This window comes from Pantoea sp. JZ2 (assembly GCF_035191405.1).
GTDB classification, from domain to species: Bacteria; Pseudomonadota; Gammaproteobacteria; order Enterobacterales; family Enterobacteriaceae; genus Pantoea; species Pantoea stewartii.
Genome location: NZ_CP045247.1, coordinates 1,260,217 through 1,317,887, shown reverse-complemented (window position 1 = coordinate 1,317,887; position 57,671 = coordinate 1,260,217). Strand labels below are relative to the sequence as shown.

51 protein-coding genes, 1 other RNA gene and 1 pseudogene (2 of these 53 only partly in view) are annotated in these 57,671 nt (G+C 53.1%); 27 read left to right on the top strand and 26 right to left on the bottom strand.

Annotated elements, in window-relative coordinates; genetic code table 11:
* The 10 genes from pdxJ to rpoE form a co-directional block, all read right to left on the bottom strand.
* A protein-coding gene (gene pdxJ, locus GC087_RS06480; protein ID WP_324029996.1) for a pyridoxine 5'-phosphate synthase crosses the window boundary here: on the bottom strand, positions 1-641 show its 5' portion. 91 nt of this gene lie to the left of the window's left edge; only the first 641 of its 732 coding nucleotides appear in the window; its start codon is at positions 639-641; its stop codon lies beyond the left edge, outside the window.
* Between the two features lie 72 nt (positions 642-713).
* Positions 714-1,445 carry a DNA repair protein RecO gene (recO, locus tag GC087_RS06475; protein ID WP_324029994.1) on the bottom strand — a complete coding sequence of 244 codons (732 nt, stop codon included), beginning with the start codon at positions 1,443-1,445 and terminating at the stop codon, positions 714-716.
* Positions 1,446-1,449: 4 nt separating this feature from the next.
* Complete coding sequence (gene era, locus GC087_RS06470; protein WP_033740928.1) at positions 1,450-2,355, bottom strand: GTPase Era; 906 nt, start codon at positions 2,353-2,355, stop codon at positions 1,450-1,452.
* A 48-nt stretch (positions 2,356-2,403) separates the two neighbouring features.
* Positions 2,404-3,084 carry a ribonuclease III gene (gene rnc, locus GC087_RS06465; protein ID WP_006120517.1) on the bottom strand — a complete coding sequence of 227 codons (681 nt, stop codon included), beginning with the start codon at positions 3,082-3,084 and terminating at the stop codon, positions 2,404-2,406.
* Between the two features lie 130 nt (positions 3,085-3,214).
* Positions 3,215-4,189, bottom strand: coding sequence for a signal peptidase I (lepB, locus tag GC087_RS06460; RefSeq protein WP_162286390.1), 975 nt, complete (start codon positions 4,187-4,189; stop codon positions 3,215-3,217).
* 9 nt (positions 4,190-4,198) lie between these two features.
* On the bottom strand, positions 4,199-5,998 hold the full coding sequence (gene lepA, locus GC087_RS06455; protein ID WP_039340027.1) for a translation elongation factor 4: 1,800 nt from the start codon (positions 5,996-5,998) through the stop codon (positions 4,199-4,201).
* A 219-nt stretch (positions 5,999-6,217) separates the two neighbouring features.
* Positions 6,218-6,682 (bottom strand): SoxR-reducing system protein RseC, encoded by a 465-nt coding sequence (rseC, locus tag GC087_RS06450; protein WP_039340029.1) that lies wholly within the window; start codon positions 6,680-6,682, stop codon positions 6,218-6,220.
* Positions 6,679-7,635, bottom strand: coding sequence for a sigma-E factor regulatory protein RseB (gene rseB / locus GC087_RS06445; RefSeq protein ID WP_006120511.1), 957 nt, complete (start codon positions 7,633-7,635; stop codon positions 6,679-6,681). Before rseB ends, rseC begins: the two co-directional genes overlap by 4 nt.
* The gene (gene rseA, locus GC087_RS06440; RefSeq protein WP_324029991.1) at positions 7,635-8,288 is read right to left on the bottom strand and encodes an anti-sigma-E factor RseA; all 654 of its coding nucleotides are present in this window, start codon (positions 8,286-8,288) and stop codon (positions 7,635-7,637) included. The genes rseB and rseA overlap by 1 nt, the downstream gene beginning before the upstream one ends.
* A gap of 26 nt (positions 8,289-8,314) precedes the next feature.
* Positions 8,315-8,893 (bottom strand): RNA polymerase sigma factor RpoE, encoded by a 579-nt coding sequence (rpoE, locus tag GC087_RS06435; RefSeq protein WP_006120509.1) that lies wholly within the window; start codon positions 8,891-8,893, stop codon positions 8,315-8,317.
* 360 nt (positions 8,894-9,253) lie between these two features.
* Between rpoE and nadB the strand changes: the two genes are divergently transcribed.
* Positions 9,254-10,915: an L-aspartate oxidase gene (nadB, locus tag GC087_RS06430; protein ID WP_324029989.1), complete on the top strand. Its 1,662-nt coding sequence runs from the start codon at positions 9,254-9,256 to the stop codon at positions 10,913-10,915.
* Here the strand turns inward: nadB and trmN are convergent.
* Positions 10,900-11,649 (bottom strand): tRNA(1)(Val) (adenine(37)-N(6))-methyltransferase TrmN, encoded by a 750-nt coding sequence (gene trmN, locus GC087_RS06425; RefSeq protein ID WP_324029988.1) that lies wholly within the window; start codon positions 11,647-11,649, stop codon positions 10,900-10,902. The genes nadB and trmN overlap by 16 nt on opposite strands.
* A gap of 167 nt (positions 11,650-11,816) precedes the next feature.
* Here trmN and srmB point away from each other — a divergent pair, with 167 nt between their 5' ends.
* Positions 11,817-13,145 carry an ATP-dependent RNA helicase SrmB gene (gene srmB / locus GC087_RS06420; protein ID WP_033740936.1) on the top strand — a complete coding sequence of 443 codons (1,329 nt, stop codon included), beginning with the start codon at positions 11,817-11,819 and terminating at the stop codon, positions 13,143-13,145.
* Between the two features lie 208 nt (positions 13,146-13,353).
* Here the strand turns inward: srmB and grcA are convergent, their stop codons facing one another.
* Positions 13,354-13,737, bottom strand: a complete 384-nt coding sequence (grcA, locus tag GC087_RS06415; RefSeq protein WP_324029986.1) for an autonomous glycyl radical cofactor GrcA — start codon at positions 13,735-13,737, stop codon at positions 13,354-13,356.
* A 257-nt stretch (positions 13,738-13,994) separates the two neighbouring features.
* Here grcA and ung point away from each other — a divergent pair, with 257 nt between their 5' ends.
* A complete protein-coding gene (gene ung, locus GC087_RS06410; RefSeq protein ID WP_054633312.1) occupies positions 13,995-14,684 on the top strand; it encodes a uracil-DNA glycosylase in 690 nt (229 codons plus the stop codon).
* Between the two features lie 47 nt (positions 14,685-14,731).
* On the opposite strand, the gene grpE is transcribed toward ung, so the two are convergent.
* Entirely contained in the window at positions 14,732-15,313 is a 582-nt protein-coding gene (grpE, locus tag GC087_RS06405) for a nucleotide exchange factor GrpE (protein ID WP_006120499.1), read from the bottom strand.
* 122 nt (positions 15,314-15,435) lie between these two features.
* On the opposite strand from grpE, the gene nadK reads away from it, so the two are divergent.
* The 3 genes from nadK (at position 15,436) to bamE (ending at position 18,594) form a co-directional block, all read left to right on the top strand.
* Positions 15,436-16,314, top strand: a complete 879-nt coding sequence (gene nadK, locus GC087_RS06400) for an NAD(+) kinase (RefSeq protein WP_006120497.1) — start codon at positions 15,436-15,438, stop codon at positions 16,312-16,314.
* 84 nt (positions 16,315-16,398) lie between these two features.
* Positions 16,399-18,060, top strand: coding sequence for a DNA repair protein RecN (recN, locus tag GC087_RS06395; protein ID WP_054633311.1), 1,662 nt, complete (start codon positions 16,399-16,401; stop codon positions 18,058-18,060).
* Between the two features lie 186 nt (positions 18,061-18,246).
* On the top strand, positions 18,247-18,594 hold the full coding sequence (gene bamE, locus GC087_RS06390; RefSeq protein ID WP_324029984.1) for an outer membrane protein assembly factor BamE: 348 nt from the start codon (positions 18,247-18,249) through the stop codon (positions 18,592-18,594).
* Positions 18,595-18,691: 97 nt separating this feature from the next.
* Here the strand turns inward: bamE and GC087_RS06385 are convergent, their stop codons facing one another.
* Both GC087_RS06385 and GC087_RS06380 read right to left on the bottom strand, forming a co-directional pair.
* Complete coding sequence (locus GC087_RS06385) at positions 18,692-18,985, bottom strand: RnfH family protein (RefSeq protein ID WP_006120493.1); 294 nt, start codon at positions 18,983-18,985, stop codon at positions 18,692-18,694.
* Positions 18,978-19,412: a type II toxin-antitoxin system RatA family toxin gene (locus GC087_RS06380; RefSeq protein ID WP_172912843.1), complete on the bottom strand. Its 435-nt coding sequence runs from the start codon at positions 19,410-19,412 to the stop codon at positions 18,978-18,980. The genes GC087_RS06385 and GC087_RS06380 overlap by 8 nt, the downstream gene beginning before the upstream one ends.
* A 158-nt stretch (positions 19,413-19,570) precedes the next feature.
* Here GC087_RS06380 and smpB point away from each other — a divergent pair, with 158 nt between their 5' ends.
* The 8 genes and pseudogenes from smpB (at position 19,571) to GC087_RS06340 (ending at position 27,538) form a co-directional block, all read left to right on the top strand.
* Positions 19,571-20,053 carry an SsrA-binding protein SmpB gene (smpB, locus tag GC087_RS06375; protein WP_324029982.1) on the top strand — a complete coding sequence of 161 codons (483 nt, stop codon included), beginning with the start codon at positions 19,571-19,573 and terminating at the stop codon, positions 20,051-20,053.
* A gap of 43 nt (positions 20,054-20,096) precedes the next feature.
* Positions 20,097-20,459, top strand: a transfer-messenger RNA (tmRNA) gene (ssrA, locus tag GC087_RS06370).
* A 183-nt stretch (positions 20,460-20,642) separates the two neighbouring features.
* Positions 20,643-20,996 (top strand): annotated as a pseudogene (locus GC087_RS06365) (integrase arm-type DNA-binding domain-containing protein); the annotation flags it as partial.
* 641 nt (positions 20,997-21,637) lie between these two features.
* The gene (locus GC087_RS06360) at positions 21,638-23,785 is read left to right on the top strand and encodes a TonB-dependent receptor domain-containing protein (RefSeq protein WP_058702320.1); all 2,148 of its coding nucleotides are present in this window, start codon (positions 21,638-21,640) and stop codon (positions 23,783-23,785) included.
* A gap of 118 nt (positions 23,786-23,903) precedes the next feature.
* Positions 23,904-24,845 (top strand): siderophore ABC transporter substrate-binding protein, encoded by a 942-nt coding sequence (locus GC087_RS06355; RefSeq protein ID WP_058702319.1) that lies wholly within the window; start codon positions 23,904-23,906, stop codon positions 24,843-24,845.
* Positions 24,842-25,801, top strand: coding sequence for an ABC transporter permease (locus tag GC087_RS06350; protein WP_324029980.1), 960 nt, complete (start codon positions 24,842-24,844; stop codon positions 25,799-25,801). Before GC087_RS06355 ends, GC087_RS06350 begins: the two co-directional genes overlap by 4 nt.
* Positions 25,791-26,783 (top strand): iron chelate uptake ABC transporter family permease subunit, encoded by a 993-nt coding sequence (locus GC087_RS06345; protein WP_324029978.1) that lies wholly within the window; start codon positions 25,791-25,793, stop codon positions 26,781-26,783. The genes GC087_RS06350 and GC087_RS06345 overlap by 11 nt, the downstream gene beginning before the upstream one ends.
* The gene (locus tag GC087_RS06340) at positions 26,780-27,538 is read left to right on the top strand and encodes an iron ABC transporter ATP-binding protein (protein ID WP_324029976.1); all 759 of its coding nucleotides are present in this window, start codon (positions 26,780-26,782) and stop codon (positions 27,536-27,538) included. The genes GC087_RS06345 and GC087_RS06340 overlap by 4 nt, the downstream gene beginning before the upstream one ends.
* A gap of 223 nt (positions 27,539-27,761) precedes the next feature.
* Here GC087_RS06340 and GC087_RS06335 read toward each other — a convergent pair whose 3' ends face one another.
* The gene (locus GC087_RS06335; protein ID WP_058702315.1) at positions 27,762-28,475 is read right to left on the bottom strand and encodes an IclR family transcriptional regulator; all 714 of its coding nucleotides are present in this window, start codon (positions 28,473-28,475) and stop codon (positions 27,762-27,764) included.
* 175 nt (positions 28,476-28,650) lie between these two features.
* Between GC087_RS06335 and GC087_RS06330 the strand changes: the two genes are divergently transcribed.
* The 4 genes from GC087_RS06330 to GC087_RS06315 are packed head-to-tail and all read left to right on the top strand — an operon-like array spanning position 28,651 to position 32,601.
* Positions 28,651-29,343: an RraA family protein gene (locus GC087_RS06330; RefSeq protein WP_054633280.1), complete on the top strand. Its 693-nt coding sequence runs from the start codon at positions 28,651-28,653 to the stop codon at positions 29,341-29,343.
* A complete protein-coding gene (locus tag GC087_RS06325; RefSeq protein ID WP_324029974.1) occupies positions 29,343-30,281 on the top strand; it encodes a hydroxyacid dehydrogenase in 939 nt (312 codons plus the stop codon). The genes GC087_RS06330 and GC087_RS06325 overlap by 1 nt, the downstream gene beginning before the upstream one ends.
* The gene (locus tag GC087_RS06320; protein WP_058702312.1) at positions 30,278-31,210 is read left to right on the top strand and encodes an SMP-30/gluconolactonase/LRE family protein; all 933 of its coding nucleotides are present in this window, start codon (positions 30,278-30,280) and stop codon (positions 31,208-31,210) included. The genes GC087_RS06325 and GC087_RS06320 overlap by 4 nt, the downstream gene beginning before the upstream one ends.
* A 38-nt stretch (positions 31,211-31,248) precedes the next feature.
* A complete protein-coding gene (locus GC087_RS06315; RefSeq protein ID WP_033739395.1) occupies positions 31,249-32,601 on the top strand; it encodes an MFS transporter in 1,353 nt (450 codons plus the stop codon).
* Between the two features lie 515 nt (positions 32,602-33,116).
* Here GC087_RS06315 and GC087_RS06310 read toward each other — a convergent pair.
* Positions 33,117-34,457 carry an MFS transporter gene (locus GC087_RS06310; RefSeq protein ID WP_033739396.1) on the bottom strand — a complete coding sequence of 447 codons (1,341 nt, stop codon included), beginning with the start codon at positions 34,455-34,457 and terminating at the stop codon, positions 33,117-33,119.
* A 543-nt stretch (positions 34,458-35,000) separates the two neighbouring features.
* On the opposite strand from GC087_RS06310, the gene GC087_RS06305 reads away from it, so the two are divergent.
* The gene (locus tag GC087_RS06305; protein WP_054687222.1) at positions 35,001-35,669 is read left to right on the top strand and encodes an ATP-dependent Clp protease proteolytic subunit; all 669 of its coding nucleotides are present in this window, start codon (positions 35,001-35,003) and stop codon (positions 35,667-35,669) included.
* A 92-nt stretch (positions 35,670-35,761) separates the two neighbouring features.
* Here GC087_RS06305 and GC087_RS06300 read toward each other — a convergent pair whose 3' ends face one another.
* Positions 35,762-36,775: a zinc-dependent alcohol dehydrogenase family protein gene (locus GC087_RS06300; RefSeq protein ID WP_054633276.1), complete on the bottom strand. Its 1,014-nt coding sequence runs from the start codon at positions 36,773-36,775 to the stop codon at positions 35,762-35,764.
* A 334-nt stretch (positions 36,776-37,109) separates the two neighbouring features.
* Positions 37,110-37,703: an NAD(P)H oxidoreductase gene (locus GC087_RS06295; protein ID WP_324029972.1), complete on the bottom strand. Its 594-nt coding sequence runs from the start codon at positions 37,701-37,703 to the stop codon at positions 37,110-37,112.
* Between the two features lie 98 nt (positions 37,704-37,801).
* Between GC087_RS06295 and GC087_RS06290 the strand changes: the two genes are divergently transcribed.
* Positions 37,802-38,707 (top strand): LysR family transcriptional regulator, encoded by a 906-nt coding sequence (locus GC087_RS06290; protein WP_324029970.1) that lies wholly within the window; start codon positions 37,802-37,804, stop codon positions 38,705-38,707.
* Here the strand turns inward: GC087_RS06290 and GC087_RS06285 are convergent.
* The 5 genes from GC087_RS06285 to GC087_RS06265 all read right to left on the bottom strand — a co-directional run bounded on the left by GC087_RS06285 (position 38,697) and on the right by GC087_RS06265 (position 45,028).
* Positions 38,697-40,580, bottom strand: a complete 1,884-nt coding sequence (locus tag GC087_RS06285; protein WP_324029969.1) for a sigma 54-interacting transcriptional regulator — start codon at positions 40,578-40,580, stop codon at positions 38,697-38,699. The genes GC087_RS06290 and GC087_RS06285 overlap by 11 nt on opposite strands.
* 139 nt (positions 40,581-40,719) lie before the next feature.
* Positions 40,720-41,883: a metallo-dependent hydrolase gene (locus GC087_RS06280; RefSeq protein WP_324029968.1), complete on the bottom strand. Its 1,164-nt coding sequence runs from the start codon at positions 41,881-41,883 to the stop codon at positions 40,720-40,722.
* A 13-nt stretch (positions 41,884-41,896) separates the two neighbouring features.
* Complete coding sequence (locus GC087_RS06275; RefSeq protein WP_033739407.1) at positions 41,897-43,291, bottom strand: DASS family sodium-coupled anion symporter; 1,395 nt, start codon at positions 43,289-43,291, stop codon at positions 41,897-41,899.
* 74 nt (positions 43,292-43,365) lie between these two features.
* Positions 43,366-44,064 (bottom strand): RraA family protein, encoded by a 699-nt coding sequence (locus GC087_RS06270; protein WP_033739409.1) that lies wholly within the window; start codon positions 44,062-44,064, stop codon positions 43,366-43,368.
* A gap of 4 nt (positions 44,065-44,068) precedes the next feature.
* Positions 44,069-45,028 (bottom strand): hydroxyacid dehydrogenase, encoded by a 960-nt coding sequence (locus GC087_RS06265; RefSeq protein WP_058702307.1) that lies wholly within the window; start codon positions 45,026-45,028, stop codon positions 44,069-44,071.
* 997 nt (positions 45,029-46,025) lie between these two features.
* Here GC087_RS06265 and ompC point away from each other — a divergent pair.
* Positions 46,026-47,129: a porin OmpC gene (gene ompC, locus GC087_RS06260; RefSeq protein WP_033739413.1), complete on the top strand. Its 1,104-nt coding sequence runs from the start codon at positions 46,026-46,028 to the stop codon at positions 47,127-47,129.
* 276 nt (positions 47,130-47,405) lie between these two features.
* On the opposite strand, the gene GC087_RS06255 is transcribed toward ompC, so the two are convergent.
* The gene (locus GC087_RS06255) at positions 47,406-50,507 is read right to left on the bottom strand and encodes a multidrug efflux RND transporter permease subunit (protein WP_263757623.1); all 3,102 of its coding nucleotides are present in this window, start codon (positions 50,505-50,507) and stop codon (positions 47,406-47,408) included.
* A gap of 649 nt (positions 50,508-51,156) precedes the next feature.
* Between GC087_RS06255 and GC087_RS06250 the strand changes: the two genes are divergently transcribed.
* From GC087_RS06250 to GC087_RS06240, 3 genes are all read left to right on the top strand, one after another.
* Complete coding sequence (locus GC087_RS06250; protein WP_054633269.1) at positions 51,157-51,687, top strand: GNAT family N-acetyltransferase; 531 nt, start codon at positions 51,157-51,159, stop codon at positions 51,685-51,687.
* Between the two features lie 187 nt (positions 51,688-51,874).
* Entirely contained in the window at positions 51,875-52,573 is a 699-nt protein-coding gene (locus GC087_RS06245) for a response regulator (RefSeq protein ID WP_058709012.1), read from the top strand.
* Positions 52,570-53,655 (top strand): ATP-binding protein, encoded by a 1,086-nt coding sequence (locus tag GC087_RS06240; protein ID WP_039340098.1) that lies wholly within the window; start codon positions 52,570-52,572, stop codon positions 53,653-53,655. Before GC087_RS06245 ends, GC087_RS06240 begins: the two co-directional genes overlap by 4 nt.
* On the opposite strand, the gene GC087_RS06235 is transcribed toward GC087_RS06240, so the two are convergent.
* Positions 53,611-54,561, bottom strand: coding sequence for an ATP-grasp fold amidoligase family protein (locus GC087_RS06235; RefSeq protein ID WP_324029966.1), 951 nt, complete (start codon positions 54,559-54,561; stop codon positions 53,611-53,613). The two genes, GC087_RS06240 and GC087_RS06235, sit on opposite strands and share 45 nt — an antisense overlap.
* Positions 54,562-55,033: 472 nt before the next feature.
* Here GC087_RS06235 and GC087_RS06230 point away from each other — a divergent pair, with 472 nt between their 5' ends.
* The 3 genes in view from GC087_RS06230 to GC087_RS06220 are tightly spaced (each overlapping or abutting the next) and all read left to right on the top strand, a layout consistent with a single transcriptional unit that may run on beyond the window.
* Positions 55,034-56,032: a siderophore ABC transporter substrate-binding protein EitA gene (locus GC087_RS06230; RefSeq protein WP_058702303.1), complete on the top strand. Its 999-nt coding sequence runs from the start codon at positions 55,034-55,036 to the stop codon at positions 56,030-56,032.
* A complete protein-coding gene (locus GC087_RS06225; RefSeq protein ID WP_033739425.1) occupies positions 56,032-57,066 on the top strand; it encodes a FecCD family ABC transporter permease in 1,035 nt (344 codons plus the stop codon). Before GC087_RS06230 ends, GC087_RS06225 begins: the two co-directional genes overlap by 1 nt.
* Positions 57,066-57,671: the 5' portion of a siderophore ABC transporter ATP-binding protein EitC gene (locus GC087_RS06220; RefSeq protein ID WP_006120484.1), read on the top strand. 156 nt of this gene lie beyond the right edge of the window; the window shows 606 of its 762 coding nt (coding positions 1-606); its start codon is at positions 57,066-57,068; its stop codon lies off the right edge, out of view. Before GC087_RS06225 ends, GC087_RS06220 begins: the two co-directional genes overlap by 1 nt.

The following is a 57,671-nucleotide window of genomic DNA, read 5'->3' as shown; positions in this document are numbered from 1 at the left end:
ATGTTCAGCTCATGCATTTCCGGCAGCGCGGCAATCGGCAGGACGTTGTGGTAAGTCAGACCGTGACCGGCGTTAACTTTTAATCCGCGGCTGGCCGCAAAGGTGGCCGCCTGACGAATCCGGGCCAGCTCAGCGTCGCGCGCCGGGCCTTCAGGGGCTTCAGCATAGGCACCGGTATGAATTTCAATATAAGGCGCGCCGCTGGTGACAGCCGCTTCGATTTGCCGGTGATCGGGATCGATAAACAGGGATACCAAAATGCCCGCCTCACTGAGTTTTTTTACCGCAGCGTTAATTTTTTCCTGTTGTCCGGCGACATCCAGTCCGCCTTCGGTGGTCACTTCCTCACGCTTTTCCGGCACCAGGCAGCAGAAGTGCGGTTTGATATCACACGCGATGTTCAGCATCTCATCGGTGACCGCCATTTCGAGATTCATCCGCGTTTCGATGGTATCACGCAGAATACGCACGTCGCGGTCGGTAATGTGGCGGCGATCTTCCCGCAGGTGCACCGTGATTCCATCCGCGCCCGCCTGTTCGGCGATAAAAGCCGCCTGGACCGGATCAGGGTAATGGGTGCCACGCGCGTTGCGGACGGTAGCAATGTGGTCGATGTTAACGCCTAACAGTAACTCAGCCATGACAATCCTCGGTTCATTATGATCATTGTATGGAGTGTAACGCGCCGTGATGCGATTCCGCTACGACCCGCATCAGGGCTCGCCGGCAATATCGGGCTTTTTTTTCGGTGTAAACTGACGGAAAAGCTCCTGACTTTTTAACGGTTTGCCCCCCAGATAGGGTTTCAGCGCCATGCGGGTAAAGCGCTTCGCCGCGCGCAGGGCATCCGCATCGGGAAATTCACGCGTGGAGAGCGCCTGCAGGTGTTTACCTGTAAAGCTGCGCTGATTGAGCACCAGACTGGCGATAAAGCCCTTCTCTTCCCGGTAGCTGTAGGTCATGTCTTCACTGACCGGTTCACCATTGCCTGCGCAGTGCAGGAAATCCACGCCATAGCCAAGGTGCCCCAACAGCGCCAGCTCGAAACGACGCAGTGCAGGCTCGGGTGAACCCTCGGCGGCGGCCAGCGTCTGGATACATTGCAGATAGTCAAAAAACAGACCGGAAAAGGGGATGTGCTGTTCCAGTACCCGAGACAACAGCTCGTTGACGTACAGGCCGCAGTAAAGCGTGATACCACTAAGGGGGAGAGCAAGCGAAACCGCTTCGGCATTGCGCAGCGTTTTCACCTCACCACGACCGCTCCAGCGCACCAGCAGCGGGGTAAAAGGCTGAAGCGTGCCTTTTAACTGAGAACGCCGTGATCGTGCTCCTTTTGCCAGGACACGAACACGGCCTTCACTTTCACTAAACAGGTCAAGCAGCAGACTGGTTTCGCTGAAAGGACGACTATGCAGCACAAAGGCGCGTTGCCAGCCTTCCATTTATTCAGAGATCGTCTGTGTAACCCAGACTACGCAGCGCACGTTCGTCATCTGCCCAGCCGGATTTAACTTTAACCCACAGTTCGAGATGCACTTTGGCATCGAACATCTCTTCCATGTCCTTACGCGCTTCAATACCAATGGTTTTGATTTTGGCGCCTTTATTGCCAATCACCATTTTTTTCTGCCCTTCGCGCTCGACCAGAATCAAACCGTTGATGTCATAACCGCCACGCGCGTTAGACACAAACTGTTCGATTTCGACTGTGACCGAGTAAGGCAGTTCCGCACCGAGGAAACGCATCAGCTTTTCACGGATAATTTCGGATGCCATAAAGCGCTGTGAGCGATCGGTAATGTAATCTTCCGGGAAGTGATGGTCAGATTCCGGCAGATGCTTGCGGGCGATGGCGGCGATGGTGTCGACATTTTTACCGCTTTCGGCCGAAACCGGCACGATATCAATAAAGTTCATCTGCTCGCTGAGGAACTGCAGGTGCGGTAACAGGACGCTTTTATCCTGGATGTTGTCGATTTTATTGATCGCCAGCAGAACCGGCACTTTGCCATCGCGCAACTTGTTTAACACCATCTCGTCGTCGGGCGTCCAGCGCGTGCCTTCAACCACAAAGATGATCAGTTCAACGTCACCGATAGAACTGCTGGCCGCACGGTTCATCAGGCGGTTGATCGCTCGCTTCTCTTCCATATGCAGGCCGGGCGTATCCACGTAAATCGCCTGATAAGCGCCTTCCGTATGGATGCCCATAATGCGGTGACGGGTGGTTTGCGGCTTACGCGACGTAATTGAAACCTTCTGCCCCAGTAACTGGTTCAGTAAGGTGGATTTACCGACGTTAGGCCGGCCAACTATCGCGACAAAGCCGCTGTATGTAACATTTTCGCTCATTCGAGTCCTGAGGTTTTCAGCGCCGGTTGCGGCGCCGGGATAATACTGTTATTCCAGACCAAGTTTAATCAGCGCCTGTTCAGCCGCTGCTTGTTCAGCTTTACGGCGGCTGGAGCCCACGCCCACCACCGGTTCTGCCATGCCACTCACCTGACAGTGAATGGTAAATTCCTGATCGTGGGCTTCGCCACGAACCTGCACCACTAAGTAACTTGGCAGCGGCAGATGACGGCCCTGCAGGTATTCCTGCAGGCGCGTTTTCGGATCTTTTTGTTTATCACCCGGACTGATTTCGTCCAGGCGCGTCTGATACCAGTCAAGGATCAGCTTTTCGACCGTCTGAATATTACTGTCGAGGAAGACACCACCAATCAGCGCTTCCACGGTGTCCGCCAGAATAGATTCACGACGGAAGCCGCCGCTTTTTAATTCGCCGGGCCCCAGACGCAGGCATTCACCCAAATCGAATTCACGCGCCATCTCTGCCAGCGTATTACCGCGCACCAGCGTCGCGCGCATGCGGCTCATGTCGCCCTCATCCACACGCGGAAAACGGTGGTAGAGCGCATTTGCAATCACGTAGCTCAGAATCGAATCGCCTAAAAACTCCAGGCGTTCGTTATGCTTGCTACTGGCGCTGCGATGCGTCAACGCCTGCTGTAAAAGTTCAGAATGTGTAAAAGTGTAGCCCAGTTTGCGCTGAAGCTTGTTAATCAGGATGGGGTTCATGCGATTCCAGTTCTGTTTTGCGTCTGTCACTCTGCATACCAAACAGGGCTGAGAATCCAACACATTCTGTTTGGTGTGCAGTGGCCCCCATGACGGAGGCCATCCTATTTTGCCTGACTCTCAGGCTGGCTTAATGGATACCGCCGATACGACTCAGTCGTACGCCGGTTGGCCACTGGCCTTCTTGTTTTTCAAAGCTCATCCAGATGGCGACCGCTTTACCGACCAGATTGCGCTCGGGAACAAAGCCCCAGTAGCGACTGTCGGCGCTGTTGTCACGGTTATCACCCATCATGAAATACTGCCCCTGCGGCACAACCCAGCTCGCCTGCGGCTGGCCGGGCTGCTGATAGTACATGCTCGCCTGGCTTTGTGCTTCCGTCACCAACAGAATGTCATGCGTCACATTGCCCAGCGTTTCTTTGCGCGTGGCCAGACGTAATCCACCGCGCATGGTTTCATTCAGCGGCACCTGGTAGAACCCGTTACCGGCTTCGTTACCATCAAACCCGCTAAACGTCTGAACAAACTTGCTTGGCTCAATGTTGCTGTAGGTGACGGGCAACGCTTTGCTGCAAGGCTTGCCATTATCGCAGGCCGGATTAATGGTCAGCGTTTTACTGTAGGGATCATAGGTTACACGATCGCCCGGCAGGCCAATCACGCGCTTGATGTAGTCCAGGCTGGGATCTTTTGGGTATTTAAAGACCGCAATATCGCCACGCTTAGGATGACCGGTAGGAATCAGCGTGGTTTGCGTAATCGGGTCTTTAATGCCGTAAGCAAACTTCTCGACCAGAATAAAGTCACCAATCAGCAGCGTGGGCATCATTGATCCTGACGGGATCTGGAAAGGCTCATACACAAATGAGCGCACAAAGAATACCACGGCCAGCACCGGAAATACGGAGGCAGCGGTTTCAATCCAGCCCGGCTTAGGTGCCATTTTTGCCAGCGTTTTTTTATCGAGCGTGTCGCCTGACTGCGCCTGTGCCGCCGCCTGCAGCGCCCGGCGCTGTGGTGCCCACTTGATACGATCGATCACCCAGAGAATACCAGTAATCAATGTCGCTATCGCCAGGACTAGCGCGAACATATTAGCCATTTAAGATCCTTATTTGCTGTCTTTTCCGACATGCAGAATGGCGAGGAATGCTTCCTGCGGCAGTTCAACGTTACCGACCTGCTTCATTCGCTTCTTACCCTCTTTCTGCTTCTGCAACAGCTTTTTCTTACGACTGACGTCACCGCCGTAACACTTGGCAAGGACGTTCTTACGCAGCTGTTTGACGGTTGAGCGAGCGATAATGTGGTTGCCGATTGCCGCCTGAATCGCAATATCAAATTGTTGACGTGGGATGAGGTCTTTCATTTTCTCAACCAGCTCACGTCCACGATAAGGTGCGTTATCACGGTGGGTAATCAGCGCCAGCGCATCAACACGTTCTGAGTTAATCAGCACGTCGACGCGCACCATGTCAGAGGCCTGAAAACGTTTAAAATTGTAGTCCAGTGAAGCATAGCCGCGCGATGTTGATTTCAAACGGTCAAAGAAGTCGAGCACCACTTCAGCCATTGGAATCTCATAGGTCAGCGCAACCTGATTGCCGTGGTAAACCATATTTGTCTGAACGCCACGTTTCTCGATGCACAGCGTAATGACGTTGCCCAGGTATTCCTGCGGCAGCAGCATGTGACACTCCGCAATCGGTTCACGCAACTCTTCAATGTTATTGAGCGGTGGCAGCTTCGAGGGGCTGTCCACATAAATGACTTCGCCGCCCGTGGTTTCCACTTCGTACACCACCGTCGGTGCGGTCGTGATCAGATCGAGATCGTACTCACGTTCCAGACGTTCCTGAATGATCTCCATGTGCAGCAGACCCAGGAAGCCGCAACGGAAGCCAAAGCCCAGCGCGGTTGAACTCTCTGGCTCGTAGAACAGAGAAGCATCGTTCAGGCTCAGCTTGCCCAGCGCATCACGAAACGCTTCGTAGTCATCAGAACTAATTGGGAACAGACCGGCGTAAACCTGCGGCTTCACTTTTTTAAAGCCAGGCAGCGCTTTGTCCGCCGGGTTACGTGCTGTTGTCAGGGTATCGCCCACCGGCGCGCCCAGAATGTCTTTAATGGCGCAGACCAGCCAGCCGACTTCACCACAGTTCAGTTCAGTGCGGTCAACCTGCTTCGGCGTGAAAATGCCCAGTCGATCGGCGTTATAAACCTGGCCGGTACTCAGTACCTTGATTTTATCGCCTTTACGCATGGTGCCGTTTTTCACACGAACCAGCGAGACAACACCCAGGTAGTTATCGAACCAGGAGTCGATAATCAGTGCCTGCAGCGGCCCTTCCGGATCGCCTTCTGGCGGCGGAATATCGCGCACCAGGCGCTCCAGCACTTCAGGTACGCCGACACCGGTTTTCGCCGAGCAACGAACGGCATCGGTGGCATCAATACCGACAATATCTTCGATTTCCTGTGCAGCACGTTCAGGATCGGCGGCAGGCAAATCGATTTTATTCAGCACCGGCACGACTTCCAGATCCATCTCAATCGCGGTGTAGCAGTTAGCCAGGGTTTGCGCTTCAACGCCCTGTCCGGCATCCACCACCAGCAGCGCACCCTCACAGGCGGCCAGTGAGCGGGAAACTTCGTATGAGAAGTCAACGTGTCCCGGCGTGTCGATAAAATTGAGCTGGTAAGTTTCGCCGTCTTGGGCTTTGTAATCGAGCGTCACGCTCTGTGCTTTGATGGTAATACCACGTTCACGCTCAAGATCCATTGAGTCCAGAACCTGCGCGGCCATCTCGCGGTCAGTTAATCCGCCACAGATCTGAATCAAGCGGTCAGAGAGCGTGGATTTACCGTGGTCAATGTGGGCGATGATGGAGAAATTTCTTATGTGCTTCATTTATAGAGATATCTTCACGTAGAGAATCAGTTAGAAACCTGAGCACAGACACATTCAGGAAGATCGCTCTTAACCCACAATCCTGTCAGCCTCATTAATGACGACGCATATTACACTGTTAAGGCCGCGCATAAAAGAATGGAACGTCGTGGAAACGAAACAGTTTTTTGCGCGTCAGGCTTAAGACAAAAGCCGCAACAAGTGCGGCTTAAGCAGGGGTCAGGCTTCGCTTTCAACACGAAGCGCATCTGGGGGCAAGGCGATATTGAGGATAACCGGCTGGAAGGCCTCACGATCGCCAAATTTCATGGAAATGCCTTTGGCGACGATAAAGCCGCCAACTCCGCCTAACAGCGCGCCGCAGGCGGCGGCCAGGTCACTGCCGAACAGGGCCTGGAACAGACCCGCGAACAGAAACAGGCCAAACAGCGGCGTCATGTATACCAGCAGTGCCGAACCGAGCAGGCTGCTCTCTTTGATGCCCAGTTCGACACGTTGGCCCGGAGCCAGGGGCTTGCTGCTGGCGATTTGCATCACATGCGCATTCTTTGGCCCCAGCTTATTCAGCATATGGCTGCCACAGCCTTTGCGTGCCTGGCAGCTGTTGCAGGAGGTTTTGGCTTCGGTATGCAGTGTCGCGATACCATCCTGCCATGCCACCACGGTGGCCCATTCTCTCATCATTTTTTTGCCCCAGGATTAACACTGTCCGCGATACGTTTGGCCGTCGCAGGCGGTAACTCGCCAACGACCGTAATTTCGTAATTATCGCGTATTACGGTTTCCACCGTACGACGTCCCGTGCGCAATGTCTGTGCGACGCTGTTTTTATCTGCCGGCGTAACGTTTACAGCAAAGCTAAACAGACCATCGCTGTACAGCCGGGATTCAAGGGATTTATTTAACGCGGGAAGCATACGCCGGCTTTGGGAAACGAGCGTCATCCCTGCGGGAAGCCAGGCGGGCTCCCAGTCCAGCGTCGCGTTGTCTGATTTGGTTAATGAGAGCGACGGCGGCAGATTGGCTTTTTCAAGGCCCTGCATCAGGTTGCGTACGCCATCATCCACCGCGAAGCTGATCACGCGAAACTGTTCCATCGTTTCACCGTCACGATCCAGCAGATCCACGCGCAGCGGTAGCTTGGTATCCACATCCAGCCATACAACATAGCTGTAGCGCGTGCCATCGCGCGACACTACGCGCACCACATCACACATCTGATCGGCAATGCGGGAACGGCCGACGGTAATAAAGTCATAAGCCGCATCAAGTTTGGCAAAGTCGGCGTAGATAATCGATGGCAACGCATCGACGATGTGATTGCCGGGAAGCGAGAAAGGCTCAATACCCGGTTCGAAATAGCTGATGTCGTTGCCGCGCTGAATGACTTCGCGACGCGGACCGTCCATCTGCAGAATCTGTGCATAGACGCGATCGTCGATTACTGCGTGACGATAACGGAGCGATTCCATACCAAGACGGGAAACGTTGATGTAGGCGAATTCGTAGTTGAGCGTCTGACTTGCCTGCTCCATCTGCTGTAATAACGCCCCAGACGCAGAAACCTGCGCTGGGGCGGCAGTGGACCACAACAGGCTGCCCGTCAGAAGACTAACGGCATACCATAGCGGCTTCATTACTGCTGCTGCATTCCTAATGACTGATTACCCGGTACATTGGCCTGCGCTTGTTTTGGCGCATTGGTTTCGAACTGCAGCTGATCGGCGTGCAGACGACGCTGAAGTTCGTAGTCCTGCAGCATGGCGTTCACGCGGCGACGCTGGTCCTGCACCTGTTGTGAGGCATTGCCTGAACCAAACATATCCGAAGGGACACCCAGACTGACAGGTGACGCTTTGCCCATAACTGGCAAGGTGTTGAAGACCGGTGAGTCAGAGCTTTCCACGCTGCCGTTGGTGGGTTGGTTATAGTGCTGAACACCCACAATTACCGCCAGGGAAACACAGGCGGCGACGCCGACCTGCGTAATCTGGGCCGCCCAGGGGCGAACTTTGTGCCAGAACGGCATTTTTTCCCAGCGAGAAGGCTCGGGCTGTGCTTCAGGAATCAGGGACGTCACATTACGCTGTGGCTCGTTTTCGATGGCAGCGGCAACGCGAGCAGAAATATCAAAATGCAGGTGTTCACCAACATCGCCGCGCATGGTATCGCGAATCAGATGGTAGCGTTCCCAGCATTTTTGTAGATCTGCATCCTTAGACAGGGCTGAAATCAGCGCGTTATCTAAAGCCTCACCATCCATTAAAGCGGAAAGTTTTTCTTTCTGCATGCCTAATACCCTTCCAGTAGCCGTTATCACTGACGTTGGATAAGCGGTTGAACTTTATTATCAATGGCCTCACGTGCACGGAAAATACGTGACCTTACCGTGCCCACCGGGCAATCCATAATGACGGCGATCTCTTCATAGCTCAGACCGTCAAGTTCCCTGAGGGTAATTGCCATTCGCAAGTCCTCAGGAAGCGCCTCAATGGTACGAAAGACGATTTGTTTCAGTTCGTCAGACAACATTAAGTTCTCAGGGTTCGAAATTTCTTTTAACGCACCCGCACTTTCGAAATTTTCCGCATCAATTGCATCAACATCGCTGGAAGGCGGACGGCGTCCCTGAGCAACCAGATAGTTTTTGGCTGTATTCACGGCAATCCGATACAGCCAGGTGTAAAACGCGCTATCGCCACGGAAAGAATCCAGTGCCCGATACGCCTTAATAAATGATTCCTGAACGACGTCAGGCACATCGCCTGAAGGCACATACCGTGAGACCAGGCTCGCGACTTTATGCTGGTAACGGATCACCAGTAAGTTGAAAGCTTTTTGATCCCCCTTCTGAACCCGTTCAACCAGAACCTGGTCCGCTAACTGCTCGCTCATCCGAGGTAAAGTCTCCCCAAATACTTTCTTATGCGTTAAGGAACTGCCAGCACACAGCTATTGAGCAAGCATGCGCTTTGAGTCATTACGTGGCGAAAAGTTCATTTTCGGCCGCTTTGCTGCAGGATTACACAGTTTGTTGATTTTCGTTCAATGTAACACGCGCAAATCGCAGGCAGAGTAACCTATGACAGCCGCTTTTTCATCTTTAAATCCTTGTATTCGATTAAGTTTGGTATGAAAAACAGATTTTAAACGGTTAAATGACTAACCATTTGATATATCTCATAAATTAGATTTAGTCCGCTATTACGCCTGCTTGCGTGTTCAAAATACTTCACAAAAAACCATCAAAGGCTTATGCTCGGGTCATTCTTGTTTAGTAAATTAAACGCTATGACAACATTCTCCCCCTCAGATTATCAGTGTGATGTGCTTATTGTGGGCAGCGGTGCGGCGGGACTGTCACTGGCGTTGCGGCTGGCCTCGCATTACCGGGTCACTGTGCTCAGTAAAGCGCAGGTTAATGAAGGCTCAACGCTGTATGCGCAGGGCGGCATTGCGGCAGTGTTTGATGAAACTGACAGCGTGGATTCTCACGTTGAAGACACGCTGATTGCCGGGGCGGGCTTGTGCGATCGTGAGGCTGTTTCATTTGTCGCCAGCAATGCGCGGCACTGCGTGCAGTGGCTGATCGATCATGGCGTGGCGTTTGATACCGATCCTCAGGCCGGCGGTGAGATGCGTTATCACCTGACGCGAGAAGGCGGCCACAGCCATCGCCGTATTCTGCACAGCGCCGACGCCACCGGCCGGGAAGTGGAAACCACGCTGGTCGGCCAGGCGTTGCGTCATCCGAATATCCGCATCCTGGAACGCACTAACGCGGTGGATCTGATCCTGTCAGACAAACTGGGCTTACCGGGCCCCCGCCGGGTAATGGGGGCCTGGATCTGGAACCGCAATCGCGAACGGGTCGAAACCTGCCAGGCGCGCGCCGTCGTGCTGGCCACGGGCGGCGCGGCCAAAGTTTATCAATACACCACGAATCCTGATGTCGCCTCTGGTGACGGCATTGCGATGGCGTGGCGAGCAGGATGCCGGGTCGCTAACCTGGAATTTAACCAGTTTCACCCTACCTGCCTGTTTCATCCGCAGGCGCAAAACTTTCTGCTGACGGAAGCCCTGCGCGGCGAAGGCGCCTGGCTGGTGCGGCCCGATGGTTCGCGGTTTATGCCTGACTTCGACGAACGCGCGGAGCTGGCCCCGCGCGATATCGTCGCCCGCGCCATCGATCATGAAATGAAACGGCTGGGCGTAGACTGCATGTATCTGGATATCAGACACCAGCCGCCGGCCTTCATCCGTTCCCACTTCCCGATGATTTACGAAAAACTGCTGACCTTTGGCTTTGATCTGACAAAGGACAGAATCCCTGTGGTGCCCGCCGCGCATTACACCTGTGGTGGCGTGGTCGTCGATCGGCATGGCCGCACCGACATCGATTGTTTATATGCAATCGGTGAAGTCAGTTATACCGGGCTGCACGGTGCCAACCGCCTCGCCTCAAATTCTGTCCTGGAGTGTCTGGTATATGGCTGGTCTGCCGCGGAGGATCTGATGCGGATCTTACCTGAAACGGAGACCGTAGATCGTTTACCGGCATGGGATGAAAGCCAGGTGGATGATGCCGATGAGCGCGTGGTCATTCAGCATAACTGGCATGAGCTACGGCTGTTTATGTGGGATTATGTCGGCATTGTCCGTACCACTAAGCGGCTGGAACGCGCGTTGCGCCGCATCAGCCTGCTTCAACAGGAAATCGACGAGTACTATCGCCACTTCCGGCTGTCAAACAACCTGCTGGAACTGCGCAACCTGGTACAGGTGGCAGAGCTGATGGTGCGTTGTGCGCTGCAACGCAAAGAGAGCCGCGGACTGCATTTTATTCGCGACTATCCCGATACGCTGGCGGAAGCGCAACCGACCGTCCTGCAGCCCGGCGATCACATAAACAAATAGAAGTCACGCGTCAGGCTTTGCCAGGCGTCAGAATACTGCCGGTCGGCATCGCGGATAGCCAGGCGTTCAAACAGGGTTTCACCCGGACTGGGTGAAAACCCCAGCAATACACGATGCGGCGGACGGTGAGCATATTCCGCCACATCGAAGCGAAAGCGCAGATGCCAGCCCTCCGATTGTGCCTGCGCAATCACCTCCTGCCCTGTCGTCTCAGGCAATATCACACAAAAGAAGCCCTCTTCTTCCATGAGCAACGCTGCGCAACGTAATAAGGTCTGATGGTTTAAGGTACCGGTCGCGCGTGCGCTGTCGCGTGCCGACGTTGAGCAGGCCACGCCAGGTGTAAAGTAAGGCGGATTACTGACGATCAGTGAATAGCGCGTATTGCTGTTTTCCGCCCACTGCGCGATATCCTGTTGATGAACATGAATACGCGCAGCCCAGGGTGACTGACAGGCATTCTCGCTGGCCTGTTGCGCAGCGTCGGCATCGAGCTCCACCGCATCGATCACCACATCAGAATGCGTTCGCTGGGCCAGCATCAGCGCAATCAGGCCCGAACCGGTACCGATATCAAGGATGCGCTTTACCCCGGCGACCGGTGCCCACGCGCCCAGCAGAATGCCATCAGTACCGACCTTCATTGCACAGCGATCGTGTGCGACAAAAAACTGCTTGAAGGTAAACCCGTTCTTTTTTAACTGCGGCCGCGCCTGCGGCTTGTCCTGCATCATACTCAGCGACCATTCACCTGTTTTTCTGCCGTATAGCTGGCGCCAAGTGTAACGTGCCAGGTTGGGGAATTCACGCCGTTAACGTAATCTGACGCAGTCAATACCGATAAACAGATGAAGATTATGTCCGATCTGTCTATAATCAGCGCCCCAAACTGAGGTAGAACATGACCGTAACCACATTTTCCGAACTTGAACTCGACGAAAGCCTGCTTGAAGCGCTGCAGGAGAAAGGCTATACGCGCCCGACAGCAATTCAGGCTGCTGCCATTCCCCCCGCGCTGGAGGGCCGCGACGTTCTGGGTTCGGCACCTACCGGGACCGGGAAAACCGCCGCGTATTTATTACCGGCGTTGCAGCACCTGCTCGATTTTCCACGCAAGAAGTCTGGCCCGCCACGTATTTTAATTTTAACGCCCACCCGTGAACTGGCGATGCAGGTTGCCGACCAGGCGCGGGAACTGGCGAAACATACGCATCTGGATATCGCCACTATCACCGGCGGCGTGGCCTTTATGAACCACGCCGAAGTGTTCAGCGAAAATCAGGACGTTGTGGTTGCCACCACCGGCCGTCTGCTGCAGTACATCAAAGAAGAAAACTTTGACTGCCGCGCAGTGGAAACGCTGATCCTGGATGAAGCAGACCGCATGCTGGACATGGGCTTTGCCCAGGATATCGAAACCATCGCGGGTGAAACGCGCTGGCGTAAACAGACAATGCTGTTCTCCGCTACGCTGGAAGGCGAGCATATTAAAGATTTTGCCGAGCGCCTGCTGAACGAACCGGTTGAACTGGAAGCCGATCCCAGCCGTCGCGAGCGTAAGAAAATTCAGCAGTGGTATCACCGCGCCGACGATCTTGAGCACAAAACCAAACTGCTGGTTCACCTGTTAAAGCAGCCGGAAGTGACCCGATCCATTGTGTTTGTGCGTAAACGTGAACGCCTGCATGAACTGGTCAGCTGGCTGCATGATGCCGGAATCCGCACCAGCTACCTGGAAGGGGAAATGGTCCAGGCTAAACGCAATGAGGCGATTAAACGTCTGGTGGAAGGTCGGGTAAACGTGCTGGTCGCCACCGATATCGCCGCACGCGGGATTGACGTGGAGGATGTGAGCCACGTGATTAACTTCGATATGCCACGCACGGCGGATACCTATCTGCACCGCATCGGCCGTACGGGCCGTGCCGGTCGTAAAGGCATCGCCATTTCGCTGGTCGAAGCCCATGACCATCTGCTGCTGGGTAAAGTCAGTCGCTACGTTGACGAGCCGATTAAAGCACGGGTGATTGACGAGCTGCGTCCGGTCACACGTGCGCCTTCGCCAAAAACTACCGGAAAACCGTCGAAAAAGGCGCTTGCGAAGCGTGCAGAGCGAAAAGCCAAAGAAGAAGAGAAACCGCGGGTGAAAAAACGCCATCGCGATCTTAAAAATGTCGGTAAACGCCGCAAGCCAAGTGGCAGCTCATCCGGCAGTGAGAACGCGGAATAAAACAGCACGCTTCTAAAAAAATCGCCTCCTGAGAGGCGATTTTTCATTGTTCAGGTGGGTAAAGCCCGGTTTCGTCTCCATTCAGCATCAAACATCATAAAGCCGCCCGGCTGGATATTTCACCCGACGACAGTCATGTTCTATCTGTCTGTTAACGTGTAGAAATTTGTCCTTCTGGCGCTGCGTTTTATTTCAGCACACAGGCAGTTTATAAACTTTCCGTAAAGGTTCGGGCAATGACGTCACGCTGTTGTTCAGGCGTCAGCGAATTAAAGCGCACGGCATACCCGGAAACACGAATGGTCAGCTGCGGATACTTCTCAGGATGTTTCACGGCGTCTTCCAGCGTTTCACGGCGCAGGACGTTAACGTTTAAGTGCTGCCCGCCTTCCACGCGCACCTGGGGTTTAATCTCGACCGGTACTACACGGTAAGCCATGTCCCCTAACTCACCAATCGCGACAATCTGATCGTCCTGATAGCCTGCTACGGCACACAGACAGCGTGCCTGAGCGGTTTCTTCATCTAACAGCCAGAACGAATTCACTAAGGCCGGATTGTGTGACTGGGTAATTTGAATACCTGTGATCATCTCAGTTTCTCCTGCAAGGCATTGGCTGGACCAATACCGTCAATAAATCAATGATGAGCAACTGGTATATCATTCGCTCATGACGTTAGTTTTGACCTGAATCAAGTACAATCGGGCGCTTTTTGGCCACATTGCTAAGCGATTGATTTTTAAAACGTAGCGGGACTACATTTTATTGAATTTTTAAAATAATTTTAGGCTTCATGTCTGGATACTGAACAGCTAAGCTTAGCGTTCAGAACACAAGGGAGTTGATTATGGCTGCAAAGCTGACCTGGCACGATGTGCTGGCTGAAGAGAAAGAGAAGCCCTATTTCATTGAAACCCTGAAACAGGTCGCCAACCAGCGGGCTGCAGGCGTGACCGTTTATCCGCCGCAAAAAGACGTCTTTAATGCCTTTCGCTTAACGGAGTTAGGCGATGTGAAAGTGGTGATTTTGGGTCAGGATCCTTACCACGGGCCGAATCAGGCACATGGTCTGGCTTTTTCTGTATTACCGGGCGTGCCCATTCCGCCTTCCCTTCAGAACATGTATAAAGAGCTGCAGCAGGATATTCCGGGCTTTGAGAAACCCAGTCATGGCTATCTGGCCAGTTGGGCAGAGCAAGGCGTGCTGTTGCTGAATACCGTGTTAACGGTGGAAGCGGGCAAAGCGCATTCTCATGCCCGGCTGGGCTGGGAAACCTTTACCGACAGGGTGATTGACGCGATTAACGCGCAGCGTGAAGGGGTAATCTTTTTACTGTGGGGTTCGCATGCGCAGAAGAAAGGCAGCATCATTGATCGCCAGCGCCATCATGTGTTGCAGGCGCCGCATCCTTCTCCCCTTTCGGCACACCGCGGCTTTTTTGGCTGCCAGCATTTCTCAAAAACTAACGCCCTGTTAAAAGAAAGCGGCAGAGATCCTGTTGACTGGACACCAGTTTTACCTGACCCGGCAGCCTGAACACAACGGCCGCGTCAGTGCGCGGCCGTTGTGAGATGAGGCTACAATCAGGCTTTCGCCTTGGCCACTGCAACCATGGCCGGACGCAGTAGACGCCCATTCAGGGTATAACCGCGTTGCATCACCATCATCACGTGGTTAGGCTCCACCTCGTCAGATTCCATCATCGACATCGCCTGATGGACTTCAGGGTTGAACGGGACGCCGGTTTCACCGACCACTTCAACACCGAATTTACGCACTGCGCCCAGCAGCGATTTCAGCGTCAGCTCAATGCCTTCCACCATCGAAGCGGATTTCTCATCTTCTTTGTTCGCCAGCTCCAGCGCACGCTCCAGGCTGTCAATCACCGGAAGCAGCTCGTTGGCAAACTTCTCCAGCGCAAATTTGTGCGCTTTTTCAATGTCCATCTCGGTACGACGACGCACATTTTCAATCTCTGCCTGTGCACGCAGCTGCGCGTCACGCACGCCGTTCTGCAACTGCGCCAACTCAGCTTCGAGCTGAGCAATGCGCTCATCACGCGGATCCACCTCACCTGCTGTCTCCGCGTCCTGAGGTTGCTGTTGTTCCTGTTGAATTTCGTCTGAGACTTGCTCGTTTGGGGTGTTCTGTTCTTTACTACTCATGAATTTCTCCGCGTTTTGCACATTCACTTCGCTGGTTGGCTTATTATGGGGATTGGTTTGGCGGTTTCAAGGGAACACGTCACATCATCGTGCCGATTTGGCTTATGAGGAAGACCCACTCGATGAACAAACACTTTAACTGCATTGGAATTGTGGGCCATCCACGCCATCCCACCGCGCTCACCACGCATGAAATGCTGTGCCGCTGGCTGACCGGTAAGGGCTACCGTGTCATTGTCGAACAGCAGATTGCGCAGGAACTCTCACTGGACGATGTCCAGACTGGCACGCTGGCAGAAATTGGCCAGCAGGCGGATTTAGCCGTCGTGGTCGGCGGTGACGGTAATATGCTAGGCGCAGCCAGAGTACTGGCGCGGTATGACATAAAAGTGATTGGCATCAACCGCGGCAATCTGGGATTTCTGACGGATCTGGATCCGGATAACGCGCACCATCAGCTTGATGACGTGCTGAACGGCAATTATTTTGTGGAAAGCCGCTTTCTGCTGGAAGCGCAGGTATGCAAAACCGACTGCTCACCCCGCATCGGCAGCGCGATTAATGAAGTGGTACTCCATCCGGGCAAAGTCGCCCACATGATCGAGTTTGAAGTGTACATTGATGAGGTGTTTGCCTTTTCACAGCGCTCAGACGGCCTGATCATTTCTACGCCGACCGGATCTACGGCCTATTCCCTGTCCGCAGGGGGCCCGATCTTAACGCCGTCGCTGGACGCGATAACGATTGTGCCGATGTTTCCGCACACCTTATCGGCCCGGCCTCTGGTGATTAACAGCAGCAGCACCATTCGCCTGCGCTTTTCGGCCCGCCGCAACGACCTGGAAATCAGCTGCGACAGCCAGATTGCGCTGCCTATTCAGGAAGGGGAAGATGTGCTGGTCCGCCGCAGCGAAAACCATCTCAATCTTATCCATCCCAAAAACTACAGCTATTTCAACACGCTGAGTTCCAAACTGGGCTGGTCAAAAAAATTGTTCTGAAAGTGAGCGCGCCCTCTTTACTGGATAAAAAACCAGTTTATACTGTATGAAAAACCATATGTGTTTATTCATACAGGTGACGCTATGCTGGCACAACTGACCATCAGCAATTTCGCTATCGTTCGTGAGCTCGACATTGATTTTCAACGTGGCATGACGGCCATTACCGGTGAAACCGGTGCCGGTAAATCTATTGCTATCGATGCGCTCGGATTGTGCCTCGGCGGTCGCGCGGATGCCGATATGGTGCGTCAGGGTGCCAACCGCGCAGATTTATGCGCGCGCTTTCAAATCAAAGCCTCGCCTTCCGCTCAGCGCTGGCTCAGCGACAACCAACTGGATGATGGCAATGAGTGCCTGTTGCGCCGCGTGATCAGTGCCGATGGCCGCTCACGCGGTTTTATTAACGGCACGGCGGTTCCGCTTTCACAGCTTCGCGATTTAGGCCAGTTGCTGATTCAGATTCATGGCCAGCACGCGCACCAGTTGCTGCTCAAGCCCGACCATCAAAAACACCTGCTGGATGCCTATGCCGGGCATGACGCGCTGCTGGTTGAGATGCGTGCGGCGTATCAGACCTGGCATCAGAGCTGCCGTACTCTGGCGCAGCATCAGCAGCAGGCGCAGGAACGTGAATCCCGTCGCGAATTACTGCAGTACCAGCTCAAAGAACTGAACGAGTTTGCCCCGCAGGCAGGTGAGTTCGAGCAGATCGACGAAGAATACAAACGCCTGGCCAACAGCGGACAGCTGCTTTCAACCAGCCAGCAGGCACTTCAGCTTCTGGCGGACAGCGATGACACCAACCTCAACAGTATGCTGTACAGCGCACGCCAGATGCTGTCAGAGCTTACCGCACTGGATGACAAGGTCAGCGGGGTTTATAACCTGCTGGAAGAAGCGGCCATTCAGTTGAGCGAAGCCAGCGACGAACTGCGTCACTACTGCGACAGCCTCGATCTGGATCCCAATCGCCTTTATGAACTGGAACAGCGTATCTCGCGGCAAATCGCGCTGGCGCGTAAGCACCATGTCACGCCGGAAGGCTTACCCGCTCTCCATCAGCAATTGCTGGATGAAGCAGAGTTGTTATCCCAACAGGAAAGCGATCAGGAAAGTCTGCAAACGTTGGTCACCGAACATTATCAGGCGGCCTTACAGTGCGCGGAACGACTGCACGAACAACGTAGCCGCTTTGCGGATGAGCTTCAGCAGTTAATTACCCAGAGCATGCATTTGCTTTCGATGCCGCACGGCCGCTTTGCCATCGACCTGGTGTTTAATCCCGATCAGTTAACGGCGGATGGCGCAAGCCGCATTGATTTCCAGGTGACGACCAACCCCGGGCAGCCTTTACAGCCGTTGGGCAAAGTTGCTTCCGGCGGTGAGCTGTCACGCATTGCGCTGGCCATTCAGGTGATTACGGCCCGCAAGATGGAAACCCCGGCGATGATCTTTGACGAAGTTGACGTGGGCATCAGCGGCCCTACCGCCGCCGTCGTCGGCAAGATGTTGCGCCAGTTGGGCGAATCAACACAGGTGATGTGCGTTACGCATCTGCCGCAGGTCGCCGGTTGCGGACATCAGCACTTCTTTGTCAGCAAAGAGACTGACGGCGAAATGACGGAAACCCATATGCAGCCGCTGGACAAGCGCGCACGTTTGCAGGAACTGGCGCGTTTACTGGGTGGCAGCGAGGTCACCCGCAACACGCTGGCTAATGCTAAAGAACTTTTAGCCGCCTGATATGCACTTTTTTAACACAGCGTGGTCATATGCATGCTCTGTAGAGGTTTCCAATAGCGAAAAGGTTTATTATCATCGACAGCTATTGTCGCCTGAATAATAAAGCCTGCCGCAGGCAGAGTTCAGAATTTGATGGCAGAAGAACAGCCTGTAAAAGGCGTTTGGCCCCAGAAAAGGAATGTATAGATGCGCTGTAAAACGCTGACTGCCGCGGCAGTGGTAATGTTAATGATGACCTCCGGATGCTCCACTTTAGAGCGCGTGGTTTATCGTCCCGATATCAATCAGGGAAACTATCTGGTTGCCAATGATGTTGCCAAGATTCATACCGGCATGACTCAGCAGCAGGTGGCCTATACACTGGGTACGCCGATGATGAAAGATCCGTTTGGTAGCAATGTCTGGTACTACGTATTCCGTCAGGAACCTGGCCATGAGAAGGTCAAACAGCAGACACTGACGTTGACCTTCGACCGCAGCGGTGTGCTGACCAACATCGACAATAAACCTGCCCTGTCCTCGCAAGAAGGCTAACGGTTGATTCTGACCGTCGCTATCGCGGCGGTGATTAACCCGCAGAAAGCAAAAAGGCGCTCATCAGCGCCTTTTTCATGTTCTTCGATCTGACCAGTTATTTCTTGCTGCTGGCCGCGCGTTCTGCGCGTTGACGACGCAGTTCTTTCGGGTCGGCAATCAGCGGGCGGTAGATCTCAACCCGATCGCCTTCCTGCACGATATCCGTCAGTTTCACCGGGTGGCTGTAAATGCCCACTTTATTGCTGGCAAGGTCGATATCAGGCCGCAGCTCAAGCAAACCCGATTTTTTGATGGCCTGCTCGACCGTACTGCCCTCTTCCAGCTTTACGTACTGCTGATACTGTTTTTCAGGCAGGGCGTACACCACCTCAACCGAGATATCAGGCACTGTAAACCTCTTTGGCGCGTTGCGTGAACGCCTGCACCATGCTGTTGGCCAGTTCTTTGAAGATGCGACCGAATGCCATTTCAACAAGCATATTGGTGAACTCAAACTCCAGGCTAAGTTCGACCTTACAGGCATCATCGCCGAGATCGATAAAGCGCCATCCGCCGGTCAGCTTGCGGAACGGGCCGTCGACCAGCTGCATATGAATGCTCTGGTTGTCGGTCAGCGTATTACGGGTAGTAAAGGTTTTACTGATGCCCGCTTTAGACACGTCGACTGACGCCGTCATCTGATTTTCAGAGGTATCCAGCACGCGGCTACCGGTGCAGCCCGGCAGAAACTGCGGATAGGCATCGACATCGTTTACGAGTTGGTACATTTGTCCGGCGCTAAAGGGGACCAGCGCCGAACGACTAATCTGAGCCATAATGGTTCCTGTTCGTCACAAAACCGCTAAATAATAGCATTTTCAGCGATTAAACAAAAATTCCTCATTGTCATGGTGTGCTAGAATATCCTGTTTCCTGCTGCCCCGCTGGACTGGGGATGCGATAACCGACCAAGTGATGTAAAATACGCGGCATTATGACAAAGAAAAAAGCACACAAACCCGGTTCTGCCACCATTGCCATGAACAAGCGCGCCCGCCACGAATACTTCATTGAAGAAGAGTTCGAAGCCGGTTTGTCGCTACAGGGATGGGAAATTAAATCACTCCGTGCAGGTAAAGCGAACATCAGCGACAGCTACATTTTGCTGCGCGATGGCGAAGCCTATCTGTTCGGCTCAACCTTCCAGCCGCTCGCCGTGGCTTCAACGCACGTAGTCTGCGATCCTACCCGCAGCCGTAAACTGCTGTTGAAAAAGCGTGAGCTGGATTCACTGTATGGCCGCGTTAATCGCGAGGGCTATACCGTTGTTGCGCTGTCGCTCTACTGGAAAAACGCCTGGTGTAAGTTAAAAATCGGCGTGGCTCGCGGTAAGAAAGAACACGACAAGCGTAACGACATCAAAGATCGTGAATGGCAAATGGACAAAGCGCGTATTATGAAGAATGCCAATCGTTAAATACTGGAATTCGATACGCTTTTTTGCTAGTATTTGAAGTTCTGGGGCTGATTCTGGATTCGACGGGATTGTGAAGCCTTAGGAGCATGCCGAGGGGCGGTTGGCCTCGTAAAAAGCCGCAAAAAAATAGTCGCAAACGACGAAAACTACGCTTTAGCAGCTTAATAACCTGCTGAGAGCCCTCTCTCCCTAGCCTCCGCTCTTAGGACGGGGATCAAGAGAGGTCAAACCCAAAAGAGATCGCGTGGATGCCCTGCCTGGGGTTGAAGCGTTAAACTTAATCAGGCTAGTCTGTCAGTGGCGTGTCCGTCCGCAGCTGACCGGCGAATGTAAAGACTGGACTAAGCATGTAGTGCCGACGGTGTAGTAATTTCGGACGCGGGTTCAACTCCCGCCAGCTCCACCACACAATGATCCGGATACGTCCGGTGAAATCCTGAAAGCCCGCACGGTACAAGCCCTGCGGGCTTTTTTGTGTCTGTAATCGTCCGTCCAAATCCGGCTAAATCCAGTGATTATTGGTATACGAATTGGTATACGTAAGAATGTATGCCAATAACGTATACCAATTCAGGCGGGAAACACAGGCATGGCAAGGACTACGCGCCCATTGACCAATACAGAAGTGCTGCGTGCTAAAGCAACCGATAAAGATCTGACATTGCACGATGGCGATGGACTATTCCTATTAGTGAAAACTAGCGGTAAGAAGCTGTGGCGCTTTCGTTATCAACGCCCAAACACGAAGCAACGAACGATGATTGGCTTAGGTGCTTTTCCTGCGCTTTCTCTTGCTAACGCAAGAGGACTTAGAGCTGAATATCTAGCTTTGTTAGCCAATGGCATTGATCCACAGGTACAAGCAGAAGTTGCGGAGGAACAGCAACAAATTGAACTAGATAGTATTTTCTCAACAGTGGCCGCTAACTGGTTCCAGCACAAGCCTGCGGGCTTTTTTGTCCCCTCCTGTGCCTTTGAAACCCGCATTAAAACTTACCGGTTCCAGAGAAGCATGATCATTTATTGCAGGTATCCGATATTGACTGACTTAATGGTCCATGCGTCATGGTAGACCTCAATGCATTACGGGAAAACCATTATTCATTTAAATAACGCTATTATGCTAAGCCAGCTTATTTCACAAAACAGAATCAAATATTTCACATAATCAGACTTATTATTGATCCAAGTCATTTTTCGCAACCTCTTAACAATTATATAAATTAACAAGAACATCTTTTACCTTTCGTAAATATCATCCCAAACGTAAAAAAAGATAATATTAAAAAGAAACTTACAGGCAGGGAATCATTCAGCAATCCAGTCAGTAAAAGAAGAAATTCTTCGTCTTAAATCTTTATATATCAAAGACCTGTCTTTCATAAAAAGCAATTACCCTTTCCAGCTTCCAGACCATTCCGGCCGATCCTGAACCATTAAAATTCTCACGCAATTACCCTGCGCATTTATTTCACCGCCAACTGATAATGATTATTGATTTGATTCCCATTTATATATCGCCTTATGCTGTTTATCAGCCCGTAAATATCTTCAGGACAAACAACCGTTAAAGGATTAACCGTTATGACGTCGTTAACCCCTCTCGCCCGTCGTATCAAAACCAGTCTGTTCATTCCCGTTTTTGGCATAGCTTCACCTGCGTTTGCTGAGCCGGAGATCACCGATCCCGATGAAGAGGTGATGGTGGTGACGGCTTCGGCTGTCGAACAGCGTCTGAAAGATGCTCCGGCATCAATTTCCGTGATTACCGCACAGCAACTGGCACAGGACGTTGGTAAATCGGCCACGGATCTTGCGGATGTGCTGGAACGTGTCGCGGGCGTATCCAAAGCCATCGGAACAGATGTGGGCTCCGGTATTCAACTGCGCGGTATGCCAGCGGCGTATACGCTGTTGCTGGTTGATGGCAAACGCATGAGCTCCAGCAACGGCATCAAAAGCACGCAACAAAACTATTTCGACGATATCAACTGGATCCCCGTTGATGCCATTGAACGCATCGAAGTGGTGCGGGGACCGATGTCCGCGCTCTATGGCTCGGATGCGATGGGCGGCGTGGTGAATATCATCACGAAGAAAAACAGTGATGTCTGGCACGGTACCTTAACCGCAGGCACGCGCCAGCCGCAGGACGATAAGCGGGGAAGTACCCAGACCTGGACAGGTAGCGTTGGCGGCCCACTGGGGAAAGGGTTTGACCTGCGTCTGAATGGTTCATGGAATAAGCGCCAGGCGGATAAAAGCGACACCGGCGCACTGCGCTGGGGAAGCGGTCAGGAGGGACGCAAGAATGAAAATTACGGTGCCGAACTGGGCTGGGATATTACCCGCCAGCATCGGCTGACGATCTCTACGCAGCAGGGAACCGAAGAAGGTCTTCCCGGCGTCGCCAGTAACGGCAGTGAAATTAATCTGCGCGGGGCCAGTAAGCTTGAGCGTGAAAACTATGCGCTGGATTACCGCGGCATTTTTGCATTTGGCACGGCGAAGCTAAGCGCTTATCAGAATAAATTTAAAAACTGGGTGTCGGACGTACCGGTTATCGCCAACGGCGCGGTGACGGGCAGCGAGGACAGCACGTTGTGGAATAAAGAATCCATTATTGAAGGCGATCTCAACCTGCCCTTCGAACTCGGTTTGCCCCAAAACCTGACCGTGGGCGCGCAATGGAAAAAAGAAGAGCTGCATAACCCACGCTCGCTGGGCGTGACAGCCGACGCGGCCGATACCTTTGGTAAACATACTGGCGAAGCGAAAAGCACCGGCATCTTCATCGAAAACCACATTGACCTGCGGGACGATCTGGCCCTGACGCTGGGCCTGCGCCGGGATAATACCGATTACGGCAACCGGACCACGCCACGCGCCTATCTTGTCTGGCAAGCCACGGATGCTCTGACGTTGAAAGGCGGCTATTCCGAAGGCTTTAAGGCGCCCAGCGTTCGTCAGGCCAGCAAAGGCTTTATCGAAACCTCCCGCGGTGCCGGCTGTAACGGCTATGCCGATTACCAGGGCGGGAGCTGCTATACCCTGGGGAATGACGCGCTGAAGCCTGAATTGTCGCAGAACTGGGAAGTGGGCGCCCTGTACGATTATGCGGGATGGGGCGTGGGCTTAACCTTCTTTGACAGCCGCTTTCAGGACAAAATTGCTTCCGCGCCGGTGGGCTATATTCCGGGCGATGCGTCCGGTAGCTACTGGCTGAAGCGCGTCAATCTGGATACCGCCCGCACGCAGGGCGTGGAAGGCAGCCTGACGGTGCCTCTGATTACGGAAGAGAAAGGCCCCTGGCTGAAAAGCCTGACCCTGAATAACACTTTCACGCGCATGATCAAAGCGGAAGACACACTGGGCGTCATGTTGGTGACCACACCAAAACTCGCCACCTGGTCCTCGCTGGACTGGCAGGTCAATGAGGCGATCAGTCTGTCGATGACCGCCAAATACTACGGAAAAATGCTGGGGCTGAATAACCGCGCGGATCAGGCCGCACGCGGCAATACCGCAACTGCACGTATCCGCCAGGCCTATATGATTTATGGCCTGTCCGGGCAGTACCGGGCGACCAGGCATCTGAAATTCAACATGGGCGTCGATAACCTTTTCGATAAAAATCCGGTGTCCGCGCAACCCTCTGCCAGTACCACCAGCGGCAATAACTATTACGTTCCCGGACGAACACTGTACGCCTCCGTGACGGCTTCGTTCTGATAACACTGAGGGTCCGCTCGCCCTGCTGAACATACCACGTACCCAGGGCGGAAAGCGGATGGTCAGCCCGACAACCGGGCACACTTTTACGGACAATGACAACGTACAAGGAGAAGGTATGCGTTTTTCCCGTCTGGCAGGTTTACTGGCGCTCGCCTGCTTACTGAGCGCGCCGTTAGCGTCGGCCAGCGACGCCCCCACCGTCCAGCTGTCGCATTTTCAGGGCACAACGGCCATTCCTCTGCATCCCCAACGTGTGGTGATCTTAAACCCGGTAACGCTGGACAGTGCCGATGCGTTAGGAATTCATCCGCTGGGCGTGCCCCGGACCGCGATAAGCTATCCGGCCCATCTGGCGCGCTACAACAGTGATGAGTACCTCAATGCGGGCACGTTATTTGAGCCTGACTATGAGGCCCTGAGCCGCGCCAGGCCGGATCTGATTCTGGCCGGCGGCAGAGCCCTGGCGGCCTATAACAAACTCAGCGACATTGCGCCGACCGTATCGCTGGATATCGATCCCAATGATGTTTTAAACAGCCTGCGTCAGCGAACCACGCAACTGGGCGAAATCATGGGAAAACAGGCGCAGGCGAGCACCGTTCTGGCCAGATTTGATGCGCAGGTTGCTGACCTTCGCCGCCAGGCGGCTCAGGCAGGCACGGCCATGATGCTGATGGTCAACGGCGGCAAACTCAGTGCTTACACACCGCATTCCCGCTTTGGTTTTATTTTTGATGTCCTGCAGTTCAGACCGGCCATCGCCCTGCCGACCGCCAGTAAACACGGAAACGCCATTTCGCCCGAACTCATCATGCAGGCCAATCCGGACTGGCTGTTCGTTCTGGATCGCGACAGCGCCATCGGCAGCAAGGCGGGCGTTTCTGCCCGGCAGGTACTGGATAATCCGCTGGTGCGCCGCACCACGGCATGGAAAAAACAGCAGATAATCTGGCTGGATTCGGCCTCGTTGTACCTCGCTGGCGGGATCCAGAGTTACAGCCTGATGATGGAGCAGATCAGGCAGGCACTCAGCACAGCCGGCGTCCGCCCAGAATGAAGTCCGTGGCCTTTAGCTTTAGCCTGATCCTGCTGGGGGCGCTGATGATGCTCAGTGTGATGACGGGCGTCACGCAGCTGTCACTGATGGACGTGTGGCGCGATGCCGACATGCGGGAGATTATGTGGGTGAGTCGCGTGCCGCGCACGGTCGCGCTGGTGCTGGCTGGCAGCGCCATGAGCGTTGCAGGGCAAATCATGCAAATGCTGACGCAAAACCGTTTTGTCGAGCCCTCTGTCGTGGGCACGACACAGTCCGCCGGTCTGGGCTTACTGCTGGTCATGCTGTTTTATCCCGCCGCGCCCGTCATAGTCAAAATGGGCATTGCCGCCCTGTTCGCCCTGGCCGGTACCCTGCTGTTTATGCTGTTAATCGCCCCTGTTCGTCAGAAAAGCGCCCTTATTGTGCCGCTGACCGGCATCATGTTGGGGGCCGTTTTCAGTTCGGTCACCACCTTTCTGGCGATGCAGTTTGACCTGCTGCAGGCGCTGGGCAGTTGGGAATCGGGGGATTTTTCCAGCGTGATGCAGGGGCGCTATGAACTGCTGTGGCTAGTAGGGATGATCGCCCTGCTCGCTGGCCTGCTTGCCGACCGCTTCACGGTCGCCGGTTTAGGGCATGACTTTTCCGTAAACGTCGGGCTGAACTACCGTCGTGTTCAGCTCTCGGGCATGGCGATGATTGCGCTCATCAGCGGCGTGGTTATCGTGGTCGTCGGGGTCCTGCCGTTCCTGGGGTTAATCGTGCCGAATATTGTCAGCCTGCTGGCTGGCGATAACCTGCGACGCACCGTGCACTGGGTCGCGCTGACGGGCGCTATGCTGGTAGTAAGCTGCGATATCCTGGGGCGGCTTATCGTGCAGCCGTTCGAGATCCCGGTCAGTACGTTGCTCGGCGTACTGGGCGCGGCGGTGTTTCTGCTGCTGATTATGAAGGGGAAACGCCATGGCCGTTGAGTGTTCGCTGCCGTCTCGCGTGCTGAACAGGATGCGCTCCCCTGCCGGACGGCTGTGTTTGCTGACCGTCATCGCGATTGCGCTCTGCACGCTGTTTCTGACCCTTAACCTGCAGGGCAATATCGGCTATCTCCTGAAACACCGCGGGCAGATTTTACTGACTATGGTGCTGGTTGCGTTTGCCTCGGGCATCAGCACGCTGCTTTTCCAGACCATCACGCAAAACCGCATTCTTACGCCGTCGATCATGGGGCTGGAGTCGCTGTTTATTTTACTTCAGACGCTGATGGTCTTTTTTATTCACCTGTCGCCGTTGAGCCAGACCTACCCTGTGGTGCAGTTTCTGGGCGAAACGGCGCTTCTGATGCTGTTTGCCACGCTGCTTTACCGCTGGTTATTTAACCGCAGCGGGCTGGAACTTCAGCGCGTCTTACTGGCAGGCCTGGTGTTCGGCACGCTGTTCCGCAGTCTGTCCGGACTGATGCAGCGCCTGCTATCACCGGGAGAATTTGCCGTTTTACAGAGCCGGATGTTTGCCACCTTTACCCGCGCCGATAGCGACGTCCTGCTGTTGTCAGGCAGCGTCATTGCTGTTGTGACGGTAATCATCTGGCGCATGCGCCATCGCCTTGACGTGCTGGCGCTGGGCAGCGATACCGCTACCGCACTCGGCGTGCCCGTTCAGCGCTACGTGACCGGTCTGTTGCTGCTCATCTCCCTGCTGGTAGCGATCTCAACCGCGCTGGTGGGGCCAATGACGTTTCTGGGCTTGTTGATCGTGAATCTGGCCTGGCCCGCCATGGGCTCATGGCGTCATCGCGAGATGCTGCCTGCCGTGGTACTCATCGGCATAATTACGCTGACCGGCGGACAGCTCATTCTGGAGCGACTGCTGGACAGGGCTGGCACGCTGTCCGTCATCATTGAATGTGTTGGCGGTGGACTCTTTCTTTATCTGGTGCTTAAAAAGGTGGCAACGTGATTGAAGTGGTGAATGTGAATAAGCGCTACGGCACGCTTTCTGTTCTCAACAATATCAATGAAACCCTGCCCGCGTCGGGCATCACTGCCATCATTGGTCCTAACGGTGCCGGAAAATCCTCTCTGCTGTCGGTGATGAGCCGACTGCTGACGCCGGACAGCGGTGAAATCAGAATCGATTCGCTGGTGGTGAACGAGGCGCACACTGAACAGCTGGCGAAAGTGCTGTCGGTGCTACGGCAGGAGAATCATTTTACCCATCGGCTGACGGTGTACGATCTGGTCAGTTTTGGCCGCTATCCCTGGTCAAAAGGACGGATAACGGAAGCGGACAGACACCATATTGAGCAGGCGTTGTATTTTCTGGATTTGTTGCCGCTGGCACAGCGTTATCTGGATGAGTTGTCCGGCGGGCAGCGGCAGCGGGCCTTTGTGGCGATGGTGCTGTGCCAGGATACGCAGTACGTTCTGTTAGATGAACCGCTAAATAATCTGGATATGAAACACAGCGTGACCATAATGCAGCAATTGCGACGAGCGGCGGATGAACTGCACAAATCCATCATTCTGGTCATTCATGATATCAATTTCGCCTCCGCCTATTCCGACTACATCATTGCCATGAAAAACGGCGCCGTTTTTATGCGCGGTACGCCAGCCGACATCATGCAGCCGGACGTGCTGACGCGGCTGTTTGAGATTCCGGTGGCGATTGAAACGGTGGCGGATCAGCGGATAGCGATCTATTACCGCTAACCTGACTCACGCTTTCGTGGCGCGGAAGCGGAGCCGCGGACGTCGCCGCGCGGTCCGCTTTATCACTGGCCGATTGCAGGCAAGCGGAGAAACGCGGATGCGACCGGCTCAGCAGTAGAATAGATGTCGGAGTTCTGCCTGCACACGGGGCGGAGGACGGCAGCACATGCCTGCCCTGCTCAGCCGCCGAACGGTTCTTGACCCAACCGCGCGGCACTGCCCGCTATTTACCCCAGTAAACCCCATCGCAAAACGGCTTTCTGGCCCCTAACTGAGCCGACAATCTGGCGGCACTTTCCCGCATCAGGTCACCGAGCCCTGCCGCTTTGCGGTCCAGGGTTAAGCGTGATGACGGACCGGTCAGCGCCAGGGCGGCCGTTAATTTATCCCCTTCGCCAAACACCGGGATGGCAAAGGCGGCAGTGTGCGGATCGCGCGCCCCCGACGTATAGAGCGGTAAGTCCGGTGTCTCAGCAAACAGGGGTTCGCCCATTCCCCAGTAACGCAGCACCTGGCTAATCGCCGAGTTATCCAGAGGATAAAGCGAGCCCGGCAGTCGCGTATGGCGCAGGCCATCCGACGATTCCGCACGGAAGACGCAAAGACGCTGACCGTTATCAATCACATACCAGCTGGCGCTTTCATGGGTGGCCGAAGCCAGCGCCTGTAGCTCGGGCTGGACCACGCTGGCCAGATGAAACGACTGTTCGTAGAGCTTGCCCAGATACAGCAGTCTTGGTCCCAGGATATAAATCCCGTTATCCCGTCTGACTACATAACTCATGCGTTCCAGCGAATTCATCAGGCGATAAACGGTGGTTTTGTGGTAGCCCGAGAGCTGCGACAGCGCCGTCAGGGACAGGCTTTCTTCGCCTGGCTTAAAACAATCCAGCAATGCCAGCGCCTTCTCTACCGCATTAACTCCTTCGTTTCCCATTTCGCTTCTCCTGATTTTTGCTGGCACTGAGTGTACCTGAAACTGTGAGTCACATCTTATTTACATCACAAACAAGCTCGCAACACTGGCGCGAGCGTCAGTGTCACCGATATAGTAATTTCATTATGTACAACACAGTTTTACTCTGTAAAACATCAAACCTGTGAGGTGACCCATGTCCGCGAACGAAAAACCGATGATCAACCGCGACGTTACGCGAGTCAGTCATGATTATGTCAGACGTGCCGCTGAATTTCAGGCCGCGATTATTGCGGATGTCGCGGGCAGACGAGGCACGCTCCATGGCCGCGTTAAGCCACTGGGTGCGCATATGAAAGTGGCCGGACCGGCGGTAACGGTGGAAGTGCGTTCAGGTGATAACCTGGCGATCCATGCTGCGCTGGCGGTGGCCAAACCCGGCGATGTCATCGTGGTAGACGGTAAAGGCGATATCAGTTGTGCGCTGCTAGGCGAAATCATGGCGACCCAGGCAGAAGCGTCCGGCATTGCCGGCATTATCATCGATGGCGCGGTCAGGGATGCGGATGCGCTGAGCAACCACACCTATCCGATTTTCGCCGCTGGCCTGAATCCATGTGGCCCGACCAAGCTGATTCCCGGTCGTGTGAATTACCCGGTTTCTGTGGCCGGTGCGACGATCAACGCGGGCGATCTGGTGGTCGGTGATATCGATGGTGTGGTGGTCGTCCCACGTGACGAGGTCGAATTGGTGCTGGAACTCGCGGCGAAAAAGCTGGATATGGAAACCCGCCGTATTGCGGCAATCAAAGCCGGGGACAAAAGACCGACCTGGCTGAACGGTGCCCTGCGTGCAGCAGGCATGTTAGCGGAAGGGGAGGAACTCTGATGCGCAAACAGGATACTGTCATTATTACCGGCGCTGACATCGCCCCCGCCGCGCTTGCGATGCTGAACGATTATGAAGTGGTGTTTGCGGGCACCAGGCCAACCGAAGACGATCTGGTCGCGCTGTGCCAGCAGTATAATCCCGTCGGAATCGTGGTGCGCTATGGAAAAATTAACGCCCGCATCATGGACGCCGCGCCTGCGCTGCGCGTGATCTCCAAACATGGCAGCGGCATTGACGTTATTGATCAAGCCGCGGCGGCCGAACGAAACATCAGCGTTCAGTCTGCGCCGGGTGCCAACGCGGCGGCGGTGGCTGAACATACCTGGGCAATGATTCTGGCCTGCACCAAATCCCTGATTCCGCTGAATCGCCGGATGCGTGAAGGGCACTGGGACAAATCCAGCCACAAGTCCCTTGAACTGGAAGGCCGGACGCTCGGGCTCGTGGGCCTCGGCGCGATTGGCGGCCGGGTGGCCGATATTGGCCGCGTGTTTGGTATGCAGGTTATTGCTTACGATCCCTGGGCGAAAACGCTGCCCGCGGGCTGTGAGCAGGTGGACGACTTAGCCACGCTTTATGCGCGCGCGGATATAGTGTCGCTGCACTGTCCGCTGACCGCGCAAAACAGCCAGATGATTAATGACCAGGCGCTGGCACAGTTCAAACCCGGCGCCGTGCTGGTGAATACCGCACGCGGTGGACTGATTGATGACGATGCTCTGGAACGCGCGCTCAGGAGCGGCAGGCTCAGTTGGGCGGCGCTGGACAGCTTTACTGTGGAGCCGCTGACCGCGCCCAACCTCTGGCAGACGGTAGAAAACGTCATTATTACCCCGCACATCAGCGGCGTGAGCGATAACTCTTACGTGAAAATGGGGACGGCTTCCGTGACCAATCTGCTGAAGATCTTAGCGCAGAAGGAAGCGACGGTATGATGTGCCTGACTACACCGGAGATCAGGCAGACCACGGTATTTACCCGGCTGCCCGATCGTTTCCGCCAACCTGACAGCCACAATGCCTGGGCGGCCGCTAATCGCGGCGGCCAACTGACCGATTCGTTTCTGGAAGGGCCGGTCTGGCATCCCTCGGGTTGCCTGTACCTGACCGATATTCCGTATGGCCGCATATTCCGTGTCGATATGGCGGGCAACTGGGAGCTCGTCGTGCAGTACGACGGCGAACCCAACGGCATGAAACTGACCGATCCCGATACGCTTCTGATCACGGATTACCGTCACGGCCTGATGAAGCTGTGCCTCAAGGAGAACACGATCGCGCCGTGGCTCTCGCGCCGTAACAGCGAAAGTTTTCGCGGCGTGAACGATCTTACCCCTGACAGCCGGGGCAATCTTTATTTCACCGATCAGGGGCAAACGGGGCTGCACGATCCGTCCGGACGCGTTTACCGGCTCAGCCAGGACGGGCAACTGTCCGTTCTGCTGGATAACTGCCCGAGCCCAAACGGCCTGGTGCTGTCACCCGACGAGAAGGTGCTGTATGTCGCCATGACGCGCGGCAATGCGATCTGGCGCGTACCGCTTCAGCGTGACGGATCGGTCAGCAAAGTCGGCCAGTTCTTTACCTCGCACGGGCCAAGCGGTCCTGATGGTATCGCCGTCAACGCGCAGGGCGAACTGCTGATTGCTAACCCGGGGCTGGGCCGCGTCTGGCTGTTAAACGATCTGGCAGAGCCGATTGAGATTCTGACCAGCCCGGTCGGACGATCCACCACCAACCTCTGTTTTGGCGGCGATCAGCGCCGGCAGTTATTTATCACCGAATCTGTCAGCGGCAGCATTCTTACCTGCTCAATGCAAACGCCAGGCCACCCGCTGCCCTTTCTTTCCACTGCTTTTCTCTGAGAATAACTCTGCGTTGACGCAACGCAGCGGAGACAACCATGAATCTGCACTCAACGCCTTCCCGCTCAATGACGGAGCAGGATGACGTGCCCGTGTCCCATGACGGCATGACTCAAACGGATTTTGAACAAAGTGAAGTCGCGGCAGGCAAAGCCTTTCGCCGTATCCTGCCTTTTATTTTTATCTGCTACGTGGTCAGTTATCTGGATCGCACGAATGTCAGCTTTGCCGCGCTGGGCATGAACGCGGATTTAGGGATTACAGCAGAGCAGTTTGGCTTTGGCGCGGGCATGTTCTTTATCGGGTATTTCCTTTTCGAAGTGCCCAGTAATCTGATCATGCAAAAAGTAGGTGCCCGCATCTGGATCGCCCGCATTATGATTTCGTGGGGGTTGATCTCCATGGCCACCGCCTTCGTCACCGGTCCCGTCAGCTTTGCCTTTGCCCGTTTCTGCCTGGGCGTGGCGGAAGCGGGCTTCACCCCGGGCATTTACCTGTTTTTTACCTACTGGTTCCCCGGCAGCTGGCGCGCCAAAATCACGGCCGCCTTTCTGGTCGGCATTCCCGTGGCGAATATTATCGGTGCGCCGTTATCCGGCATGTTGATGCAAATTACCGGACACGACACTATCCGCAACTGGCAGTGGCTGTTGCTGCTGGAAGGCTTTCCGGCGGTAATACTTGGTGTCATGTGCCTGTTCTTTTTACATGACCGTCCGGCCAAAGCGGGCTGGCTAAGCGAGGCGGAAAAAGCATTGCTGAGCAGGCGGCTGGCGAATGAACAGAAAAAGATCGAACAGGCACACGGTTCCAGCCTGCGGGATGCAATGCGTAATCCCCTGCTCTACCTTCTGGCTTTTATTAACTTTTGCGGCATTGTCGGCTCAATTGGCGTAGGTTTGTGGATGCCGCAGATTATCAAACAGCTTGGCGTCAGCCACACCGCGACGGGTTTTCTGACCGCGTTGCCCTATATCTGTGGCGCCTTCAGCATGCTGTTTTGGGCACAGCGCGCGAATGCTTCCCGCCACCGTATTCGCTGGATCAGCGCGGCGCTGGTGATCGCCGCCGTGGCGTTAGGCTGCAGCGCCCTCATTGATGAACCCGTCCTCAAAATGCTTGCGCTGTGTTTCACTGTGAGCGGCATCCTGGCATTTCAGGCATCATTCTGGGCGCTGCCTTCCGGTTTTTTGACAGGGAGCGCGGCGGCGGGCGGACTGGCGATGATTGTCTCGATTGGTAATCTGGGCGGCTTCGTGGGCCCTTCGCTTATTGGCTATGTGCGCCAGACCAGCGGTGGCTTTATGTGGGCACTGCTGGCGGTGTCGGCGGTGCTGCTGCTGGGAGCCTTCTGCGTAGCGTCCGTCAAGGATCCTTACCGTCACACCTGACCGGACAAAACGACCACGCCGCCGACATTCAGGGTGGCGTGATGTCGCCTCGGATTATGGCCTCAGTTAACTAACCCCGACGCACGATCTGAATGGACACAAAGCCACGCCAATATCAGAGGCGGCGTGGTTTTATCCCCCACGGCTTCATTTCTCCATTATCCTCCTTCCTGCCGCCGTTCCTGCGCATGCAGACTGTTTTTCCACGCCGTTGTCTTTCCCACCGCAACAACGTTCGCGTTCGTCTGCTGATCGCGGCCCGGTATTTCCGATAACCGATACCGGTTTCCGGGAAGTATCCCATCACGATGGCAGGCGAGCACATGGAGCAGAGCAGGCTGAAACGGTATACAGGCGTCCTTGCCGCATCAGAGCGCTCGGCCTGCCCGATAAGGATGGCAGAACCGAACACGGCACCGCTCCTTCCCGGCATTCCTGCGGTTCGCCTCACCTTCACTTTTCTCCGGTATAAAAAAAAGCGCCCGGAGGCGCTTCAGTGATTTCAGCGATGCGACTTATTTGCTGACGGTCGACAGGCTATGATCCGCTTCGATTCTGGTCGCGCTTTTGCGGCCCATGATCAGCACTGCGATACCGCCCGCCCCGCAGAGCACGGCCAGCGGAACCATGGCCAGCGCATGACTGCCCGTCTGCTCGTTGATGATCCCGTACACGTTAACCATCAGCCCGCCGCCAATCAGGTTCGCCATGGCACCGATAGCCGCCAGGCCCGCCGCTGCCGTGCTGGACGACAGCCAGCCGGAAGCCAGTGCCCAGAACGGCCCTTTCATGGAGTACGCGCCAATCAGCACCAGCGACAAAATGACCACGCTGCCCGCCAGCGACTGCGTCAGGAAAGCCGACAGTAGCCCACCCGCAATAAGGAACAGCGTCAGCGCCGTGTGCCAGCGACGTTCGCCCGTACGGTCGGAACTGCGGCCCCAGACGATCATCAACACGGACGCCAGGCCGTAAGGAATGGCGTTCACTAGACCGGTCGTGAAGTTGTCGAGTCCGAACGACTTGAGTAATTGTGGCGACCAGACGCTGAGCGTGGAACCTGCCGCCGAGGCACCGGCATAAATTAAGGCCATCACCCAGATGTGCTTGTGTCGCAGTAACTGCCACAGCGAGATATGACCGATCACCTTACGTTTCGCATTCTCGTCCGCCAACGTTGTGCTGAGCCAGTTGCGCTGTGCTTCCGTCAGCCAGGTCGCGTTTTCCGGGCGGTTGCTTAACAGGAAAAAGGCGGCTATTCCTAAAAGGATGGCCGGGAAGCCTTCTAAAATAAACAGCCAGTGCCAGCCACGTAAGCCAAACCAGCCATCCAGTGACAGGATGGCCCCGGAGATCGGTGAGCCGATAAAGTTTGCTGCCGGGATAGCCACCATAAAGGTCGCAATGACGCGGGCGCGGTATTTACCGGGGATCCAGTAGGTCAGGTAGAGGATCACGCCAGGGAAAAAGCCCGCCTCCGCCGCGCCCAGTAAAAAGCGCAGGAAATAAAGCATCCCGGCACTGGAGACAAAGGCCGTGCAGACCGACACGATGCCCCACGTCACCATAATGCGCGATATCCAGATCTTCGCCCCGATCTTTTGCATCGCCAGATTGCTGGGCACTTCAAACAGAAAATACCCCACAAAAAACAGGCTGCTCGCCAGGCCGAACACCGCTTTGGTCAGCCCGAGATCTTCATTCATCTGCAGGGCCGCCATTCCGATATTGCCCCGGTCAATGATAGCGATCAGATAACAGACAATCAGAAACGGCAGAATGCGCCATATAACACGCTTTACCGTCTGCTGCTCTATATCGGAGGTTATGGCCACATTGGGTCTCTTTTCAGACATGGTGTTCCTCACAGAAGGTTCATGGTTTTACATCTGGGTAAACTTCATGTTTTACTCTGTAAAACTATGGTGTACAAAGTACACTAATTATCTGGCGAAACTTTTTCCTGTGCTGGCAAATGTTATGAGGTTGTGTGACTTGTCACAAAAAGGGATCAGTTTGCCGTGGGATATGTGACGCAGCCGGAGCTTTTCCCGCTTCCCCCGCGTCCCCGGGACATGGCGCATTGAGCAGAATCGCAGAAAGCCCGCAGGTACAAACGCCAGGAAAAGCGGAGCCGTGCGATAAAAGCAGCACGGTGCCCTGCGGTGCTGACAATACTGAAAAGCAGTATGCCGTTTACCGGACTGCATATGTGATGCGGCTTCGTTGTTCCCCTCTTCGACAAAATTAGCGTCGCCGCAGGTTATTTTGAAAAAGTCATTTAAAAGCCATAATACTGAAATATATTTTTAGCGGTAACAAACGCGTGCAAAATGATAATAGATATTGCAGATATAATGTCGCACTGATAATTAAAGGGCAAAAAGGATGGAGTTAATATGAAATATATTTTCTGTGCGGCTGCCGTTTTTGTCCTGACCAGTTTTACCTCACAGGCGGCGATGAACAAAGTCGTTGACGAGAAGCGCCCACCCAACACCGTTAAAACGGTAAAAATTGCTTTCACTGGCGCGATAACGCAGAACAAAATTATGGCCCTGTCCGCCGCCATTGACGAGATTGCGCAAAACTACAAAGCCGCTACGGAGATACAGCTTTATCTCACCAGCCCCGGCGGTGATGTTGATGCCGGGAAAATGGGCTATCAGATAGTGAAGGACTCACCCATTCCGGTGACCACCGTGAATATGTCCTCCGTCGAATCCTCAGCAACCTTAATTTATTGTGGCGCAAAGAAACGGCTAACCATGGACGATTCGATTTTTTTATTACATGCGCCCACGATTCATGATGCTCAGGACAGAAATTTTTCAGAAAATATGCTGGTTGAAAAAAATGAATTTAGCAGCCGATTCCGCAATATTATTAAAAATATTTATCACACCTGTACCAACCTGACGGATGATCAAATCGACAAAATTACCTACAGCGAAGACAACCATATGCTGCTGGATAATCAACACGCACTGGCTGTCGGCATTGCGACAGGCGGGCTCAGCCATTTTATGCCCGCTGACGCGGCCTATTATATTCACGACAATAATTAGTCCTGCGCAGGCCGCGATGCCTGATGAAGGTTCTGGTTTCAGCCCTCATCAGGCACCGTTTCTACGGACACACCAGCCTTACTGCGCGTGACTCACCATTCCACACAGATCTTGCCGAAATGCGAACCGCTCTGCTGCCAGGCAAAGGCCTCGGCGAGGTCCTGATAACGGAAGAGGCGATCAACGACGGGCTTCTGATTCATCCCTTCCAGCGCGTTCACGTAATCGATCTGATCCTGTCGGCTGGCAACGATCACCCCTTTGATGGTGACCTGCTTCGCCAGGACAGACAAAATGGACAGCCGGGCTTCATCGCCGGAAATGATGCCGATTTGGGTAATGTGGCCGCCCACTTTGATCGCTTTCAGCGACTCACCCAGCGTGGCAGGTCCGCCCACTTCCACCACCTGATCCACGCCCACGCCGCCGGTCAGTTCGAGCACCTTCTTCCCCCACTCTGGCGTCGTGCGATAGTTAATGGTTTCGTCTGCGCCCAGTTGTCGGGCGCGCGCCAGTTTCTCATCCGAAGAGGAGGTGGCAATCACTTTCGCGCCCATGGCCTTAGCGATTTGTAAGGCAGCGATAGATACACCGCCGGTGCCCTGCACCAACACGGTATCATTAGCCTGAAGATTGCCTTCGGTCACCAGTGCTCGCCAGGCGGTCAGGCCAGCTGTCGTAATGGTGGCTGACTCAGCGTGCGTCCAGCCTTTTGGCGCATGGGTAAAGGCGCTCTGCGCCCGCACAACGTATTCACTGGCCATGCCATCAATGCCGTCGCCCGGCGTGTGGGCAAAGCCGCCGACGTCCGCGGTGGGTTTGCCGGACAGCCAGACGGGGAAGAATGTCGACACGACGTGATCACCTGCGCGAAAATCGGTCACGCCCTCGCCCACGGCTTCCACCACGCCCGCGCCGTCGGACAGCAGTATGCGGCCATCTTCGGTGGGAAATTGCCCGGTCGCGACGACCAGGTCATGGAAATTCAGTGAGCTGGCCTTGATGGCAACCCGGATTTCGCCTTTTCCCGGCTGTCCCGGATCGGCTCGGTCTGACAGGTGGATGTTCTGCAGTCCGCCAGGGGCTTTCAGGGTCATTGCTTTCATTACGTTCTCCGTTGCCTGATGTGTTTTCTTAAGACATGTTGCTTAACATAGTCCACAGGGGGATTTTGTAAAATGTCGTCATCAGGAAGCGGATCGCGGCAAAGGGAATACGATCAGGCCTGCGCGATGGTACGGTGACCGGGCTAAAGGCGTGACCACCGTCACCGTGGTTAACGCCGCAGCGCTGTCAACGCGCGCCTCCATTTCCCGCTAAACGGACGTAAAGGGCACGCTCGCGCCTTGCAAAACGGGCACTGCGAAGCAGAGCACCCCGCGCGTCGTTCATTGTACGGGTGAGCATGTTAAAGGGCGCTTGTTGGCGCCCCGCCTCGCGTTAAACCGTGCTGTCTACCACCGCATACATTTGCTCAAAGAGTTGTGCATAGTGGCTGGCGTCATCCTGAATGGCCTCCTCAACCCCTAACGTGTTGTAGAGGAAATGGACGTCCACATCGCGGATCGCCAGATAAGCCGAAACGCCCAAAAGATGATCGGTGATGTTTTTCTCCCAGCCATATTTAATAAATGACCGATGGGAGCCGCCCGCCAGCGCCAGCCAGCGCACCTTTTTTGCCGTTAACCGGTTTTGCTCACCATAGGCCAGGCCATAATTCCATACGCGCTCAAGATAGCCTTTCAACATGGCCGGAAAGCTGTACCACCACACCGGGAAGACAAAGAAGATAATGTCCTGATTGTCCAGTTCAGCAAACAGGCGGTGGACCTCTGGCGAATAGCGCTTATCCGGGTTGTCCCACTCCGGTTCATCCTCGACACGTAACACCGGATCAAAATCGCTGCGATACAAATCCAGTTCAGTAACATGGGCGCCGCGCGCTTCTGCGCGCTGGCGCAGGCTGTGGACCATCTGCGCGGTTAACGAATTCCTGCGCGGATGCGACCAGACGATATAGACATGTTGTTTCATCGTTCACCTCATTTTTGTGCTGACGAAAGCACCTTACGCTCGCGACATTGCTGTGGGAATCGTATGATTTGAGACGGGTTAATGAGGGATTTTCATCAATGAAACTGAACGTCTATGACTTCGCGACTTTTATTGCCGTTGCCCGGCACAACAGTTTTCGCGCCGCGGGAGATGAACTCGGACTGTCGCCATCGGCAGTCAGCCACGCGATTAAGCAACTGGAGCAGCGGCTGAAAATTCGCCTGTTTAACCGTACCACGCGCAGCGTGTCACTCACCGAAGCCGGCGCCCGTATGTTTGAACGTTTACGCCCCGCTTTCGATGAAATCAACATGGTGCTGGATGAAGCCAACTGCTATCGCCAGACGCCGATGGGCGTGCTGAAAATCAATGCCTCGCGCCTTGCCTCACGTCTGGTGCTGATTCCGCTGGTCACCGGGTTTAGCCAGCGCTATCCGGATATTCGTGTGGAAATCACGACAGAAGACAGGCTGGTCGATATTGTGAAAGAGGGTTTTGATGCGGGCATTCGCCTGAGCAGTACGCTGGAAAAAGACATGATTGCCCTGCCGGTAGGGCCAAAAGTCAAACTGGTGGTCGCGGCCAGTCCCGATTATTTTGCCCGTCATCCTCGTCCCACGCATCCACGCGAAATCGACGTGCACCCGTGCGTCATGTTTCGTCATCGCAGTGGCCGGATTTATCAGTGGGAATTCAACGGACCGGACGGCCAGTTTGCGCTTCTTCCCGGCGGAAACATTATCCTTGACGACATGGATTCACAGTTGGATGCCGTACTGCAGGGTGCGGGGCTCGGCTATCTCTATTACGAGCAGGTGAAAGATCATCTGGCAAACGGCAGTCTGATCTCGGTAGTGGAGGACTGGTTACCGGAACGGCCCAGCCTGCAATTTTATTATCCTAATCGCCAGTATATGTCTTCGGCATTGCGGACGTTTATTGACTATATCAAAGCGGCACCGTTGTCGACGTTCAGCCGCTGATCTCATACGCTTTTAGCTTACGCCACAAGGTGGTCGCACTGATCCCCAGCATTGCCGCCGCCTGGGTTTTATCACCCTGGCATTTTGCCATCACGTCAATAATTAGCCGGCGCTCCTGTTTTTTCAGAAGATCGGTTTCAGCGTCTATGCACGCCAAAGAGGATGATTCATACACCACGTTATTGAGTACCTGCTCATCCTCAAGCAACGAGATCACGGTCGATTTATCGACCGTACCGCCCTGATGAAATACCGCCAGTCTGCACACGACCGATTGCAGTTCTCGTATATTCCCCGGCCAGTGATAACGGTTTAAATACGCCAGCGCATCCGGCGAAAAGACCCTGTATTTTCCCTGCTGGTGAAGTAAATGCCGGATAAGAGGTTCAACGTCACCTTTACGCTCAGTCAGCGCGGGAAGCCGGAGTGTGAGGATATTGATACGGTAATAAAGATCCTGACGAAAAGCGCCCATGGTTATCTGCGCCTTCAAATCTTTATTACTTGCTGTTATGAGTCGAAAATCCGCCGCAATCAGCCCATCACCGCCCACGCGAACAAACTGTTTTTCCTGTAGCACACGCAGTAATTTGACCTGTACGTTGAGTGGGGCCTCGCTGATTTCATCAATAAATACGGTGCCCTTCATCGCCATCTCAAAGATACCGGGCTTGCCCCCTTTCCGGGCCTGGGTAAATGCCCCGTCAGCATAACCAAACAGTTCACTTTCAAGCAGACTTTCAGGAATCGCCGCGCAGTTAATCGCAATGAACGGGCTGTGGCTTCGGGTGCTGTGCTGGTGAATGCTTTGAGCGAACAATTCTTTACCCGTACCGGTATCACCTAAAATGTGGACAGGTGCATCATGGCTGGCACAACGCTTTGCTTTTTCGATCGCTGACTTAATACTGGCTGACTCACCAACAATGTCATCAAAGGTGTAACGGGTATAAAATGCACGCTGTTTTCGCTTTTTACTGACCATGTTTCGCCACGGGGCTTGCGATTGCAGACAGCCGGTCACGATTGAATAGCTCTCCTGCCGCTTACAGTAATGCTTTATCGCGACAGAAATGCGTTCACCGTCAAGTTCAAGGGTCATATCGCTGACGTCAGACTCGTCAATAATGGCGTTGTATACGTCTTTGAATCCTTCTTTTTTGTATATTTTCTCCCCGACGCGGCACTGAAAAAGCGCTTTTCCTTTGCTGTTTATTGTGACGACAGTCCCCATCGGGTCGAGACACATAATGCCTTCCCGTGACTGATTTATCGCGGACTGACTTATCTCCAGCTTCAGATTTTCCTGGTTAATATATTTTAACAGGCTGAAGGCCTCGTTGATGGCCTGTTCAATGGAGATATTATCGGTATCCCCCATTACAACCTTCAGACCATATTTTTTGGCCATTTCAGCAACGGTCAGACCGCCAATCACGATCTGATAATTATTTTCCGCAAGGCTTTTGACGACATTATCGATATCGTAATGATTATAGACCTGACAGATCTTGAAATTATCATGAGTCATATGTTGATAATGCTTAAGCGCGTGGCAAAACTGGGGAAAGCCGACCGCAGCAATCTTCTGTGACTTGATTTTTGCTTCCTGCAGAATACGGTTCACGCCTTGAAAATCATGTGCAATTTCGACCACCGGGATGGCCAGGCTGCTGCGCAGTAAGGCAGCGGTACCGCCACGACTGATGATGATTCTGGTGCCGGCGCGAATCATTTCATTCGCTTTATCCAGCACATCTGAATACCCTATTTCGTAGACGGGTAATTCTAGCTGTTTTTCAAACAGCACATTAGAGATACGCTGAGTAATGGTTTTTGAAACAGAGAAAATGACAATTTCATTGAACTTCATTAACAGTCCGATTATATCGATAACGCGCTGAACAAGTATAAAGATAACGTCTGCCCCTATATTGACAGACGTCATGTGCAGGCACGTAAAAGCTACCTGGCGTTAATATTCCAGGACTGAGCGAACGGATAAGGCGTGATTAAACATGCAGACGACGATAGCAGATCTGCCCACGACTGATGGTTAAGCAGTTATCAATATAGCGATCGCCTTGTAACTGATTGCCCCTCGTGTCTTCGAAAATGGTTTTTGCCTGACGTATTTTAACCACGGCGATGTCGGCAAATGCCCCCGGTGTGAGCGTTCCGATCTGGCCCTGCATTTTCATTAGCCTGGCAGGGGTGCTGGTGACCGCTTTTACGATATCAAACAGTGACATACCCATATTCAGGTATTTTGACATGACATGAAGCAGACTGTAGACCTTATTCGTACGCAGGCTGTTACGCTGCGTTAAGTCCGTGCTGATAATATCGGGATAAAATCCCTGCGCCATCGCATGACGGGCAATATTAAAATCAAAATGCGCCACGCCATTTGAACAGTCAAAGATGACGCCTTTCCGCTGGGCTGCCTGAATCGACGGGTATATTTCGCCCTGCTTATTAAGGATGGTGTGACCCGTTCCGTGAAAGCAGTGCGCGTATATATCACCCGGGTTGAAATGCGGGATGAGTTCGTCCGCCTGGCGTTGGGAATCCGTGACGTGCACGCATAACGAGGTATTCAGCTCACGTGCCAGCGCAACGGTCGTCAGAAAAGGATCGCTGCTGTAGGATTTGCCTTTCGCAATATCCTGACTGTAGCGCAGCTTCAGGCCCAGAATATTGTCTGCATTTTTGCTGACAACCTGTTTTATTTTTTCCCGATTAAAATTGGCCGGATTCGTGTTTTCCAGATATCCCGTCGGCCCACCACCCAGCGTAGACAGGCCTACATTTACCACATTTAAGTAACTTTTTATCCTTACCGTAGCCGTGTTGATCACACTGTTACGGAACAATCCATAATTGACCCAACCGCTACTACCAGCGTCAACCACGCTGGTTACGCCATTGGGCAAACAAATGATGTCTGGATTCACGCTTATAGCCGTTCCGCCATGAAAAACATGAGTATGAAAGTCAATTAAACCGGGAAGGACAATACAGCCTGCGGCATCAATTTCAGTTTCAGCTTCAATGCCGTCAACCTGGGTAAGATCAACGATAACATCCCCCATAATGCCCACATCCCGCTGAATATAATTCTGGCCGTGGCCGTCTATCGTCAGGCCATTTTTGATACGAAGATCCAGTTTCATGTTTATCCTCCGATCAGATACCGATGAATTTCCAGTAAGGAATGCCGAGCAGGAAATAAACAATGACGTTAAACAGCACCATCATTGTGCCCAACAGCCAGAAGGTTTTTTGAGGCACATAGCCACTGGAGAAGGTAAAAACCCCCGCTCCGTTACCGTAATGCGTGAGGAGAGCACCGTAGCCTGCTGAAAACGCCAACGACAATGCAACGTACATTGGATTGGCCTGCGTCGTCATGCCGAGGGTAAACAACACGGGATAAAAAGAGACGACAAACGCACTGTTTGAGACAAAGAAATAACGTACGGCAAGACTGATAAAAATCAGCACACCAATTGCGCTAAATTCATTGAGATGAGAAAGATCCAGGTAGTTTTTAATCACCCCCACCAGGAAAACGTAGAACCCGCCTTTTGACAGCGCGACAGCACATCCATAGAACGCGCCGTACCAGACAAACGTTTGCCAGGCCGCTTTTTCACTGACCACATGTTCCCAGCTCAGCACTTTAAATAACAACAAGCAGGCAAGGAATGCAAAGCCAACCGGAATAAAAGGAATACCCGTTACTGAGCCGGTCATCCATCCCAAAACGCCCAGAATAAAAAACACGATCAGCAGTTTCTCTTCGCGCTTCACCGGCCCGAGTTCACGCAGTCCCTGTTCAGCGATCTCATTGACGTTATCAATTTTTTTCAGTTCAGGCGCGTAAACTTTATAAAGTATCCAGGGACACAGCAGCAGAACTAATCCGGCCGGAATAATGGCCGCCTTAAACCAGGTCATCCAGTCCAGATCGACCTTCATAATTTCGTTAGCCAGTGACACGGTGATAGCGTTGGTGGCCATACCGGTTAAAAACAAGCTGGATGTTCCCATTGATACGACATACATCAGAATCGTCAGGTAGGAACCAATCCGGCGGCTACCTTCGTCAGGTTTAGAGCCCAACGCTTCAGCAATGTTGCGGAAAATGGGATAGACGATACCGCCAGAGCGCGACATATTCGAGCCGGTGGCCGGAGCCAGCACGGTGTCCGTAACCATCATCAGATAACCCAGTGTCAGAGTATTTCTGCCGTAGCGTTTCAGTAAGATGTAGGCGATACGTTTACCCAGTCCGGTAATAACGAATGCCTTACAAATAATAAAGGCGCTGATAATAAACCAGACCATGGCCGTGCCATAACCTGCAAACAGAATATGGGGATCGATAAAAACAGATGCGATGCCGAGGATAATGAGCATAATAATCGCATCCGTAAAAGGCCGAAATACCAGCCCGCATAACATCGCCAGATAAATACCGACCATATGCCAGGTCGTGGCGGAAATCTCGTCAGGGTTAGGCAAGATCCAGAATAAAACCGGGAAAAACACGATCAATAAGATTTTTAAAGAGAACATATATTTTTACCTTTGCTTATCACCACGAGAGCATGACTCCCGTGGTTTGAGCGAATGGATATTATATTGGTCGACTAACGAAATACGTCGTTAATAAATTCAACGCCCTTTTCTTCCAGTGATTTGGTGACCCATTCACGATTTGCCGTGCCGTTTTTTGCGGCTTCAACTTTGCTCGCATCGAATGCTGCATACGCTTTAGCTTTTTCGAGTAAGGGTTCTGCATCATGCAAAGGAACAACAATTACGCCATCCGCATCACCAATAATGAGATCGCCAGGGCACACGGCTACGCCACCCACCGCAACAGGTGTATTTACTTCGCCAGGACCTTCTTTAAACGGACCGGCCGGGTTTGCCCCTGTGGCAAAAAGGGGAAAATCCAACTGTGACAAAGCATCAATATCGCGGATGGGACCATCCAGCACGATGCCAGCGATCTTCTTGCAGTGATGCGCGTAAGCCACCATGATTTCGCCCATCAGGGCTCGCGAACGGTCACCTTCATTAGATACGACAATAACGTCATTCTCCGTCGCCATATCCAGTGCGGCATGCAACATCAGGTTGTCGCCCGCGCGCGCTTTCACCGTAATGGCATATCCCGCCATAACCGGTTTTTGAGGGGAAGAAATCCGCCTGATACCGTTGCCCAACACAGCAATACGATTCATGGTATCGGCGATATTCGCAGCGGGAAGTTGCGCGTATTCCTTGAGTAAATCAGGCTTACCTGCAGGACGTTTTAAATAAATACGATTTCCAATAGTCATTTTATTATTCTCCAAAGCCAGGAACGGGCCAGGTTGGTTTTTTACCCGACAGCACCTCATCAATCCCTATGGCGGTATGAAGTGAGGCTCTGTCGGTGGCTTCTTTCGTTGCGGCGCCGATATGAGGGCCAATAACGACATTGCTGAGTGAAAAAATCGGATCGCTGGCGTCGAAGGGCTCTTTCTTTAAAACGTCCAGACCTGCGCCGGCAATAAGGTGGTGACTGAGGGCGTGATACAGCGCTTTTTCATCGACGAGTTTGCCGCGCGCAGTATTAATGAAGTAAGACGTCGGTTTCATCATGGCAAATTGCTTTTCTCCGACGAAATTCTGGGTCTCTGCCGTTGTCGGGCAATGCAAAGAGACAACGTCGCTTTCGCTGAAAATGCGGTCAATATCATCTGTACGTTCGACGCCGTCTGGCATTTGTTCCTGCGTCTTATAGGGATCGTATGCAATCACTTTCATATTAAAACCCCGTAAGGCTTTAACAGCGACGCGCGAGCCAATATTGCCTACACCAATTAATCCCAGCGTTTTGCCATCCAGTTCCACTTTGGGCGTGCGCAATTTTGCCCAGTAGTAATCCTCAAGCATTTTCTCTTCAACCAACCTGAAATTGCGGGAACAGTGCAGCATGTAGAAAATAGCCAGTTCGGCCACGGACATGCTGTTCGCCACCGGCGCATTCAGCACCACAACACCGTGACGTTTCGCGGCCTCAAGATCGACAGTATCGTAGCCCGCGCCGTGTCGTGCGACGACTTTGAGTTTTTTCGCGGCGTTAAATACACGTTCAGACATTTTTGAAAGCCGAACGATGATGCCATCACAGTCGGGAATATCACGAATAATGTCGTCCTCTTCCATGCCAGAGCCCGTAATTAATTCATAGCCCCGACTCTCCAGATACGCTCTCCCTTCCGCCATAATTTCCTGTGGGAGTAAAATTTTATAAGCCATGCCATTATCTCCAGTGTTATACGCGACAATGTTATTGTTTGCAGACGCCGTGCCAGACCCGATAAAAAAACAGAAGAAATAATGCAATCGCCTGAGAAGAAAGGATTTAATTTATTTGGCCGTAAAAGAAGGTGAAGGGGTAAAAGTGAAATGCGTCACGAAATAAAAAAATGATAATTTCAAAAAGAAAACCCATTTCGGATAGTGAGTTCATTTTGAAATGCGAGATGTGAATACGTTAACAGCGAATTAAACATCAACACCGCATCATCTATGAACACCTGATGCATCGACGCAGACTTCTTATTACTGCAATCCGTACAGGTATGATAAAAACGCGCTTTAATCACGCGTGCCTTTCTAAGGCGTCACCTAAAAAAATGAATACGCTTAGCAACCTGCTCCATTTTTTGTGCTGGCAGGCTAATACAGAAAACGATCAGGCCCGATGTTTTAACCGATGCTGCAACAGCGTCAGGAGGCTTGATGGGCATTTTTGAGGAATCTTTATTACAGCGTTAGTGTCATCTGCAAAATACCTCTCTCTTGACGCTATGCACGCTGCCTTTCACTCAAATTTTAATAATATAATTCGATACAGCTTTAACTATTACTTAAGATATGCCTCTGTAATTAACATGCTAGTTACGACTTCTGATCGATACAAAAAATGACATAAACCATCACAGCGACACCCATAAAAATTCAAACAAAAAGTAAAAATAAGAAGCAGTAACAACAAACACCGCTAAGGTAAAAATATATACAAAAACATTCAAAATAAATATCACAATAAAATCAAACAGCATAATAAAGTGATAACAAATAATCACTGATTACTGGATCGGGATCATATAAACAAAAACAAACAAGATCTTACGGAAACTTATTATTGAATTTACACTGCATTCTATTTTAAAAATAACGCGCTATTTAAGCGCACCATACTTTTCAATTGCTCTGGTCGAGATAAAACATAATTAAAAGGATTTCTTTAATGAAACTTAACTTAGTTGCAGTGGCCGTTACCACCTTATTCGCCGCAGGCGTAACAAATGCTGCGGAAGTTTATAACAAAGACGGTAATAAAATTGATCTTTACGGTAAAATGCAGGGGCTGCACTATTTCACCAGTGATAACGACGGACGTGGGGATAACTCCTATGCCCGTCTCGGAGTAAAAGGTGAAACACAGATTACTAACCAACTGACTGGATTTGGTCAGTGGGAATACAATATGCAGGCGAACCGTGATGAAAGGTCTGAAAACCAGTCCTGGACACGTTTAGGCTTCGCCGGGCTCAAATTCGGTGAGTATGGTTCGGTCAACTATGGCCGCAACTACGGCGTCGTTTACGATGTCACCTCCTGGACCGACGTCCTGCCAGAGTTCGGCGGTGACAGCTACGGCTCGGATAACTTTATGCAGCAACGTGCCAATGGCCTGGCAACCTATCGTAACACCGATTTCTTTGGCCTGGTCTCCGGCCTTAATTTTGCCTTGCAGTACCAGGGCAGAAATGGGGGCTCCAACGCTGAAGGCGGCAGTCTCACCAATAACAACCGAAATGCAGTGAAACAGAATGGCGATGGCTATGGCGCGGCTGTAACGTATGCTCTGCCAGAAGGTGTGAATTTCGGTGTCGCCTATTCGCATTCTAAGCGTACGCTGGACCAGAACGGCCTGGCATTGGGCGAAGGCGATAATGCTGAAACGTATTCAGGCGCCCTGAAATACGATGCCAATGCTATTTACCTGGCAGCCCAATATACACAGACATACAATGCTACCCGCATTGGTAATGGCAATCCAGGCTACGCCAATAAAGCCCAGAACGTTGAACTCGTTGCACAATACCAGTTTGACTTCGGTCTGCGCCCCAGCATCGCGTATCTGCAGTCAAAAGGGAAAGATCTTGAAAGCTATGGCGATCGGGATTTAGTGAAATACATCGACGTGGGCGCGGCTTATTACTTCAATAAAAACATGTCAGCCATCATCGATTACAAGATCAACCTGCTTGATGAAACCGACTTTACTCAGGCAGCCGGTATTTCAACCGACAATATCCTGGCCGTGGGTCTGACTTACCAGTTCTGATTCCGGTGTACGCGTATCAAGCCAGCGCTTTCTGCGCTGGCTTTTTTTATGGTGCGGCTTTTATCGCTCTGCGGTTTCACAAGTGGCGCTCACGGCACTGACCGGACAGCATCTTTGGTGGGGCGGCCCGTTCACAATCCAGATCCACGAACGAAACAGGCACGTCCGTTATTTACGCTCTGTCCGCCTCCCGGCGACAATGCAGAAGGCGTTGGTCTTCTCCACTGTGCTTTTCACGCCAGGAGGCGGCCTTTGCCCACGCGGCCCTGCACACTGTTAAGACCGCTTGCGCGTCAGTTTCTCCACGACCTTCATGACCGAGAAATAGAACAGCGGAACAAAGAAGATGGCCAGTAACGTGCCGCTGATCATGCCACCAAACACGCCCGTTCCAATCGCCTTTTGCGTTGTCGCGCTGGCCCCTGTGGCCAGCATCAGCGGTACAACACCCAAGGTAAACGCCAGCGATGTCATCAGAACAGGCCGCAAACGCATACGTGAAGCCGCTAAGGTGGCGTCGACCAGCCCCTTACCACTTTCGTGAATCTGTTTCGCAAACTCGACGATCAAAATGGCATTTTTTGCCGACAGCCCGATGAGAGTGATCATCCCGACTTTAAAAAAGACGTCGTTTTGCATATCCAGCATGCTGACCATCAGTACCGCTCCCAGCAGTCCCAGCGGGACGACCAGCATGACCGATATCGGAACTGACCAGCTTTCATACAGCGCCGCGAGCACCAGAAAGACCACCAGCATCGACAGCACCATGAGCGCGGGCGCTTCTGATGCAGATTGCTGCTCCTGTAACGATCCGCCGCTCCACTCAAGGGCAAACCCTTCAGGCAACTGCTTTACCAGACGTTCCATCTCGTTAAGCGCATCGCCACTTGAATAGCCTGGTGCAGGGTTACCGGTGATTTTTATTGACGGGTAGCCCTGATAACGCACCCGTTGCAAGGGGGCAGTTTCCCACTGAGCCTGCACAAACTCAGCGAGCTGCACCATGCCGCCTGTCGCGTTGCGCACATATAACGCCAGGACGTCGTCCGGTTGCATGCGATATCTCGCATCCGCCTGAATAATGACCTGCTGCATACGATCGCGGTTCGGGAAGTCATTGACGTACAGCGAACCGATCGCTCCCGAGAGCGTCTGGCTGATCTCCTCAAAAGAGACGCCCAACGCGAAGGCTTTCTGGCGATCAATATTCAGTCGGATCATCTGTCCGTCAGGCAGGCCATCGACATAAACGTTGCGGACCACCGGGCTTTTTGCCGCAAGCGCGAGCAACTGCGCTTCAGCCTTCTTCAGTTCAGCAAGGCCTTTACCACCGCGATCCTGCAGACGCAGGGTAAAGCCCGAGGAGTTTCCCAGCTCATCAATGGCGGGCGGGATCAAACTGAAGGTTTCCGCTTCAGGGTTCATCGCCATCTGTTCCTGCGCATGCGCCGCTTCAGAAAAGGCGGTCGCGCCGTTTCGTTCGTCCCAGCCCTTTAAAGTCGTAAACGCCATCGCCGAGTTGGGCCCGGATCCGGCAAAGCTGAAACCGAGAATGGCGATGGTCGATTGCGTCGCGGGGCGTGAAAGCACCACCTGTTCAAAAGCCTTAACCACGTTTAACGTGCGCGCTGCCGTGGCTTCCGAGGGTAGCTGAATGGACGTCATAAAGTAGCCCTGATCCTCTTCAGGCAAAAAGGACGAAGGCAGATTTTTCATCGCCAGGAAAAGCAGCAGACACAGCGCCGCGTAAACCCCCAGCGCGCTGCCGACGCGTTTCAGTAAGCGACTGACACCGCGACCATACAGCGCCGTAATGGCGGCAAACTGGCGGTTAAACCCGCCAAAAAATCCTGTTTTCTGCTGCGCGTGTTGGTTGACAGGCCTGAGCAATGTCGCACAAAGGGCGGGGGTCAGGCTCAGCGCCAGAAATGCCGAGATCAAGACAGAGACAGCCATTGTCAGCGTAAACTGGCGATAAATCGCGCCGACCGACCCGCTTGCCATCGCCATCGGGATAAACACGGCACTCAGCACTAACGTAATGCCGATGACCGCGCCGGTAATCTCTTTCATCGCTTTCCGGGTCGCTTCTTTCGGGCCCAGTCCCTCTTCCGCCATGATACGTTCGACGTTTTCCACCACGACGATGGCATCATCAACAATGATCCCTATGGCCAGTACCATACCGAACATCGTAAGTACGTTGACCGAGAAGCCAGACAGCAGCATAACGGTAAATGTGCCCAGCAGGGCAATCGGAGCCACAATAGCCGGGATAAAGGTATAACGAATGTTTTGCAAAAACAGGTACATGACGAGAAAGACCAGCACCATGGCTTCAATAAAGGTATGAACCACTTTCTCAATGGAGATTTTTACAAACGGCGTGGTATCAAACGGAATGCTGTAGGTCATGCCTTCGGGCATGGCGTTACTCAGTTCATTCAGGCGCTGTCTGATCCTGTCTGCGGTTTTAACGGCGTTTGCTCCCGGCGTCAGCTGAATGGCCGCGGCCGTCGACACGTGACCGTTTTCACGCGTAGCAAAACCATAGGATTGGGAACCCAGTTCGACGCGGGCCACATCCGACAGAATGACGCGCGAACCATCGGGATTGGCGCGTAAGGTAATATGACCAAACGCCTCAGGTGAGCCGAGCTGCCCGGTGACCAGCAGCGGATAGCTGACCTGCTGACCGGGGATAGCGGGTGAATCACCGGTCCGGCCTGGCGCAATCTGTGCGTTTTCGATGCTGACCGCCCGGTTAATATCGCTGACGGACAGACGATACTGACTCAGCCTGACGGGATCGATCCAAATCCGCATCGCTTTCTCGGCACCAAACAGCTGAACGCGGCCCACGCCTTCCACCCGGCGCAGTTCTTCGGAGAGGTTACGGGAAAAGTAATCGCTCAGATCGGCGTCAGTCAGCTTACCGTCTTTCGATGTCAGCCCGACAATCATCAAAAAATTTGCGCCTGAGGCTTCAACGCTCAGGCCATTCTGTCTCACAACCTGCGGCAGGCGAGGCTCCACCACTTTTATACGGTTTTGCACGTCAACCTGCGCCAGCTCGGGATCGGTTCCCGGCGCGAAGGTCACGGTAATGGAAGCCATGCCGCTGGTATCGCTGGATGATTCGTAATACAGCACGTGCTTCGCCGAAGAAAGCTCACGCTCAATCAGGGCAATCACGCTGTTGTTCATCGTTTCCGGCGTTGAGCCCGGATAAGAGGCATTAATGGTAATGGTAGGCGGCGCGACAGACGGATACAGGGCCACCGGTAATTTTGGAATCGCGAGCAGGCCAGACACGATAATAAAGATGGCAATTACCCAGGCAAAAACGGGGCGGTTAATAAAAAACTGAGGCATGTTCTACCCTGAGAAAATAAGTAAAGTGTGTTCCTGCTGCATCTGATCAGGTGTTATTCAGCGCATGACGCCCTTTTGTGCGCATCTGTGGGATGCATTTCACCCGACGCGCTCCACCGTCAGTTTTCAGTCAGCCGATGGACAACGGACTTATATAACAGCCGGGTAACCCGACCGCCGCGCCAGGCTGTGGCGTTTGTCGCGACGGCCTGCCAAAAATGCCGGTTCCACGCGTGAACGGTGAGCGTTTTTTTTGGATAATAAAGCGCAATAACCGTCGGCTTTGCGTGGGGAACACGATAAATTTTTTGAGACAGGCCTGATGCGGGACTTATTCCTGTCGCGAGTAATGACCAAAATAAACAGCAATAACTTAACCTGATTAAAATACCTGGCCTCATCACGAACGGTCTCATAATAATGCGCATAGTTACAGCTTAACGCGCGAACAATGAGCCATGATGTCATTTTTATGGAGGGAATATGGAGAAGAAAATCATTAAATAAAAACGGGGGGAATGGCTTATATACGATGGACAACATAAAACCATCAATAGTAATATAGCGCCAGTTTTCACACAGTGCAGCCTTTTAAAAATGCTTCATCTTTCCTTATTATCGCTTCTATTTCCTCACGTAAAGGTGCGTTATGCAAATAGCAGAGTCAGAACGATTAATCCTGCGGCGTTTTATGCCGGACGACGCCGAAGCGCTGTTTGCTTATTTGTCTGATCCCCAGCCCGCATGCTTTTACGATGAAAAACTGGAAGACATGGCCGCCGCCAGAGAGGAAGCCACAAAAAGGCGCGATGATGACACGCAATATGCCATCTGTTTAAAAGAAACGGGTGCCGTGATCGGCCATCTGTTTGCTTCTGGTGAGGCCGAGCCTGATGACAATACGTTAAGCGTTGGCTGGTATGTCAATCCACACTATCAGGGACAGGGTTTTGCACTGGAAGCCACGACCTGTCTGTTTACTTATCTCTTTAACGTCAGGGATGTCCGCCGCCTCTATGCGTATGTCGCAAGCGATAATGCAGGCTCACAAGCGCTATGCCGCCGTCTGGGGATGCGCCTGGAAGGCTGCTTCAAAGAGTACGTCTGTTTTACGCAGGAAGACGGTGTGCCTGTGTATGAGGACACGTTGGTTTTTGCCCTGCTGCAAAAAGAGTGGTGAGTGAACTGTTGCGAGCCTCCTGCGGTCTCATCATGCTGTATGCGTTCAGGGCCTGATGTCTGTTATGTCGCACTGTGCTTTGCTGGTCTGCCGCGACTGACATACTGTGCCGATTGCGAGGCGACGCATTCTGGTGTGGATGTGACATTGAACAGCAACCGTTTCTGACTTTGATGTTGAGGGCGTCATGAATAACGACAAATTAATCCTGGTGGCGGAGGATGATGTTGAAATCTCCGATATCCTGATGAGTTACATCAAGCGAGCCGGGATGAGAACCGTCCATGCGGCCGACGGTGAGCAAGCCCTCACATTGATCACCCGCCTGCAGCCTGATTTAGTGCTGCTTGATATCCAGTTGCCCCGCGTTGATGGCTGGAATGTCCTTTCAACATTGCGCAAAGAGAGCAATACGCCGGTCATCATGGTCACAGCGCTGGATCAGGATATCGATAAACTCATGGGGCTTCGGCTGGGTGCGGACGATTATATCGTTAAACCGTTTAATCCTTCTGAGGTCGTGGCCCGTATCGAGGCGGTGTTGCGCCGCGCCAACCCTCAGGCGGCACCGCAAAACCTGATTAAAACCCGTTTCATGACGCTTTATCCCGATGAGTTTTATGTGGAGATCCACAGCAACGGTCAGACACTGACGCCTGTCCTGACCACGACAGAATTTAAACTGCTGACGCACATGGCAAAATACCCACGTAGAGTTTTTAGTCGGGAAGAGTTGCTGAACGCCTGCTTACCTGAAAGCGATACGCTGGACAGAACGGTCGACAGCCACATGAGTAAATTACGCAAAAAATTCGAAAACTGTGGCATATCAGGCGTACCGGAAAGTATTCGCGGCATGGGCTATCGGCTGGGTGAACAGAAGTGAATAAAGACAAAGCGCTCAGTCGGCAAATTCTTTTGTTTATGCTGACTCTGGCCTTAGCCATTATTTTTGTTGCGGTGGTGGGCTCCTATCTGTTCTACAGCTTTGTCATTGATCATATCCCTGGTGGCTTATCCGCCAGCAACAGCGAAAATATGACGGTCTTCGACTGGGTCTGGATCGCCATCAGTTCCTCTCTCTGCATCCTGATTGCCTTGCTGTTTGCGTTTAAACTCACCGCGAAAATCCTTCACCCCTTAAGTTCCGTCGCCGCCAGCCTGCGACGTATTTCTCAGGGTGATTTAAGCGCGCGCGCCGCCAGCAGCCAGAGTCGCCTGGGCGAGGTCAATCTGTTAGTCCGGGACTTTAACGACATGGCGGAAAAACTGCAGACCCTGGACAACGAAAGGAAGTCCTGGAACGCGGCCATTGCCCACGAACTTCGCACACCGGTGACTATTCTGCGCGGCAGGTTGCAGGGGCTGGTCGACGGCGTTTTTGAGCCTGAACCCCACTTATTTATCAGCCTCTTGCGGCAGACTGAGGGATTATCTCGTCTGATCGACGACCTTCGCGTTGTCGGCGCGGCGGAAGGGGGTTCGTTTACGCTGGATATTCAGTCTGTCCCGTTTAGCGATATCCTGGAGAACGTCAGTACTGCGTTTTGCCATCCGTTCCGTGAACGTGGATTCACTCTGGTCATGGAGAAAACGCAGGCGATAACGCAATGTGATCCCCTCAGAATTATTCAGTGCCTGACGATTTTATTTGATAATGCACGCAATTACGCCACGCCAGGCCCGATCGCTGTGCGAAGCGGTGTCCGGGACAGCGCCTACTTTATTGAGGTGGAAGATGCGGGGCCGGGCGTAGCCGAAGAGTTCCAGCGTCATATGTTCGAGCCGTTTCAACGTGGTATCGCAGGCCGTGCGGCCAATCCGACAGGCTGCGGGCTGGGCCTGTCGGTCGCCAAAGCAATTATGCAGGCTCACGGTGGCGATATCGGCTATAAAACGTCTTCTCAGGGCGGTTCGCTGTTTTTATTGCGCTGGCCCGTTGCGCGCCAGGGCAGATCGGCAGGATAAGGTGGGTTGATACGGCTTCTGTTGCCACATCGCGCCGAGTTTAGCGTCCCATTCCAGAGGCATTATTTTGAGCTTGCCGCGCTGAGGCGTTAAGGTGATTTCACTAAAATACAGGCTGTCATCTTTCAGCATTAAATCGACCCGACAGTAGTCGATATCTTTTGCCAGCGCCTGCGCGGCACAGAGTGCGCGATAAAACAACGCGGGCTCGGCTATCGGCGCAGGATGATGAGGATAGTCAATCTGGAAAGGCTGCAGTTCCCACTTTCTGTTGTAGACATTGACATATTCCCTGCCCTGCTCATCAGTAAAATCCGCCTCAATAATGCTGGCATTACCGTTGAAACAATGGATACGCAACATCTCAGGCGTTGTACTTCTTTCACGGCCTGCAAACAATTCAATATATTCTTCACAGAGAATCTTCGGCGAGATGTTTTTATATTGCCATTCCCGAGTGGTGTAATACATATTCTTTTTCATCGCTAAATCCAGCTTCAGTAAAGCGGCTTTGATATTGAACGTCGCTTTGTCTTTACAGATTATCGTACTGCCGCTGTCGTGATTGCATTTCAAAACGAAAGTCGCGGGTAAACGGTTTAACGCAATCTCTTTGGTGCTTTTATACGTGTTAATGAGTGGCACAATCATCACATCATCGGTCCGGCTGGCCACGTAATCGCGCACCGCTAATTTATCCGCCAACTGCGTATAATGCGGATTCCTGTCATATATCAACCGATGACACATTTTTTCATTCAGGGTGACCGGATGAATCAGGTCAGGCTCTCTGCCCAGTAAAATACGCAATCGCTGCGTATGAAAACGTGCATCATTAATAATAAAACACCTTGCAACCTTGAGGCCGTATTCACAGTATTTAGCAATAAACGTAAGGGTATTCATGACATCCTCCACAATGGTGGCAGGATGATAAGCACCCCAGGTTGCCTGAGTTTGTCTGAACTGTGGAGCGCAAATGGAGGCTATCTGTTTCACTCAGCTCTCTCACCCAGGCCCGTTTTAATCGTGCGTTCGGTCAAGTGCAAAGCGGTTTTTGGGTTTATTCTCTGATATCGATGCCGCTCAATGGTTCGTGATCTTTTTATCACGTGGAAAACGATTAACCCGTTCTTATGCAAGAGCGGCGTCAGTGCCGCCTCAGCAAGGGCTTATCACGCTGTTTTGACTCGGCGTGATTTATCTTTATTGCTGCGCTGATATTTCTTTCCCGGCTAATAACTGAAGTAAATTTTATGCGTTTTTGTTAAATATCAACTCATATAATAATGATTTCTATTTACATTTTTTGTCTGATAAAATTCGCCGCGCCAGAATCGTTACGGCATGCCGTCTCATTTAATGATGGAAAACACCAATGAAAAAAATGCTTAGCCTGTTGAGTTTTATTTTCCTCACGACGAGTTCCGCCTGGGCCACCACCTATCCGCTGACCATCGAAAACTGTGGTCAGAAGGAAACCTTTACTAAAGCGCCAGCGCGCGTCGTAGCGCTTGGGCAAAATACGGCGGAAATCATGCTGCTGCTGGGGCTGCAGGATAAAATGGTGGCGAGCGCATTCTGGCCGACCAAAGTGTTACCTGAGCTTGCTGAAAAGAATGCGAAAGTGCCGGTACTGACGGTGGAAATCCCTACGCTGGAATCCATCCTGGCGAAAAACCCCGATTTTGTGGCTGCCCAGATTCAGCTACTGATGGGGCCGAGCAGTAAAGTTGCCAAACGCGAAGACTTTGAGTCCGTTGGCATAAACACCTACCTGTCACCAGGCATGTGTGCCACGAAGCAGAATACCGGCGATATTTATGGCAGCCGTTCGACGCTGTGGAATATGGCCTATGTTTACGAAGAAATCGCCGATTTTGCCAAAATCTTTAACGTTGAAGATCGCGGACAGCAGGTGATCAACGACTTTAAGAAGCGTGAAAGCGCCCTGAGAAAAGCCTTTCCTAAAGGCAAGAAAGACCTGTCTTTCGTGTTTTGGTTCTCCAGCTCCTCCCCCACCGCGGATGCCTACGTGGGCGGTAAAAATGGTGCCTCCGGCTTTATCGCCGATCTGCTGGGCGGCCATAATGCCATTACCACCGAAACCGAGTGGCCCACTGTCAGTTGGGAAAGTATCATTGCCGCCAATCCGGATGTCATCGTGGTCACCAGCCTTGATCGTAATCGCTGGAAGCTGGATAACGCCGAAGAAAAGATTAAGTTCCTGAAAAGCGATCCGGCCGTGAGCCAGCTCGATGCCGTGAAAAAAGGCCATATTGTCGTGATGGACGGTCAGGCGATGAACCCGACGATTCGTACGATTTATGGTGCAGAACAGGTTGCAGAGCAGTTACGTAAGATGGGCCTGAATTAATGAGTGAAGGGGTTGTTCAGGCACGACGAGTGGGGTTTATCGCCATTGCGATCCTCGCCCTTGTCGTGCTGGTTGTGGTGATTGCACTGGGCGTCAGCGTAGGCGAGTTATCAATACCGCTAAAATCCGTCTTTTATACCGTCACCAATAAACTGGGAATGACGGCGGTGCCCGTTAACCGTATCCATGAAAGCGTGATCTGGGATTTCCGTTTAAGCCGGGCGCTGGTTGCCGCATTCAGTGGGGCAGGTCTGGCGATTTGCGGGGCGGTGTTACAGAGCCTGCTGAAGAATGCCCTTGCCGAACCCTACGTGTTAGGGGTTTCGGCTGGCGCATCAACCGGGGCGGTGTTGATTGTGGTCTCGGGCGTCGGCGCGGGTGCCATCTCCCTTTCGCTGGGTGCCTTTACCGGTGCCTTTGCGGCTTTTGCGTTTGTTGCCCTGCTGACCAATGGCGCACGTGGCGGGACGGAGCGCACGATTCTGGCGGGCGTTGCGGCATCGCAACTCTTTAATGCGATAACCGCTTACACCATTAGTACCTCGGCAAATGCGCAGCAGGCGCGCGACGTCATGTTCTGGCTGCTGGGCAGCTTTAGCGGCGTACGCTGGCCGGAGTTTCAGTTGGTGGTCGTGGTCGTGCTGGTCGGTTTAGCGGTCTGTCTTTATTATGCGCGCGCGCTGGATGCCTTCACCTTTGGCGACGATGCCGCGGCTTCGTTAGGTATTCCGGTTGGCGTGGTTCGTCTGGTGCTGTTCACGGCAACCGCCCTGATGACCGCCACGATTGTCAGCATGGCCGGCTCAATTGGCTTTGTCGGGCTGGTGGTGCCGCATGTGATGCGCTTCTTTTTCGGTCCTCTGCACAGCCGCCTGCTGGTGGCCTGTGCTATCGCGGGTGCGATTTTGATGGTGCTGGCGGACATTGCCTCTCGTATGCTGATTGCCCCCCAAAGCCTGCCGGTGGGCGTGGTTACCGCGCTGGTGGGTGTACCATTCTTTGCCGTTATTATTTATCGCTCCAGGAATCAATAATGAGCATTAGCGCCGAACACCTTACCTGGCAGGTGGGGAAAAAAATCATCGTTAATGACGTTTCCCTGGCGGTATCGCCGGGCGAAACGGTGGGATTACTGGGGCCAAATGGCTCAGGCAAATCCTCCCTGCTTCGTCTTCTGGCTGGCCTGCGTAAGCAACAAAAGGGCAAAGTGCTGCTGGATGGCAAGGACCTGTCGTCCATTGCCCGCAAACAGCTTGCCCGCCGTGTCGCCTTCGTTGAACAACATGCGTTAACCAGTGCCAATATGCGTGTGCGCGATATCGTCAAACTGGGCCGCATTCCGCATCACTCGCCGTTTTCCAGCTGGACCCATCAGGACGACGACATCGTCGATGCCGCACTGAAACGTGTGGATATGGCCTCACGTTGCGATCAGGGCTGGCAGAGCCTGTCTGGCGGAGAACGGCAACGTGTGCATATCGCCCGGGCCCTTGCCCAGTCACCGAATGAAATACTGCTTGATGAGCCCACCAACCATCTGGATATTCACCACCAGATTCAGCTGATGAAGCTGATCAGCGAGCTACCGGTCACCAGCATTGTGGCAATTCACGATCTGAACCATGCCGCGCTGTTTTGC

What these genes read in the sequence shown, in the direction of transcription:
- GC087_RS06325 (WP_324029974.1), top strand. Translation starts at nt 29,343, where the DNA reads ATGCGCAAACAGGATACTGTCATTATTACCGGCGCTGACATCGCCCCC.
- GC087_RS06285 (WP_324029969.1), bottom strand. Translation starts at nt 40,580, where the DNA reads ATGAAGTTCAATGAAATTGTCATTTTCTCTGTTTCAAAAACCATTACT.
- GC087_RS06265 (WP_058702307.1), bottom strand. Translation starts at nt 45,028, where the DNA reads ATGGCTTATAAAATTTTACTCCCACAGGAAATTATGGCGGAAGGGAGA.
- GC087_RS06310 (WP_033739396.1), bottom strand. Translation starts at nt 34,457, where the DNA reads ATGTCTGAAAAGAGACCCAATGTGGCCATAACCTCCGATATAGAGCAG.
- GC087_RS06230 (WP_058702303.1), top strand. Translation starts at nt 55,034, where the DNA reads ATGAAAAAAATGCTTAGCCTGTTGAGTTTTATTTTCCTCACGACGAGT.
- GC087_RS06270 (WP_033739409.1), bottom strand. Translation starts at nt 44,064, where the DNA reads ATGACTATTGGAAATCGTATTTATTTAAAACGTCCTGCAGGTAAGCCT.
- era (WP_033740928.1), bottom strand. Translation starts at nt 2,355, where the DNA reads ATGAGCGAAAATGTTACATACAGCGGCTTTGTCGCGATAGTTGGCCGG.
- lepB (WP_162286390.1), bottom strand. Translation starts at nt 4,189, where the DNA reads ATGGCTAATATGTTCGCGCTAGTCCTGGCGATAGCGACATTGATTACT.
- rseA (WP_324029991.1), bottom strand. Translation starts at nt 8,288, where the DNA reads ATGCAGAAAGAAAAACTTTCCGCTTTAATGGATGGTGAGGCTTTAGAT.
- ompC (WP_033739413.1), top strand. Translation starts at nt 46,026, where the DNA reads ATGAAACTTAACTTAGTTGCAGTGGCCGTTACCACCTTATTCGCCGCA.
- rseC (WP_039340029.1), bottom strand. Translation starts at nt 6,682, where the DNA reads ATGATGAGAGAATGGGCCACCGTGGTGGCATGGCAGGATGGTATCGCG.
- grpE (WP_006120499.1), bottom strand. Translation starts at nt 15,313, where the DNA reads ATGAGTAGTAAAGAACAGAACACCCCAAACGAGCAAGTCTCAGACGAA.
- srmB (WP_033740936.1), top strand. Translation starts at nt 11,817, where the DNA reads ATGACCGTAACCACATTTTCCGAACTTGAACTCGACGAAAGCCTGCTT.
- GC087_RS06295 (WP_324029972.1), bottom strand. Translation starts at nt 37,703, where the DNA reads ATGAAACAACATGTCTATATCGTCTGGTCGCATCCGCGCAGGAATTCG.
- grcA (WP_324029986.1), bottom strand. Translation starts at nt 13,737, where the DNA reads ATGATCACAGGTATTCAAATTACCCAGTCACACAATCCGGCCTTAGTG.
- GC087_RS06280 (WP_324029968.1), bottom strand. Translation starts at nt 41,883, where the DNA reads ATGAAACTGGATCTTCGTATCAAAAATGGCCTGACGATAGACGGCCAC.
- GC087_RS06290 (WP_324029970.1), top strand. Translation starts at nt 37,802, where the DNA reads ATGAAACTGAACGTCTATGACTTCGCGACTTTTATTGCCGTTGCCCGG.
- GC087_RS06330 (WP_054633280.1), top strand. Translation starts at nt 28,651, where the DNA reads ATGTCCGCGAACGAAAAACCGATGATCAACCGCGACGTTACGCGAGTC.
- bamE (WP_324029984.1), top strand. Translation starts at nt 18,247, where the DNA reads ATGCGCTGTAAAACGCTGACTGCCGCGGCAGTGGTAATGTTAATGATG.
- rpoE (WP_006120509.1), bottom strand. Translation starts at nt 8,893, where the DNA reads ATGAGCGAGCAGTTAGCGGACCAGGTTCTGGTTGAACGGGTTCAGAAG.
- nadB (WP_324029989.1), top strand. Translation starts at nt 9,254, where the DNA reads ATGCTCGGGTCATTCTTGTTTAGTAAATTAAACGCTATGACAACATTC.
- trmN (WP_324029988.1), bottom strand. Translation starts at nt 11,649, where the DNA reads ATGATGCAGGACAAGCCGCAGGCGCGGCCGCAGTTAAAAAAGAACGGG.
- GC087_RS06235 (WP_324029966.1), bottom strand. Translation starts at nt 54,561, where the DNA reads ATGAATACCCTTACGTTTATTGCTAAATACTGTGAATACGGCCTCAAG.
- rseB (WP_006120511.1), bottom strand. Translation starts at nt 7,635, where the DNA reads ATGAAGCCGCTATGGTATGCCGTTAGTCTTCTGACGGGCAGCCTGTTG.
- nadK (WP_006120497.1), top strand. Translation starts at nt 15,436, where the DNA reads ATGAACAAACACTTTAACTGCATTGGAATTGTGGGCCATCCACGCCAT.
- GC087_RS06255 (WP_263757623.1), bottom strand. Translation starts at nt 50,507, where the DNA reads ATGCCTCAGTTTTTTATTAACCGCCCCGTTTTTGCCTGGGTAATTGCC.
- ung (WP_054633312.1), top strand. Translation starts at nt 13,995, where the DNA reads ATGGCTGCAAAGCTGACCTGGCACGATGTGCTGGCTGAAGAGAAAGAG.
- GC087_RS06315 (WP_033739395.1), top strand. Translation starts at nt 31,249, where the DNA reads ATGAATCTGCACTCAACGCCTTCCCGCTCAATGACGGAGCAGGATGAC.
- GC087_RS06245 (WP_058709012.1), top strand. Translation starts at nt 51,875, where the DNA reads ATGAATAACGACAAATTAATCCTGGTGGCGGAGGATGATGTTGAAATC.
- lepA (WP_039340027.1), bottom strand. Translation starts at nt 5,998, where the DNA reads ATGAAGCACATAAGAAATTTCTCCATCATCGCCCACATTGACCACGGT.
- smpB (WP_324029982.1), top strand. Translation starts at nt 19,571, where the DNA reads ATGACAAAGAAAAAAGCACACAAACCCGGTTCTGCCACCATTGCCATG.
- GC087_RS06320 (WP_058702312.1), top strand. Translation starts at nt 30,278, where the DNA reads ATGATGTGCCTGACTACACCGGAGATCAGGCAGACCACGGTATTTACC.
- GC087_RS06360 (WP_058702320.1), top strand. Translation starts at nt 21,638, where the DNA reads ATGACGTCGTTAACCCCTCTCGCCCGTCGTATCAAAACCAGTCTGTTC.
- GC087_RS06250 (WP_054633269.1), top strand. Translation starts at nt 51,157, where the DNA reads ATGCAAATAGCAGAGTCAGAACGATTAATCCTGCGGCGTTTTATGCCG.
- GC087_RS06225 (WP_033739425.1), top strand. Translation starts at nt 56,032, where the DNA reads ATGAGTGAAGGGGTTGTTCAGGCACGACGAGTGGGGTTTATCGCCATT.
- rnc (WP_006120517.1), bottom strand. Translation starts at nt 3,084, where the DNA reads ATGAACCCCATCCTGATTAACAAGCTTCAGCGCAAACTGGGCTACACT.
- GC087_RS06345 (WP_324029978.1), top strand. Translation starts at nt 25,791, where the DNA reads ATGGCCGTTGAGTGTTCGCTGCCGTCTCGCGTGCTGAACAGGATGCGC.
- GC087_RS06300 (WP_054633276.1), bottom strand. Translation starts at nt 36,775, where the DNA reads ATGAAAGCAATGACCCTGAAAGCCCCTGGCGGACTGCAGAACATCCAC.
- GC087_RS06350 (WP_324029980.1), top strand. Translation starts at nt 24,842, where the DNA reads ATGAAGTCCGTGGCCTTTAGCTTTAGCCTGATCCTGCTGGGGGCGCTG.
- GC087_RS06335 (WP_058702315.1), bottom strand. Translation starts at nt 28,475, where the DNA reads ATGGGAAACGAAGGAGTTAATGCGGTAGAGAAGGCGCTGGCATTGCTG.
- GC087_RS06380 (WP_172912843.1), bottom strand. Translation starts at nt 19,412, where the DNA reads ATGGCTCAGATTAGTCGTTCGGCGCTGGTCCCCTTTAGCGCCGGACAA.
- GC087_RS06305 (WP_054687222.1), top strand. Translation starts at nt 35,001, where the DNA reads ATGAAATATATTTTCTGTGCGGCTGCCGTTTTTGTCCTGACCAGTTTT.
- GC087_RS06355 (WP_058702319.1), top strand. Translation starts at nt 23,904, where the DNA reads ATGCGTTTTTCCCGTCTGGCAGGTTTACTGGCGCTCGCCTGCTTACTG.
- recN (WP_054633311.1), top strand. Translation starts at nt 16,399, where the DNA reads ATGCTGGCACAACTGACCATCAGCAATTTCGCTATCGTTCGTGAGCTC.
- GC087_RS06275 (WP_033739407.1), bottom strand. Translation starts at nt 43,291, where the DNA reads ATGTTCTCTTTAAAAATCTTATTGATCGTGTTTTTCCCGGTTTTATTC.
- recO (WP_324029994.1), bottom strand. Translation starts at nt 1,445, where the DNA reads ATGGAAGGCTGGCAACGCGCCTTTGTGCTGCATAGTCGTCCTTTCAGC.